Here is a 53780-nt window from a genome sequence, read left to right on the forward strand (position 1 = left end):
GCACTCGCAAATGCGCCTTGTGATGAAAGCCGTTGTGAAAGAGGCTCTCACCTCTTCTTAGGCTGCCTGGTCATTAAGATTGTGACCTGCCAGCCAATGCGGCTACCCATTGAATGCCACGCGGAGTGAACTTGGCCTGGGTGAATGCATGGCCGTTATTCTGGTTCTCTCCGGTTTTCATGGTGAAGCGGCCGGCATCGAGATGCTGAGCATAGGGTGTCAATTTCCCCGCCAGGCGATACATGATTCCCTGCTCTATCAGGAACAGTCGGAAGTCCGTTTCTTTCACCTTCAGCAGTTTCGGCTGCCTCACGGAATCCCATAGCTCCGGTTGCCTCGACATAGTGATCAACGAATTCGACTTTAGGTGCGGCAATAGCGAGCTTGCTTTCCAGTTGGGCATTCTGCTCTGCGAGGTCTGCTGCGAGGCGTAGCGCTTCCGGCAGGCTCTGCGGTATTCTCACGGGCTTGGCTAAGTTGGGCTTCAAGTTCCTGCCAGCGATCAACCGGCGAGCGGTAAATTCAGGAGAAAGCTGAGCAACGACAATAATACTGTCGCGCTTACCCTGCTCACCTTCAAACACATAAAAACTCACTGGGCGGCCTGCCGTGGGCTTTTCCTCAATTTGAGGAGAAGCAATCGTGCCCCGTTCAATAAGGCTTTCTATCGTGCGCTTAACGTTATCGTGCCGTTTTTTCTACCAGCTCAGCGATTTCAATGCTGGTCATTACTAACGGATGGTCATTTGCTGGATATTGCATAGGTTGGTGCTCCCTATAGAGAAACAAGCCTGTCGCACAGATTAAGCCGTCCCCTAAGACGCACCATTTACGGATAATCTCAGGCTTGCTTTTCTGTAGGCTTAGGGATTGGTGTTTGCGCGTGCGAAGCGCATAAAAAAAGCCCCGCATTAGCGAGGCCGATATTGCTTTGTTGCTGATGGTGAATCTTCTTGGGGGTTGTCATGGTCGCAGGCTTCGCGATTCCTCACAGAATGGCTAACCCACTTACGGCTTACCCGTCAGCCAGATTGCGATCACCATCCTTACGGGGTTACACAATTTATTTGAGGCATTGTTGCCGGATGTAGTCCTGCAGATAGCTAACCTGTTTGGTCACTGTTTCGATTCGCTCTCTGAGGGTGAAATAATCCCGTTGAGCGGAGTCTTTTCACTGGTAACAGCGAGCAGGAGCAGATGGGTGAAGTTTTCTTTTTGCGGCCTTGTATGCCTGAGAGGCTTCACTCTGACTCTTAAATGACCCAAGCTCGATTCGCTTACCTGAAACAGTGATTCTTGCGCTATACATGTCACGCCGGGCGTCATATTTAACGCCCATGCAAATTCGATTATGTTGGTTTTCTGAAAGAGTCACAGGCCTCAAGTTTTCAGGAGAGTTATTTGCTTGATTGCCATCTATATGGTCAATACAAAAAGGCCAGTCTCCGTTTAACAGAAACCAAACTACCCGATGCGTGGAGAGCTTCTGTCTTTTTACGCCAACTCGGTAGTAACCATCAGGGTTTTTAACTCCCGCCTCTTTCCCGAGCATATGACCGTTAAATTTTGGTGCTTTCTTCCATTTCAGGCCTGATGATACACGGGCGTCTACTTCCAAGTGTTCCCTAATATACGCTTCAATTTCTTGTGTTACTTTGGCTCTTTTCATCAAAGACCACCGTGCGAATATATTCCTGAAGACCAAGTATTTGCTTTTCAGCCGTGACTAATTGCTCTCGGAGATGGAAATAATTTTGTCGAGCGTCTGGAGTGAGTTCGGCGGTGGAAGCATCATCCACGCCGGGGGGAGCCGGTCGCCTCCGTTCTTTCCGCACGTTGCTGCAAGGCGCAGCCGCTTATTACCAGCGGCAACATCGCGCTCAAGCTGATTGATAGTGCTCTGAGCATTTGCAAGCTCCTGTGTGTATTTTGCGTCGAGCGCGGCCACATCGCGCTGGCGAGTCTGCATGTCGCTGATGGTGTCTTTAGCCAGATTTAATTCACGATTAACTTTGGTTAAAGATGCCTGCGATTCTTTGAGCGCTGACCGGTAATGACTGGCGATGACAATAGCGATTGCCAGCAGCAGGCTCATTATGGCGAAGAGGATGATCTTCCAGTTAAAGGTCATTTTCGCTTTCCGCCAGGCACATGGAGCGCTCTATCTCCCTTCGAGTTTGCAATCCTTTCCACTGCTTGCCGCCCGCCCATGTCCATTTTCGCAGCTCGTCGCAGGCTCCTTTTCTGTCGCCATTGTTGAGCTTTTTAAGCAACGTCGATGAGCGGAAGGCGCTTACCCCTACGTTGTAGGTGAATGAGTAGAGCGCGGCACGCTGGTATGCAGAAATGGGAACCTTAACTGAGGCATCCACGGCTTTGATAACCGGTTGCATGTGCTTGTTAAGGAGGTCATCGCATTCCTGCTTTGTGTAGACCTTGCCCATCTTCACATCAGGGCCGGTAATTCCTGCACACACAGTAGGAATGCCGACAGGGTCGAGGTAAGGCTTGTACTTAACGCCTTCCTGGTACTGTATCAGGACGCCAGCGATAAATGACGCCCCTCCCGCCGCAGCTGCAACCAGTGCAGTACGTAGTTTCGCTGGTATCTGCATGGTCTCACCTATGGCGATAGTTCCTGGTCGATGTCTTTGACGATTTTGGCACCATCGGAAATGTTCGTTACATCACCACGGGCATATGCAGCTTTGAGGATTTCGGTTCGCTTGCGGTCTTCCTCAATCGCCGCTTTGTTCTTTCGGTCGTTTGAACGATATGTCAGCCAGGTGAATGTCGCCGTTATGACAAATCCCAGGGCAAACAGAACATCCTGAAGAGTCAACATGGCGAAGAATCCCGTCAGACCTGACCAGAAATACGACCAGAATCCGTTGTTGGTATTCATGCGTAGCATTTCTCACACCTCCGATAATGGAAGTGCTGTGATGTAGTTAGGAAAGGCCAGCGAGGCATCGGATGTGAGGGTTCATCTGTGATTGATTTCCTGTGGCCTAATACGAAAAAGGCCCGCCGAAGCGAGCCTTGAATATTTGGAGTGATTTGTTTGTGGTGGCCGGTGCTGAACTCCGGCTTATCGGTCCCGGCGGCAAGCGGCTTTACCCGTCTGGTGAACTCGCCTCGTGTACCAATGGGGCATTTCTTTCCGCGCATCAGCCTGCGCATTCACCACAACGGAAAGGAAACTGCCCGGAATCGCACCGACGCCAGCGCTTACCTGGCTTAAAAAGTTCAGTTCCCTTACCTGTTATGTGCTCCGTTTCGTGGAGCTGACGGCTGGCGATCAACCCAGCACCTATATGGGATTTACTAAGGCGATATGCCAGTTGTTACCCACGAATGAAAGCACTATCAGTTACGCTGCCTGTTCCGCCACGCGGTTACGCTGCCTGTTCCATCAATGCCCTTGCCGGTTTCGTCTCATGCTTCTTTGGTTTGACGATCCCACTCTTCACGAAATTTAGTCGGGTTATCGAAACCCTGAGTAGCGTTGCAGCTTTTCATATGAACACCTGTTGCTTTGGTTGAGCCAATAAAAAAGCCCCGAGCTATTAACTCAGGGCTTAATGTTTTTAGCGCTTAACAACGTGCGCAACTTCCACTGTTAGAAATCATATCCGCAGGTTCGGGAAAAGTAAATAGCGCACGACAAATTAATGCGCTATTTTCGGTTTTTACCTGGTGACTTCTCGTAACTGTGCGTCAGCCCACGATTCTTCCACCTCAAACTTGATGATAAGAGCATCGTAGAATGGCTTAACTGACTTCTTCCACGTGTCGAGTGATATGGAATCCGTGATTTGGCATACCGCAGCAAAGGCCTCGGTAGAGGGCAAACGAGGATAGCCGACGCCGCCGCAGCGCTTGCAGTCAGATATCACTGGAACGCCCTGCTTTTCTGTTTCCTCCTGATTTATCGCCTTCCCTCGCCCCTTGCAGTCAGAGCATGCCGTAGAAACCACACCCTTTCCTTTGCACTTCTGGCACAGCACTTTCACCTGCTCCCTTCTGGCCGCGAGATTCGGTCGACCAATGTGCTTCATGGTCACGACTTCCGCATGAATGAAGCCTGCGCCATTGCAGCATTCACACTGCCGGGTGCTCCCGGCGTTGCGTGAATAGTCCTCAAAGGCGTAAGTTGCGAGCGCTTGCATTACCTTTGGCTTAATATCACTTTCGAGCTTGCGCAAGGCGGCAACCTTATCGCAGCGCTCAATTGCATACAGGGTCAGCATTTCAATAGCTTTCTCACGGTCATTGCTGCTGACGCCCATTTTCCCCATAAACGCCGCAAAGCCCATCTGCGCGCGATTCTGCACCATTCCCTGAGCTGCCATGATATCAGTGCCGGTCAATGCGTCTGAAGCCGTAGCTCGCGGGGAATCGCTTATCATGGTCGATTTAGCGAAGTGGTATTTCAGTGCGTTTTCCAGGTTCATGCTGCATCGCCTCCCTCTGGTTTGTTGATGCCGAGCCGGTTTTCCAGCTCCTTACGCATTTCCTTTAAGCGCCGCTCGGTCTCGTGAACGTTGTTAAGCTGCCACTCAACAGCCTCAAGCATCTCCTTATCCTTCTGGCGCTGCTGAGCTAATGCGATGTTTGTTACCGTCGTCATGCTGGCTCTCCCACCATTGAATCGAGTTGTCGGCGCAGCATCTTGAGTGCACCGTCCGGGAATGGCTGGCGCGCCAGTCCGGTGAATATGCCGTGCACTTTCCGGTCGCTCAGCCGCGGCAGTAAGGCGTTCACCGTCGCGCGGATAGCACCGTTAACCTTGCGCCCGTCTTTCTGCGCCAGCTTTGCGGCCAACTCCACAGTCACCAGGGCATCGAGATATTCCTCGCAAACCTCTCTGCTTATTTCGCTCATGCGGCCTCCTCGCGCGAATTGCGCAGGTCTTTAAGCTTCTGCTGATACTCCGCCTTAATCGCTTTGCACTCTTCGATAGTCCAGCGGTGGCGATAGTGGTTAGATTCGACAGCCTCGACTGCTGACAGCCCGATACGCCGGATAAGCTCTGCCCGGTACGGCACGAGATTGCCGCTCTTGTGCTGATTGCACACGACGCATTGCTTATGGATATTGCGTTCATCAAAGCGAAGCTGAGGTGCCGCAGCAGTTGTCCGGTAGTGACCGGCATCCCACTGAGCAGACGTGAAAGTTCCGCACGAGATACATGGCAGGTCGCGGTCTCTTTCTCTGATGAAGGCGTTTACGGCTTGTTGGGCTTGTTTAATCCAGTAACTGCGGGGCTTTAAGGCGAGCTTTCGAATCTTGAGTCTGTCTTTCTGCTGCTGTTCTTCTCTTCGTCGTTTCTTCTCTGCTGCTTTGAGTGCTTTGTCTCGCTCCCTGTTTCGTCGCTCAAGCGCTATCTTTGCGCCACACTCGGGCCCACACCACCACTGGTTAGCGAATGCCGGGTGGAACCACTCTCTGCACTCTTCGTTTTTACAGCGCCTGCGAGGTGATTTAGCCATTAGCTTCCTCCTCTCTGATTTTTTTAATCGCAGCCTTCAGCTCGTCAACTTGCTGTGGCGTCCAGGCTTCGCGGAGGTTTTCGGTAACCCGCTTTAGCTGGTCGGCGCTATCCCTTGTCATCAAGCACACCTGTCGCCCGCTCTTCATCCAAACATCAACTTGTTCAACCTTTTCCTTGTAGAGCCTTTCTGCCGCAAACATGGAAAGTTTTAGTAAAATGTCATAAAGCCACGTCATCATTACCCTCCGACACAAAATGATTCGGGTCTCTATACACAAGCCATTCGTTGATGCACTCGCCGCAGGCATATACCTCATCGGCATCCAGCTGCTTGCTGCATCCTGCGCATAGAGCTCTGGCTATGCTCTGCTGCTCGTAGGTTTGGGTTTGGATGGGGTTAAGCATGTTGGCTTTCCTGCATCATGAGGAAGACAATCATGGCGGCGCGGAGTGGGTTTGGGTGTGTTTCTCCGTCAATCTGCCATTCAACACCGTCAACCCAGTACGCATCTGAGGACGCAAGCCACATCCCGTGCTCATATTTGGCGAGTGAAATGCCATTTCGTTGGATAATCGGCCATGCGGCGCCGGGGTCGTTGCAGTAGTCGGTGCGAAATCTCTGTGAAACTACGCGCCCTACCATGTTATTGATTTCATCATCACTTAACTGTGAATAGTCCATCAATGCAGCCTCGCTGTGTTTGTCTCTGCCGGCTCAATGGTGATAACCAGCTCTTTGTCTTCCAGTTGCCAGATGAGCCCTTTGTCTTCTTCGCCCTCGCTCATCTGCTCGACGAAGCCCATCAGGTAATTCATCAGGATGTTCATGGCATCCACGCCATCGCCCTGCATGTCTTCCATGAGGTCGGCGAAGCGCTCTGCGTACTCGTATTCATTGTTCATGCTTCCTCCTGGCGCGTTGACGAAGCCACCGGACATCAGCAAGGTGGGCCGTATACGCATACGTTGGGATTTGTGAGGGAGGCAATTCAGGTTTCTTCTTTCGGCGGGGCCGTACGATGAATATGCAGTTTTCCATTACAGCGACTAGGCTGCTTTTCCGTTTTCGCATTTCAGCGCCTCCATGCGTTTCCGGCCATACGCCATAAGCTCGTCGCGCTCAACAGTCGTCATCCGGCATTCGCCAGCTCGCGGCCACGGGTGCCAGATGATGAGCATCGAGCCTTTGTTGTTGCCGTTTACCGGCTTGCCCGTGCTTGCGTTCAGAAATGAGAGCCGCCCGCCAGTAATGAACCTGACCTCATGCGCTGTCTTGATAGCCTCTTTGAACCACTGGACAGAGGTATCAGCAGGCAGAAGCATCACGCAGCCAACACTGTGATCTGCATTCTCCTGTGCGGCCTTCTTAACGAAAGGCATCGGTGCACTGTATGGAGGGTTCAGCCACGCGTAAGCCCGCCCAACTCCGATAGGCATTTTCGAGAGCCAATTCGCTTCGAGCGTGTTTTCCATTTCATCAATGAACCTGGTGCAAAGCGCATTACTTTGGCTGGCTGCTGCATCAAGGAAAAACGGGAACTCGCTCCGTAACGCCCGGTAGATTTCCGGCGGGGTTTGCCAGAGGTCTTTTATCTCAACTGGCGTGTTTGATTTGTCTGTCATGCCGTCACCTTCCTTCCTGTTCGTTTAGCCCACTCAATCGCTTCCTGAGCGTCCTCACTCCACCGGACGTCTCTCTCTGCACCGAACGCGTGAATCAGCTCCAGAAGCTCGCTGAATTCGCTTACGCGCATCTTTGAGGTCGACTGGCCGAGCACGACAAAACCGCCTTTAATCCCCGGCGCTGAGCGTTGGCCTTTAAGCGCCGCCGTGAAGATGTGCTTCCAGTCTTCGCTATCCAGCTTCATGCCATGCCAGACGACCTGCTCAGACACATCGCGCAGGGTCGCCCAAAGACGCTTGTTCTGCTCTATTGAGCGCGTCTTTTCCTGAATGGTTACGATGAGAGGTCTTTCCGGGTCGGGGTAAAGCTGCTGGATGGTGCGGATTGCGTTTTGCTGGACTAGCGGTGTGCGAATTTCAAAAGTTTGTTTTCTCATTCCTCTTCTCCAGCTTAATCAGTACGAATGCACTGCGCAGCAGAATCAGCGCGTCAGTGAACATCAGGCCGTCCTGTTTAACGATGGCCGCGAACATGAAGCACAGGCCGATGAAGACCAGCATTATGATGCTCATACCCTCATCTCCTGCCGCACCGCGCGCAGCTGCTGATTGATAAACGCCGTCATGGGGTTTGAGCATCCGAACTTGCATAACTCATGCGCTGCGACATACAGGAATGAACCCTGGTGCTCGCTGCACTTCTCCGAGTTGTAGCGCTCAATACGTCCTGAATCGTGTTCGTCACGGAGAATGCGCTGTACTGCGCCCATATCTATGCCGGTGCCCTCTGAAACCTGGCGGGACGATACCGGACCATGTTCAGTGACGTATTCGCGGATACGCTGGCGACTCGTTTTACCTTCACTAAGTTCATAAAGGCGGCAGCGTGTTCCCATGCCGGTGCTTGCAGAGCGTACCAATGCGCCCTCTCGCACAAGACCACAGACTATGGCGGCCACACGGTCGCCCTTTCCGCCGAGCTCCTCAACGAGCTGCTTGACTGTGCCTTTCCGGTTCATTTCGAACCAGGTCATAATTTGCAACTTGGTTATCATGATGAGTCTCCGCTCAATACCTCGCCTTACTGATTGCCTGAAGCATTATCAGCTGGCTGGTAAAGAGATATCGTTTGGTGAGTGTTTCGATGTCGATGAAGCGAGGAGTGCCGATGTATCTGGCGATGGTGTCTATGTCGTCGAGGGTTATTTGCATGGCGGCTCGGGGAGCGGTTGCCAGTGAGTCGCCTTATATCTGTGAATAGAGCTACTGATATAGAAATGCGCGTCCTCGAAACTTTCTAATTGACCAATGCAAGTGTCGCCATGCTCGTCTGTCAGTAAAACATTTACGTATGTATCAGGCATCCGCTCGCTGCATGGAATCCAGCCATCAGGCTCCCCGGATGAACCATGCGTCATGGCTTCCTGCAGACGGTCAAGCTTCACGTATTCCCGCGCCGAATAACCATCTTTAATCCAGGCGGCAGCGACTTTTGCCGAGGTTGTATAGTCGTAACACTCGCCACACTTGGTAAGAAGCTCGTACAGGTCAGCGACTGGCGTACACTCGAAACCATCGCTGCCACCAACAACCTTACCTGCCAGCGATTCGAACTGCTGCGAGGTGGTGTCGGCTTGTGCCTGCTCGGCTTCCATCATTTGCTCATACTCAGCAATCTGTGGGTCATACGGCAGAGAGTCGTCATCAGCACCAGGCGCGGGCGGTGCTGTGCAATCACATTCAATGAGAATTGGCTCTCCCCATGGCTGCACCCCGCCGCTATCGGCTAATCCAGTGTTGCCGCATTTTGGGCAAACGGCTGATTCTTCCTTCTCCCGCTCTTTGCGCAGCGCCAGAAGCTCATCCATCGCCACAATGCCAAGGCCAAACATGTCGTACTGCTCTTTGTCTTCTACCGGGTCATAGTCCTGCTGCCAGCATTCAAATGCGTTACGCAGGTCTTTGGCCTGTTCTGTGCTAATAGTGCTCATGGTTAATCCTTGTGATGTCAGATTTGAGAAACGTTTTCCTGCTGCCACACCTCGTCATACTCCGACTTGGGCATGTTAGCGACGTAGTTGTATGGGGATGCGCCTTCGACCTGTAGAAACTGGTGAGACTGGTCGTCGAGAAACAGCGGTACGCCACCTTCCCAGCCTTCTCCGTTTCGCTGCTTTTCCAACATCAGAACAGATGCCGGAGCGGCTAACAGTTGCTGGTCTTTATCGTTGAGTTGCTCACCCGCCTGGACGCGGTGTAGCGCTCTCTCCCGGCCTTTGTTACGCCAGATGATAAACAGGTTGTCTGTGAGGTCGGTGATGGCACCAGAGCCTTTCACATCCATTTTGCCAGTGGGCTTTTCCTCGCTGTCTCCTTTGCGGGAGTGAGTGACGAGGATGATGTGAGAGTTGGTCTTGTTCTTGAAGTCGCACAGTGCGTCGACAAACGCCTTCTGCCCGTTGTAATCGTCATCGCCGATGCCGCACTTCATGAGGCTGTCGATGATGAAAAGCCGGATTCCATATCGGCGGCGGGCATAGGTGAATATTTCGATGAGGCGTTCAGCTTTCGCCGTTCCAGTCAGACCGAATAACCATAACCGGTCATCGTAGAAGTTGAATGCCGACTCAATCTCCAGAACTGGAGGCATCTTGCAGCATGTAGCCTGGCGCGTAAGGCGCTTAAGCAGTATGCCGGGCTTAAGCTCCAGCGAAGCAACGCATGTTTTTACGCCCTGCCTCATGGCTTCCAGAGCCATATGACCGACGACTTCCGTTTTTCCATGGCCGTTAACGCCGTTGACAAGCGTCAACTCGGCTTCGCGAAACTGGAAGTTATAGGTCAGAGATTCCCATGGAGGATTGAACAGGTATTGCTGCTTACCGTAGAAGGCGTTGATGGTGTCCTGGTAAAACTCGCGGGCGCTGTAGAGTTCTTCCGGGTCAAAGAATGCGGCACCGCCTAGACACTGCCAGATTTCATCTTCGGAGATGCCGTCCATCAGGCACTCGTTGATGTCCTTGCGTGGTAACTTGACCATCCGGCAGCGATGTTCACCGAGTCGGCTGGCTATCTCTCTGGCGGCTTCCTGCCCCACTTCGTCGTTGTCCATTGATATCCAGATTTCTTCGAAGCGGTCGAGATTGTGAAACTCAAACTCAATCCATTGCTGCTTAGCGCCCTTGCCGCCACCGAAAGGCACTGACAGTGCGTTTATGCCGTACTGTGAGTAGCTCATGCAGTCGATTTCACCTTCGCACAGAACAACCGACCGCACTTTGCTGTCCAGCGCCTGCCAGCCAAAAAGACAGGGCTCGCAGTCTCCTTCGGCCATGATGACCTTCTTGCCATTCGGTCGCTCGGTGCTGATGCGTTTGACCTGAATCAGCTCACCATCGCGCTTGTACGGGAATACCAGAGCGTCCAGCTCTCTCTCGCCGTTCCACACCTTGCCACTGACGACTTCAAAAGCTTTCGCCGTTTCCGGAGAGATGCCGCGTGATTTGAGGTATTCGATGTGATGCTCGGTTTTATTGCAGTATCGGGCGACTTTCTTTCGGTCAGGACGGGAGAATTTCTTTTCGCGCTTTGCGTCGAAGTGGTGGTCGTCATCGCGGATGCCGAGAAACGCTTTGGCCTCCTGCATCGCCTGATGGAGGCTGATACCACGACACGCCATCCACAGGTCAAGCATGTCACCGCCATCTCCTTCAGCAAAGTCAGCCCATTTCTTTTTGCCGTTGAGGTTTACTTTCAGGCTGGAGCCTTTGTCGCCGTGGACATTGCCCGCCACCCACTCATGCCCGTCTTTCTTGCCGTTCGGCAACAGGTGCGGCGCTACCCTGTCAACCTGCGACCACAGCAGGTCACTTAGTTCGCTAGGTGTCATCAAACTGACCTCAGATCCAGACGGTTAAACCAGAATTCAACGAATGCAGGACTTAGCCAGCCATGGTTATAGCCAGCGATGAGTAACGCTTTGATTCTGGATTTCATGTCTCACCTGTCGAAGAATACATAACCGGTTTTCGACACGGTGATTGCGGATGATGGTTTTGAGAAAGATTTTGAAGTACGGGATTTTTGAAAACCCCTGGCATTTCTGAGCCAAGTATTCAGGGCGCGATTCCAGTCAATGAATTTGCTTCCCTTGCTAAGGTGGTGGTCGGTGAACTTTTCAAATTCTTCCTGCAAGGAAATGCCGTATTCATTTGCCATCTTTTGGTGGGCTTCACTCGGTGAGAATCCTTCCGGCATTACCGTAGATTTTTTCTTGCTCTCTAAAGGTTCTTTGACTGGTTCAAAAGAGTGACTGGTTCTGGTGCCAGCAGGCGGCACAGGGGGTGTGCTTTCTGACGACACAGGGGTGCTTTCTGACGACACAGGGGTGCTTTCTGACGACACAGGGGTGCTTTCTGACGACCCACCTGAGGTTTTTGGCGGCACAGGGGGTGTGCTTTCTGACGGCACAGGGGTAGATGTTAAATGCAGGCGGTAAACGTTGGAGGTATTACCTTTCCCGTTGTTAACCCCAAGCCGGTTTTCCTTGGTCATGAGACCGAGTTTTATTAACGCAGATATGTGTTCTTTTACGGCGCTCTTACTACATTCGCAGTGGTCAGCAATATGTTGGTATGAAGGCCAGCATTCACCGTTATCATTGGCGTTATCGGCAAGTTTAATCAGAACCAGTTTTCTCAGTGGGTTGCCAACCTTTATATTCATGGCCTTAGCCATAAGATTCATGCTCATTTTGACTTCTCCGAAGTTTTGTGCCTGTTAAGTATTTCTCTCAGTGTCACAGCTATTTCTGGATTAACCCCCTGATAAAACTGGTCACGTAGCACATCTTTTCGGTGATTAACGCGTTTATTTTCCTGCGTTTTTCGCATATAATTACCTCGCTGGATGTTGTTAAAATTCCATTTGTATTTGATCAGAACGCTCGGTTGCCGCCGGGCGTTTTTTATTGGTGAGTCCATCAAGCGCATACTTAAAAGCCCTGCTAATCGGACTGATGTCTGATGCCATTCCAAAAGCACACAAGACCGAAGCAATAAATCTCCAGTCCGTTCTGCTTATCTTCGATTCATGACACCCCACCATCTTCGCCAGTCCACGCTGTGTGACCGTAGAAAGATTGATGAGTAAATCTGTCTCTGCGCGGTCGATGTCGCGCTGGGACGGCTTGCTATAACTTGCGTTTTCCATTCGGTATTCTTCCTTTGTTGTTTAGATACGTGCGCAGACCGTGGGGTCTGCCACTTAAATGAGTTACCGCGTTGTCGGCGGTTCAAATTGATAAAGAGCGGTGTTACTTATGCTGCGAGAAGTTTTCTGCGGCTTAAATCAAGCAATTCAGTGGCTTGGTATTTACCGTTAGAAATCCTCTCAATCGTTTCTGCGTACTGTGTTTTCCCGAAAAATTCGGTCTTGGGGAGAAATCCGTTTTTAAGCCATTTATAGACGGCTCTTTCACTTACTCCGCAAGCCCTAGCTACTTCGGGGATGCCAATACTTTTAATCGGCTCATCTAAATGATGCATGGGCTATTCCTCTTCGTACTTTCAGTACACATTATGATTGAACTGAAAGTTTTTGCAAGTGGTTTACTATCGTACTCATGGTACAAACTGAAAAAGTGCGCCAAGAATTCTCCCAGCGGCTAGCGCAGGCCTGTAATGAAGCTGGGCTGGATGAACATGGACGGGGAATGGCTTTAGCCAGAGCCTTGAACGTAACTTCAAAAGCCGTCAGTAAATGGCTTAACGCTGAGGCATTGCCACGGCAGGAGAAAATGAATGCGCTGGCTCAATTTCTGAAAGTTGACGTTGTCTGGTTGCAGCACGGGAAAAGCAGTAAACAAAGCGAATCAAACGTAAGCTATGTTGGGAAACATGAGCCAAAAGGAAATTATCCGTTGATTTCTATGGTGAAAGCTGGTGCATGGTGTGAGGCTGTAGAACCGTATTCATTGCAGGACATCACAGAATGGTACGACTCTGACGCCCATGTTGAGGGGGATGGGTTTTGGTTGCGTGTTGAAGGGGATTCCATGACATCTCCAGTTGGCATAAGCATCCCGGAGGGAACATTAGTTCTGGTAGACACGGGCAGAGAGGCTAAAAACGGCAGCTTAGTTATAGCGAAACTGGTTGATGATAATGAAGCGACATTCAAAAAACTGATCATCGACGGCAGTCAAAAGTATCTAAAAGGCCTCAATCCTGCATGGCCAATGATACCTATCAACGGAAACTGTCGAATCATTGGCGTAGCTATCGAAACCAAGATGCGCCTAGTTTAAGGCGCAGTGGCCTGAAGAGACGTTTGGGTGATAGTGCAGTGAGCTGATGAACTGAGTGATTGGGTGATAGACATAAATAATTAGAGGCATGGTTATGGAAGACGGTGTTTTGCAGGACATAAAAATATCATTGAGGTATGACGGTAAGGATGCTTTAAACCATGAGATAGACTTGAATTGTCTTGGTGAGTCGCTTAAGGGTTTCTCTAAAGTTCTCTCTACTGCCGCATCTTTTTCAGCAACACAAAAGTACAGCAAACTAGTTACATATCAAGAAGTTAAGGTTTATGCCAGAGAGGCTAGAGCAAACTGTTTTACTCTTGATGCTGTCCTTAACTTTGTTACCCAGAACCAGTTGTTCTCGGGGATCGCTGCAACTATACTGGGTGCAATACTTCAGTACATTTTTGCGAGAAACTCCAACAAGAAAGACGAAATGAAAGCTCTACAGCAGGTTCTTGAAAAAGCCATTGAGGCGCTAGGAAACAAGGATGCAGGAACCATCGATAAATTGATCTCAGTGATTGATAAGATGGCTGTAGAGTTACGCCAATCAGTTAGGCAGGCTGTTTCTCCTATAGGCAATACATGCGATCAGATAAGCATTGCTACCAACATTGATGGTTGCCTAGTTAAAGTGAATGAGCAAGACAAGGCTCAAATCGACAAGCTTGACGATGATGAGGTTCTTGGTCTCAGGGAGTACCGAGCTTATCTTACTGAGTTTGATGCTCAAAATATGACGGCAAAAATAATTTTAGATGGTGACGAATCCAAGAAGAGAATTACATCTGATATTAGTGACCCCGCCGCAAGCAAGAAGAATAATCCCTATCTCAATGCTCTGAGTGCCTACATTTCCACCAAGGGAGATGTATCTTCAATCTTTACGATTACCGCAAAAGCAACCGTAAAGAAAGGGCAGATTAATAGGCTCTTCATAGTCGACGCAAAATGATATCCATACCCCGGCCACCGCGCCGGGTTTTTTATTGCCATACTCCCCTGCGCCACCTGCACTAAATGCTGACTCCTGCACAATTTCGTTACTCCTGCACCTTGCAGCCAAACCAGCAGCCCGCCACGGTGCGGGCTTTTTTGTGCCTGTGACATGCCTCGCAAAAATAAATACCCTTAAAAATCAAACATAAAAATCTAATTTTGACTTTATTTTCAATCTTCGTACTTTTGGTACTTGCATTAATCGTACTATTGGTACAATATAAACCCATCAGAAGGACGCTGAGGCAGTACGAAACGGAAGTTTGCTCTTTAACAGAACAGGTGCGCTGACAAAGCGCGAACAGATACCAAACGAGATGGGTTTGGGGTGCGGGCAGAAGCCAACCTCTTCGGCGGAGGCGCTCGGCAATGAGTACGCGGTCAGGGTTAGCCGCCTGACTGCCTGCACCACCAAAGCCATTTCACATGAGGACAAAGCCATGACGGTTATCCAATACGGTTCTTCAGTATCAGCAGGTAACGCTAAAACTCGCCGTCATCAGCGGCGCAGAAAGCTAGCTATCGAGCGTGACGCTATCGGCAATATCATCGACTCCATTTTAGGTTGCGAGGCTCCTGACGCTTCTCAGGAAGAATCACGCAAGCATGCAAGCCGCGTTGACCGAGCCACTTCGCTCGTAGCTCTCCGCGACAAGAAGCCGGAAGTAACCGAACGCAAGCGTAACCCGGCATACAAGAAACCAGTTAACCACCCTACCCACTTGATTAACGCGCACCAGAAAATGCGCGGCAAATCGATTCCGGCCTACTACGACTATCAAAAGGATTAACAAAATGAACTCTGCTGAATTATCAAAAATTCTGGATGAGCACAAAGTGTGGGTGACTTCGTTTGGTGAAAACGGATCTAAAGCCGACCTGAGCGGTGCCGACCTGAGCTGTGCCAACCTGTACGGTGCCGACCTGTACGGTGCCAACCTGTACGGCACCAACCTGCGCGGTGCCAACCTGAGCGGTGCCGACCTGTACGGTGCCAACCTGTACGGTGCCAACCTGCGCGGTGCCGACCTGTACGGTGCCAACCTGCGCGGTGCCGACCTGAGCTGTGCCAACCTGTACGGTGCCAACCTGTACGGTGCCAACCTGCGCGGTGCCAACCTGCCTGATCTCACATACGTAATCATAGGTGAGAAATACTTCATCAGCATCACGAACGGTGAATATGTGCGAGTTGGGTGCCAGAACCACACCGCAGAGGAATGGCGTAAATACAGCAAGCATGAAATTGCTGAAATGGATGGTCGTAAGGCCCTGAAGTTTTACCCACGCTTGCTGGATATTATTGATTTCTATCTTGGCAAGGGTGAAAGACCAGGCTGGTTAACCATCAAAGAATACGCAGATGAGGTCGCAGAATAAGCGGCCTTTCTTTTTGGCAGCAAGCCACTTATCTGAGGTGAGATATGGATGAGGAAGTCGAATGCGACATATGCGGCAAAGGGATTGCTGCGGTTGCCGTTTACAGTGGCGATGGTAATGAAGAGTTGTGCCACGAATGCTATCACGACATTTACGACATAGATGATGAGGCCGTTGAATATCAGCCGATATCCGATAGCCGATTCATGGAGTCGGTTATCTGATGCAATCCGCATCATAACCAAGACAGGAGACGAAGACCTGTTCTGGTTAAATGGAGAAATAACCCTTGTTGCCTGTTCGCCCGGCATTGCGTCCGGGCATTTTTTATAAGTCTTTAAACAGGCATTTTGCGGCAAAAACTGCTGAAGCATGAACATACTCTTCATAAGAGTATTTATGTCCGCACTCACAAGTAGCGTTGTTCCAGCCCTCTTCGGTACTTAAGTCCCCGATTATTTCCTCTGACCCGCACTCAGGACAGCAAAAGTTCTCTTCCATATAAAACCTCCGATGTGTTGTGGAATATGGAATCTATCACCTATCAAAAGCATTTGAACATTAATTCAGCATATCAATAGCGCCTATTTTAGGCGTTTTCGCTATGCCAATCACAAATAACAGGAACCCCACGATGACATTTGCTATCGCGGGCGGTGCCGTCTTGGGTGCCGCTCAACTCAATGAATCGCTACTCGACCTCATCACCCGCCGCATACGCGGTATCTGCACAACGCTTAAGGAGCTGACATGTACGGCAATCAAACAGTAAACCATCAGGCCCTTATGGCCGCGCAGAGCAAGGCGGTTATCGCCCGCTTCCTCGGTGACGCCGGGATGTGGCTGCAGGCCAATAAGCAGATGAAGCAGGCAGTGAGCATGCCCTGGTACCGGAGGCCGCAATGAAGACCCTCAACCCTCGCGACATGACTGATGAGCAGTTTGCCCGCCTCATGAAAGATTTGATGAAACAGACACCAAAACAACAGGAGCAGAAGCAATGAGACTGACCCTGAACGACGTCAAAGAAATCGAGCAGATTATCGCCGCGCTGGACGCAACTGATAACGAGCGCATCAGCGATGAAGTTGAGCGTCTGGCGAAGAAAGCAAACCCGTTTATTTCGGCTCTGGCGGGGCTGGATGCTGATGAGCATACCGGTGACGCCATCAACTATCTCGAAGGCCATAGCATCGCGTTTCAGGACGCATCCGAGGGTTGGTGGATTGATGCGCTGACCGAGCGCGTTACTGCCGAGTACGCCATCGGCATCTTCAAGGCACGGCATTCACACAGGGAGGCAGCGTAATGGCAAGCCCGGTTGTTAATCAGGTATACGAGCTTATCAATCCCCTGAAGGTTGAGTTCGAGCAGGTATGCGCTGAGCCATCAATAAATTTCAAGCGTGAATCAGAGTTTGCGATGCAGATATTCGCCAATAACGACTATCTCGCAAAGACTGCAATGAATAACACGACCAGTACCCGCAGCGCGATCATGAACGTTGCTGCGATTGGCATCACGCTGAACCCAGCGCAGAAACTGGCCTATCTGGTTCCACGGAAAGGAGCCATTTGCCTCGATATAAGCTACATGGGGCTGATGCATATTGCCCAGCAATCAGGGGCAATTAAGTGGTGCCAGTCGGCAATCGTCCGTAAAAATGACCAATTCCGTCGCGAGGGTCTCGATAAGCCTCCGGTTCACATCTATAGCGAGTTTGACACCAAAGAACAGCGCGGAGAGGTTGTAGGCGCTTATGTTGTCGTGAAAACGGACGATGGCGACTACCTGACGCACACCATGCGTATTGAAGACATTTATTCAATACGTGACCGGTCTGAAGCATGGAAGAAGTACAAAACTGACAACAGCAAAAAATGCCCGTGGGTTACCGATGAAGAGCAGATGATGCTCAAGACGGTCGTGAAGCAAGCTGCCAAATACTGGCCGCGCCGTGAGCGACTCGACGCGGCAATTGACTATGTTAATACCGAGGGGGAAGAAGGTATTAACTTCGCCGCAGAACGGCAGCCTGAGCGCGATATCACCCCGGCAGACATTGCAACCATCAAAGAAATTAACGACGTACTCATCGCCATGAATAAAACGTGGGATGAAGACCTGTTGCCTCTTTGCTCGAAAATCTTCCGTCGCGAAATTCTCGCGTCATCTGAGCTTACCCAAATCGAAGCCGTTAAGGCACTCGGATTCCTCAGGCAAAAGGCGGCAGCATGACTCCAGAAATCATCCTTGAGCGCACAGGGATAGATGTGCTCACGGTTGAACAAGGAGATGAGGCGTGGCAGAGGCTGCGCCTCGGAGTTATCACCGCATCAGATGTTCATAACGTCATATCAAAACCACGCTCAGGTAAAAAATGGCCGGATATGAAGATGTCATATTTCCACACCCTTCTCGCTGAGGTGTGTACCGGCGTAGCTCCTGAAGTTAACGCCAAGGCTCTGGCATGGGGAAAGCAATACGAGGATGACGCAAGAGCCCTGTTTGAGTTCACTGTCGGCGTTCAGGTAACCGAGTCGCCAATTATCTACAAGGACGAAACTATGCGCACTGCATGCTCACCGGATGGGCTTTGCAGTGATGGCCGAGGGCTTGAGCTTAAATGCCCTTTCACTTCTCGCGACTTCATGAAATTTCGCCTCGGCGGATTTGAAGCCATAAAGTCAGCGTACATGGCTCAGGTGCAGTTCAGCATGTGGGTAACTGGTAAGGATGCCTGGTACTTTTCGAATTATGACCCGCGCATGAGGCGCGAAGGACTTCATCATGTCGTTGTCGAACGTGATGAAAAATACATGGAAGAATTCACGGAAGCGGTGCCAGAGTTCATTGAAAAGATGGACATGGCGCTGGCAGAAATTGGCTTCACCTTCGGAGAACAATGGAGGTGAAATGCCAGCAGAACCATTCAAAAAACGCCGTGGCAATCAGCAGACGCTGGGCCGCAACTGGACCACCACCGAGTTAAGCCTCATCAAATCACTGGCCGGCAGCGTCCATCCCAAGATTATAGCCCGCCAGTTAAACCGCTCATACGAATCTATCCGCCAGATGGCAAAGCGCGAGCACATCAGCCTGCGTCGCGTTTAATCGTGCGCCACGGACGGCGCGAGGAAAAATTCATGATTACACATGACCCGCGTATCACACCAAGCGAGCTACAGGCTCGCGTCAAATCTCAGCCGATGCCGAGCCGCGAAGAGCTTATGAAACGCAACAGCTTCGGTTCTGTGAATAACAACAAATACCTCAACCGCTGGCTGCGTCAAGGCGGTGCCGCATGACCGACACAGCAAAACTGAAAGCGGCGGCTGAGAAAGCACGCTGGGGCGACTGGTCTGCATATAAGCCGCATAGTGGAGCGCGCGGATACGAGGTGCGCGTTGGTAGTGAGGCAGTTGCGCAGCATTGCCTGAAAGACGACGCAGCGTTTATTGCCGAAGCAAGCCCAAAGGCTGTTCTCTGCCTGATAGCAGCGCTGGAAGCCGCGCAGAAGCGCATCGCTGAACTGGAGGCGCGCAAGGTTAAGCTGCCGAGCATTAACCCGCAAATGTTCAACGACGATGTGATGTTTGGTTATCGAAAAGCACAACGCGAGGCGGTTGAATTTTGCGCCGTCGCGGGCATCAATCTTGAGACAGGGGGTGAAGCGTGAGCGAAATAAGCAAAGCGGCGCTGGCTGAAGCGTGCGAAGAGAAAGTGAGACAGCTTGAGTTTTCGGTTAAACAGAGCGCGTTTGATTCAGTCAGGCAGGAGCTTGAGACCGAATTAGCAATCGCGCGCGTAGCACTGCTGGCGCTGCGGGAGCGGGCGGAGCCGGTTGCGTGGCGTCACGATGACGGGCCTTTCTCTTCGGGGGCATTAACCAGATCAAAATCTGTAGCTGGAAGTTGGATTGCGAATGGGTGGAAAGTAACCCCGCTCTACACCGCACCGCCCGCGCAGGTTGTGCCTGATGATGCTCTGACCAGGCTGGCGTTCAACATAGCCTTGTATTTCGCAGATGAAGAGACGAAAAACAACAAGGAGCTGTTTCATAAACTTATTGACCACGCTGTGGATGATTGTCGTTCTTTCATGCGCGCGACAATTCCCGATCCGGTTGTGGCTGATTCACTTGTCTCCGAGCTTCTGGCTATTGCGAAAAGAGCCGCTGAGGAAGCAGACGAATGCGCTAATGCCGAGTTTAGTGACAACTCAATGAAGCACGCTCGCGAAATTGCTGAATGGGAAAGACGCGCCGCAATTCTTCAACCTGTAAGCCAGCATTACAAGTTGCCTGGAAAGGAGGGGTGATGGATTGGATAAATAAATATGCATGGTACGGCAGGAAGGCAGCCTCTTCTGTACTTCCATTCATTCTGGGGATAATCGCCGAACAAAGGGCTCCTGATTATGCCCTGTGGTTCACAATCCCTGTGATTATCTTCTTTGGATGGGCACGTAAGACGCGTGCAGCTAATGATGTATGGTTCAGAGGGAACCGCGGACCTATTGATGATGACTGACACCTAAACTCCCACCCAATTGCACCACGAATTGACAGCTCGCCCACCTCAATTTACTGTATATAAATACAGTTATTTTGGGGTGCTTCATGAGTAAAGACTCGGACTATCTGATTATTTACAGGGGCGAGGTGCATCATCGCATTACGCCCGGTCGCTGGGTGCTCATTCAGCGCGCAAAGGAGTACGGCGGCGGGTGGTGGTTGGGGAAAGCATACGATGATGTTTTTATGCTGGAGTTCGAGAAGCCAAGTTCTATGGCTGTGGCAACTGAGTACATCATGTCGCATGGAAGGATGCAGACACTCCCACCCTGGGACGATGAATTTGAGTTGAAACCATGACCCGCCGAGTGCGGGTTTTTTATTGGAGCAAAGATATGAAGCTGATTGATTTACTGGTGCAGGAATTGCCGAAGCGTGGCGGGTGGCCGGAGGGTGCAGTTGAGTGCGAGCGTTATCTGCATGAAGCACAAATTGATTTCTATGATAAGGATGGTAATTGGGGCGCCGATTGCGGAAAGGTTTACGGTCATGACTTTGCGGCTGCTTGCGTTAAACCGCGTGAGAAAGGCGATGGAGTGCGGATAGAAAGAGTTACTCGCGAACAATACGAAGCCGCACTAGCCGCTGCGCAACAGTCTGTATGGGATGGTGAGGGATTGCCGCCGGTGGGCGTGAAGGCTGAAGTGTCGGTCGATGGTGGTCGCTCATGGTGTTCGTATAAGGCGACCAGCGAAAATCATGGAATGCGTCTTGTTGAGATTGGAAATTTTACGGAAGAGTTTCAGAGCAATAATTGGATGTTTCGCCCCATCCGCTCAGAAGCCGACAAGCGGCGCGATGAAGCTATTGCGGCGCTCGTTGATTTTAAAATAGGTTACCATTCGTACCCTAAAGCAGCAGAGGAGTACCTGCGAGAAGTTACAGCGCTTTACGACGCCATCTTGCGGGGCGAAATCCCACACATCCGAATCGAACATGCCGCCTGATGGCGGCTTTTTTACGCCTGGAGATAATCGAATGGAACAATACAGCCTCACGCTCGATGAGGCCTGCGCCATGCTCGGCATATCCAGACCCACGGCCACAAACTGGATAAAGTCAGGACGACTACAGGCCACCCGCAAAGACCCATCAAAACCCAAATCCCCCTACCTAACCACTCGCCAGGCTTGCATTGCAGCCCTGAAATCTCCGCTGCATACTGTCGCCGTGAGCGCGGGTGATGGCATACGAGAGGAATTGATATGTCACTCTTCCGCAGAGGTGAAACCTGGTACGCCAGTTTCACATTGCCGGACGGCAAAAGATTTAAGCAGTCTCTTGGGACAAAGGACAAAAGGCAGGCCACGGAACTCCATGACAAGCTGAAGGCCGAAGCCTGGCGAGTAAGTAAGTTGGGCGAGACGCCGGATATGACATTCGAGGAAGCGTGTGTCAGGTGGCTTGAGGAAAAGGCGCACAAGAAGTCACTGGACGATGACAAAAGCCGGATCGGATTCTGGCTACAACACTTTGCAGGGATGCAGTTGAAGGACATCACTGAGACGCGAATCTATAACGCGATTCAGCAGATGACCAACCGCCGGCACGAGGAAAACTGGAAGCTCAGAGAGGAGGCATTAAGGAAAAAGGGAAAACCAGTTCCGCCATATGTGCCACGACCGGCAGCGACAGCCACAAAGGCTACTCACCTTTCATTCATCAAAGCGTTGTTACGCGCCGCTGAGCGTGAATGGAAGATGCTGGACAAAGCGCCGATTGTGAAGGTTCCGCAGCCGAAGAACAAACGCATTCGATGGCTGGAGCCTCATGAGGCGAAAAGGCTGATTGATGAATGCCCGGATCCGCTTAAGTCCGTTGTTGAGTTTGCGCTGGCGACGGGGCTACGGCGGTCGAACATCATCAATCTGGAATGGCAGCAGATAGACATGCAGCGCCGGGTGGCGTGGATACACCCGGAGCAGAGCAAATCAAATCAGGCCATTGGCGTGGCGCTGAATGATACTGCATGTCGTGTGCTGAAAAGGCAAATAGGCAATCACCACAAGTGGGTGTTCGTCTACAAGGAAAGCTGCACCCGGCCTGATGGGACTAAAGCGCCGACAGTGAGGAAGATGCGGTACGACGCAAACACAGCCTGGAGGGCTGCGCTTAAACGTGCTGGCATTGAGGATTTCCGCTTCCATGACCTGAGGCATACCTGGGCAAGCTGGTTAGTTCAGGCTGGCGTCCCGATTTCAGTTCTTCAGGAAATGGGCGGATGGGAGTCAATAGAAATGGTTCGACGGTATGCGCACCTGGCACCTAATCACCTGACCGAGCACGCGAAGCAAATCGACTCGATTTTTGGCGATTGCGTCCCAAATCTGTCCCACACGGAAAAACAGGAGGTGATGAACGGTAGATAAGTGATTGATTTAACTGGTGCCGATAATAGGAGTCGAACCTACGACCTTCGCATTACGAATGCGCTGCTCTACCAACTGAGCTATATCGGCCCTGAGGAAGGGTGTGCGTGAGCACGGGGTAAGAGGTTATGAAAAAGTGGGTGATGCGTCAATGCCCTTGCGATTCAAGCGGCGATTTTTGCATCACCCGGCCCTCCGTTAAGCACGAATCGTATCGTCGCCGTAGCCGATCCACTTGTAGGTGGTCAGCGCTTCGAGGCCCATCGGGCCGCGGGCGTGAAGCTTCTGCGTGCTGACAGCCACTTCGGCACCAAGACCAAACTGCCCGCCGTCGGTAAAGCGCGTCGAGGCGTTCACGTACACCGCAGACGAATCCACTTCATTCACGAAACGGTCGGCGTGGCGCAGCGTGCGGGTGAGAATGGCGTCCGAATGCTGGGTGCCGTGCTCGCGAATATGCGCGATGGCCTCGTCGATGCCTGCCACCAGCTTCACGTTAAGATCGAGCGAAAGCCATTCGTCGTCGAACGCTTCCGGCTTCACCGCCACAGCGGTCGCCGGGCCGCCGGAAAGCAGCGCCAGCGCGCGCGCATCGGCGTGCAGCGTCACGCCGCGTTCGTGCATCACGCGGCTCAGTTCCGGCAGGAAACGTTCTGCAATAGCCTCATGCACCAGCAGCGTCTCCACCGTATTACAGGTGCTCGGGCGCTGAGTTTTGGCATTGGTGATGATGTTGAGCGCAGGCGCGAACTCCGCCGTTTCATCAACGAAAATATGGCACACGCCGATGCCGCCGGTAATAACCGGAATGGTCGACTGTTCGCGGCAGAGCTTATGCAGCCCTGCCCCGCCGCGCGGGATCAGCATGTCGATGTATTTGTCCATACGCAGCATTTCACTGACCAGCGCGCGTTCCGGGCTTTCGATGGCCTGAACGGCCGCGGCGGGCAGGCCGCACTCTTCCAGCGCTTTCTGGATAACTTTGACGGTCGCCGCATTGGTGCGCCAGGTCTCTTTGCCGCCTCTGAGAATCGCCGCGTTGCCGGTTTTCAGGCATAGCGAGGCGACATCCACCGTCACGTTCGGGCGCGCTTCATAAATCACGCCGACCACGCCGAGCGGCACGCGGCGACGCTCGATGCGCAGGCCGCTCTCCAGCAGACCGCCGTCAATCACCTGCCCTACCGGATCGGCCAGCTGACACACCTGGCGCACGTCGTTCGCAATGGCGTGTAAACGTTGCGGGTTGAGCGCCAGGCGGTCTAACAGCGCCTCGCTCAGCCCGCTGCGGTGCGCCTCCAGCAGATCCTGCTCGTTGGCGAGTAAAATCTCTTCGGCATTCGCTTCTAAATAGTCGGCGATTTTCTCCAGCACGCGGTTTTTCTCGCGCGAGGAGAGCAGCGCCATCTGATATGAGGCGGCTTTGGCCGCCTGGCCCATCTGCTCCAGCATGGCAGGCTCCTTATTGGGTGATCATGTCGTCGCGGTGAACCGCTACCGGGCCATATTCATAGCCGAGAATGGCGTCAATCTGCTGCGAGTGGTGCCCGGCGATGCGGCGCAGCGCGTCGCTGTTATAGCGGGAGACGCCGTGGGCGATGTCGCGCCCTTCCAGATTACGGATGCGAATCACTTCGCCGCGCGAAAAGTTGCCGGTCACGCTTTTAATGCCTTTCGGCAGCAGCGAACTGCCGCGCTCCAGAATGGCCGACTGCGCGCCCTCGTCGACGGTGATTTCGCCGGCGGGCGGCGCGCCGAAGATCCAGCGCTTGCGGTTCTCGAGTGGCGTCTGCTGCGGGTGGAAGCGGGTGCCGACCGGCAGCCCTTCGATAACATCGTTAATCACGCCCGGCTTGCTGCCCGCCGCGATCACGGTTTCAATGCCCGCGCGGCCCGCGACGTCCGCGGCCTGAAGCTTGGTGCCCATGCCGCCGGTGCCGAGGCCGGAGACGCTGTCGCCCGCAATCGCGCGCAGCGTGTCGTCAATGCCGTAGACATCCTGAATCAGCTCGGCCTGCGGGTTGTTGCGCGGGTCGGCGGTGAAGAGGCCCTGCTGGTCGGTCAGCAGCAGCAGTTTATCGGCGCCCGCCAGAATCGCCGCCAGCGCCGAGAGATTATCGTTATCGCCGACTTTGATTTCCGCCGTGGCGACCGCGTCGTTTTCGTTAATCACCGGCACGATGCGGTTATCGAGCAGCGCGGTGAGCGTGTCGCGCGCGTTCAGGAAGCGCTCGCGATCTTCCATATCCGCGCGGGTCAGCAGCATCTGCCCCACATGGATGCCGTAAATCGAAAAAAGCTGCTCCCAGAGCTGGATCAGGCGGCTCTGCCCGACAGCCGCCAGCAACTGCTTGGAGGCGATGGTCGCCGGCAGTTCCGGGTAGCCCAGGTGCTCGCGCCCGGCGGCAATCGCCCCGGACGTGACGATGACGATACGATGCCCGGCGGCGTGCTGCTGCGCGCACTGGCGCACCAGTTCGACAATATGGGCGCGATTCAGGCGGCGGGAGCCGCCCGTCAGGACGCTGGTCCCCAGTTTCACCACCAGGGTCTGGCTGTTACTCATGATGTTTTGCCGTATCAACGAAATTGGAAAAATTAAACCCAAAATGACGTTGTAACAGGAGAGCGCGCCCTTGCCAACTCCCGGCCAGAAAAACCGCACGCCGCGCAGGCGAACCGGCAAGCATAGCGGCGGATTTTGATAGTTTTATTACCGTTTACGAAAAATATACCTTTTTAAAATTTATCTTACTTTGTCATATTTTTTTCATATCCGACCGTTAAAACCCATCTTGTTTTTTCACAGGTCTTTGACCCGCGAATTTTAGCGCGTAAATAATGATTGGGATTAATGATGAAAAAGAGCACTCTGGCATTAGTGGTGATGGGTATTGTTGCGTCGTCTGCTGCTCAGGCCGCAGAAATTTATAACAAGAACGGCAACAAGCTGGATCTTTATGGCCGTGTTAAAGCCGAACATTATATGAGCGATAATGACGCTGTAGACGGGGATCAGTCTTATATCCGTCTGGGCTTCAAAGGCGCGACCCAAATTAACGATCAACTGACCGGTTTCGGCCAGTGGGAATATCAGGTTGCCGCTAACCGTGTGGAAGGCGACAGCACGAACAGCGCAACCAAAACCCGTCTGGCTTTTGCGGGCCTGAAATTCGCCGATCTCGGCTCCATTGATTACGGTCGTAACTACGGCATCCTGTATGACGTGGGTTCTTACACCGATATGATCCCGGAATTCGGTGACGACGCTTACACCAAAACCGATAACTTTATGACCGGCCGTACCACTGGCGTGGCCACCTACCGCAACACCGATTTCTTCGGTCTTGTGGATGGTCTGAAATTCGGCCTGCAATACCAGGGCAAGAACGAGAACGACAGCCGTGCCGCCAGCAAAGCCAACGGCGACGGCTACGGTGCCTCTGTTAACTACGCGCTGGGCGACAGCGGCGTGAGCATCGGCGGCGCTTACACCAAATCCAACCGTACACTGGCGCAGCGTAATTCCACGCTCGGTAAAGGCGATAACGCGGAAGCCTGGGCGACCGGCCTGAAGTATGACGCCAACAATATCTACCTGGCGGCGACCTATGCGGAAACCCGCAACATGACCCCGATCACCGGCGGTTTTGCCAATAAAAACCAGGGCTTCGAAGTGGTTGCGCAGTATCAGTTCGACTTCGGCCTGCGTCCGTCCATCGGTTACGTGCAGTCTAAAGCCAAAGATGTTGAAAACGGCATTGGCGACGTTGATCTGGTGAAATATTACGACGTGGCGGCCACGTATTACTTCAACAAAAACATGTCCGCTTTCGTGGATTATAAAATTAACCAGCTGGACGACGACAACAAGCTTAAGATCAACAACGATGACGTTGTTGCGCTGGGCCTCGTTTACCAGTTCTGATTAATATTCCCCACGCCCACGCCGTGGGCGTTTATCACATCGTGTGGCTACGATAAAAAAATAACCCCGCGTCGGCGGGGTTATTTTTTATGCGTTATTTGAGTATTAACTGAAATACGGCTCAGGCAGAAAGCTTAAGATCTTCTGTTACCGGCTCCAGTTTTAAATCCATCGAGGCGAGCAGCGCGCGCAGTCTTTCGTGAAAACCGCGCAGCGTTTGCGAAAGCTTTTCTTTGACCTCGTCGTCTTTGATAGGCACCGCCGTCCAGTCGCCCTCTTTATCAAACAGGCCGAACTGCCAGGTATAGGTAAAGCGGTCTTCATGCGCTTCCAGCTCCATCCACCAGCCCCAGAATTCACGCTTCTCCGGCGCGGGTTTGACGTTGACGCAAACAGCCAGGCAATCAAAGAAGAAGCGGTTGCCTTCGCACTGCTCTTCCCGAATATACGGGCCAAGGGCAGTGAATTTCTTAATCATCCTGCTTTTCGGGTGTCCACTCGGTAACGTCATTGCGATCTCCTTTTGTGAAGCCATTGTTTTACCAAACCAATGGAAATTAGCCAATGATTAACGCAATTTATGGTTTACCCACCCGGAAATCTGATGCAGCGCCTTATCAAAGTTGCTGTACACCGGCGAAGTGGGGATCTCCAGCAGCTTACCGTCCACAGATGACGAGGCGATTAAACGCGACTCCTCCTCCGGGCTGAAAATGTCGTTTTTCCAGTAGCCTGCGAGCATCGGTGTCGGGCAGCGGCGGCCGAGCAGCCCCTGGGTTTTCAGCGAATAGCGGTTGAGCTCGACACGCAGCGCGTTGTCCGAGGCGTCATACATGCCAAGACGGCTCGCCAGCACATCCATATACATCTCCGGCACCTGATCCTGGCGCGCCGGATCGCTGAAAAGCTGATGCACCATCGGGCCGAGACAGGCCACGGCTTTAAGTCGCGGCGCTTCAAGATACGCGAGGCGCACCGCCACGTTCGCCCCGAAGCGAAACCCAAACGCCGCCACGCGGGTGTGATCGACCCACGGCAGGTTTGGCAGAGCCTGAAGCACATGCTGATGCAGCAGGCTGGAATCCTGCGACAGCGTCCATTTGGACGACGCGCCGACCGAGGGCATATCAATGGTGAGCATCGCGATGCCAAGCGGCGCGAAGTAGCGCTCGAAAAGCGTAAAGTAGTCACTTTGCAGCGCGTCCAGGCCGCCACAAATCAAAACGGTCGGGAATGGCCCCTTCCCGCCTTTGGGAAGGTGCAGAAAGCCGGTGATGGTCGCGCCACCGGGGATCGGGAACGAGAGTTCGCGCAGTTCACCGGAAAGCCGCGTGGCGGCCTCTTCATATGCGCGGTTCGCCAGCACCTGCGCCTGTTCGGCGAGCGTATCGCCTTTCAGGTGCGGATAGGCGGCAATACTGTAGAGCGTGGAAGCCATCAGCCAGGCCTTGCCGATGGCCGCTTCGTCGGTCTCCTGCCCGGCGCGCTGCTGCCACGCCATCGCCTGCTTCGACCACTCATAAATCCAGTTGCCGCCGCGATAGCCGATGACGGTGTCGTAATGCGCGGGATCGGTGCGTTCGGCGTCGCTCAGCACGATGCGCGACTGCACTTCAAGGATTTCTCGTGGATCGACACCGCGCCAGACCCACATCAGCCGGTTAATCATGCGATACCACTGCGGCACCGTTTTACCGTCCAGCGTGGACTGGATCACCGGAGGCGGCGCGTGCTGAATACGACGCACCAGCGTCGAGGTTTCCGGGTATTTAAACCGCGGCTTAAACAGGGTTTCGCTCAGATTGGCCTGCGACATGCTTTCTGCCTCCGTAAAAACAGCACAAAACATGATTGTACTCGCAGGCGGCGGATAAAAACAAAAACGCCCGGCAGTGCCGGGCGTAAAGATGCGTAAGGACGGGATTAACGGCCGGACAGCGGCGGCACGAAAACGACGCCCATATCCCACGGCTGCTCGATCCAGGTGTCCTGCGGGATATCGATAACGTAGTCATCCACCAGCGGCTGGCCTGCCGGTTTAGCGAAAATGGTCACGAAGCGGGCTTTCGGGTACATCTCACGGATAGCCACTGCGGTGCCGCCGGTATCCACCAGATCGTCCACCACGATAAAGCCTTCACCATCGCCTTCTGCGCGCTTGATAACTTTCAGTTCGCGCTGGTTGTCATGGTCGTAGCTGGAGATACAGACGGTATCGACGTGACGGATACCCAGTTCGCGCGCCAGCAGCGCGCCCGGCACCAGACCGCCGCGGCTGACGGCGATAATGCCTTTCCACTGCTCAGCAGGCAGCAGACGGCTCGCCAGCTTGCGCGCGTGGATCTGTAACATATCCCAGGTGACAACGTATTTTTCGCTCATGTGAAGTGTCCCGGCCAGTTTAAAAAACGGCTTAAAAAGTGTTCAGGGGGAAAATAGGTTGCGCGAGATTATAGAGATCTGAGCCGCTAAAAACCAGTGCCACGCGGCATGGGCCGTGGTTTTTGCTCGCTTTGGTCTGCACAGCATAAAAGAAAGTGGTATTCTCGGGCTATTGCCCAGGCCCGTCTTGCGGCACATCACAACGATAACCCAGAGGCCCGCACGCCGCGCTGCACCGGGCCCAGTCAAGGAGACTTAACGTGTCTGAACTGTCTCAACTCTCCCCTCAACCGCTGTGGGATATTTTCGCGAAAATCTGCTCCATTCCGCATCCGTCCTACCATGAAGAACAACTCGCCGAACACATCATGGGCTGGGCGAAGGAAAAAGGCCTGTTTGCCGAGCGCGACCAGGTGGGCAACATTTTAATTCGCAAACCGGCGACCGCCGGCATGGAAAACCGTAAACCGGTCGTGCTGCAGGCGCACCTCGATATGGTGCCGCAGAAGAATAACGACACCGTTCATGATTTCACAAAAGATCCTATCCAGCCGTATATCGATGGCGAATGGGTGAAAGCGCGCGGCACCACGCTTGGCGCGGATAACGGCATCGGTATGGCGTCCGCGCTCGCGGTACTGGCGGACGACAGCGTCGTACACGGCCCGCTGGAAGTGCTGCTGACCATGACCGAAGAAGCCGGCATGGACGGCGCGTTTGGTTTGCAGGCAGGCTGGCTGCAGGCCGATATCCTCATTAATACCGATTCCGAAGAAGAAGGCGAAATCTATATGGGTTGCGCCGGCGGCATCGATTTTATCTCCACGCTGCCGCTCTCCCGCGAAGCTATCCCGGCCGGTTTTGAGACGTTCAAACTGACGCTCAAAGGGCTGAAAGGCGGTCACTCCGGCGGCGATATTCATCTGGGCCTCGGCAACGCCAACAAACTGCTGGCGCGTTTCCTGTGCGGTCATGCGCAGGCGCTGGATCTGCGTCTGGTGGATTTCAACGGCGGTACGCTGCGTAACGCCATCCCGCGCGAAGCGTTCGCGACCGTCGCGGTGCCTGCCGCTAACGCAGGCGAGCTGAAAACGCTGGCGAACACCTATCTCGATATCCTGAAAAATGAGCTCTCCGTTAAAGAGAAGAACATCACCGTTGTGCTGGAAGCGGCCTCGACCGATAAAGCCGCGCTGACCGCGCAGAGCCGCGATGCGTTTATCGCGCTGCTGAACGCAACGCCGAACGGGGTGATTCGCAACTCTGACGTGGCGAAAGGCGTGGTGGAAACCTCCCTGAACGTGGGCGTGGTGACCATGACCGACGAGCAGGCGGAAATCATCTGCCTGATCCGCTCGCTTATCGACAGCGGTAAAGATTACGTGGTGAGCATGCTGGAATCGCTCGGCGCGCTGGCAGGCGCGAAGACCGTGGCCAAGGGCAGCTACCCTGGCTGGCAGCCGGACGCCAGCTCGCCGGTGATGGCGCTGGTGCGTGAAACCTATCAGCGTCTGTTTAACAAGACGCCGAATATCCAGGTGATCCACGCGGGTCTTGAGTGCGGGCTGTTCAAGAAACCGTACCCGCAGATGGATATGGTCTCCATCGGGCCGACCATTACCGGGCCGCATTCGCCGGATGAGCAGGTACATATTGAAAGCGTGGGCCACTACTGGACGCTGCTGACCGAGCTGCTGAAAGCGATCCCGGCGAAGTAAGCGTTTGATGCAAAAGAAAGGCGGCCCTGGGGCCGCCTTTTTTGTTTTGGCGTTTGTGGCGGGGTGGGTTTAAAAGGCGGGTGCGCTACGCTTACCCGCCCTACGCTTCCCGACGGTTATCATCATGTAGGATGGGTAAGCGGAGCTCACCCACCAGAGCTAATGACAAGAATCGACAACTTCAGCTTGTAAGGTGGGTAAGCGAAGCGCCCCCACCAGAGCTAATGACAAGAATCGACAACCTCAGCTTGTAGGGTGGGTAAGCGAAGCGCACCCACCGGGCCCGAGGAAAAGCCCCTACAACCCCAGCACCAGCTGCCGCTCGATTTGCGGGTCGAGCAACGTCACGTGCAGCCCCACCAGCCGCACGCCGCGCCCGCTGCGGCGCTCTTCCCAGGTTTTACGCGCCGTGGCGAGCAAATCCTCTTTATTGAGCTTCGGCCAGACATGCTCCTGCGTGGTGAGCTGAAAATCGTTAAATTTGAGCTTCACGCCCTGGCGGGCGATGCGTAGATCCGGCTGAACGGCGGCGAGGCGGCGCTCAAGCTCCGGGTAGAGCCGCTCCACTATCGCCTCACACTCCGCCCATTCGTGGATATCCTCTGCCAGCGTGCGCTCGACGCCGACCGATTTACGCTGCCTGTCGCTGCTGATTTCACGGTCGTCTATCCCCTGGCTGCGCTCCCACAACACGCGTCCGAACTTGCCAAAGCGTTTGAGCAGCGCGGCGAGATCGCTTTTTTGCACATCCTCGCAGGTACGCAGGCCGAGGCTCTCAAGCTTCGCCGCCGTCACCTTGCCAACGCCCGGGATCTTGCCAAGCGGCAGCGTGCGCAAAAACGCCGGCACCTCTTCAGGCGTTATCACATACTGCCCGTTGGGCTTGTTGAGATCGGAGGCTATTTTGGCGAGGAATTTGATCGGCGCGATACCCGCCGACGCGGTGAGCTGGAGTTCGTCGAAAATCGTCTGGCGGATCTCTTTGGCCATCAGCGTCGCCGAGCCGTAACAGTGCGGGCTGTGGGTGACATCCAGATAAGCTTCGTCGAGTGAAAGCGGTTCAATCAGCGAGGTATAGCGCGAGAATATTTCCCGGATATGGGCAGACGCTTCTTTATAGGCGTCAAAACGCCCCGGCAACAGCGTGAGATGCGGGCAGAGCTTGAGCGCCATCGCGGTGGGCATAGCGCTGCGCACGCCATATTTACGCGCCGGATAATTGGCGGTGCTGATAACGCCGCGCCGTTCGCGGCTGCCACCAATGGCGAGCGGAATATCGCGCAGGGCTGGATTATCGCGCATCTCTACCGCCGCGAAAAAGCAGTCCATATCGACATGAATGATTTTGCGCATCGCCACGCCCCGCACTGTATGTCCATACAGTCTGGCAAAAAATGGGGGCGGCGGCAACCTTCCTTATTCCGTCATAATTGCGTAAATTCTTTGGGGCGCGATGAAGTTAAGCAAAACTTAATTGTAAACGCTGCAGGCAGCGCTTGCGAAAAATAACAGCGATGCTAATGTGAGCGCTCCTGAACCAGAATAGTCTTATTTTGGGTCCCTTCGCCTTTCGGCATCGGTCTTAGCTTTATCAAGGAAACAAGCAGTATGCGTAAAATCGCATTGTTAATCGCAATGCTTCTGGTGTCGTGCTTTTCATGGGCCAGTACAGTCAGTAGCGACAGCGTTACCCCGATAAAAAAAGAATTAAAACAGCAGTTAATGGGTTCCCCGGTTTATATCCAGATCTTTAAGGAAGAGCGCACGCTTGAGCTGTACGTCAAGATGGGCGAGCAGTATCAGTTACTGGATAGCTACCGCATCTGCAACTATTCCGGCGGTCTTGGGCCGAAACGCCGTCAGGGCGATTTCAAAAGCCCGGAAGGCTTCTATAGCGTGCAGCGCAGCCAGCTCAAACCCGACAGCCGTTTTTATAAAGCGATCAATATCGGTTTTCCGAACGCGTTTGACCGCGCTAACGGGTATGAAGGGAAATATCTGATGATCCACGGCGCGTGCGTGTCCGTGGGTTGCTACGCGATGACAGATAAAAATATCGATGAGATTTTCCAGTTCGTCACCGGCGCGCTGGTGTTTGGTCAGCCGAACGTGCAGGTCAGCATCTATCCGTTCCGCATGACCGACGCCAATATGGAGCGCCACAAGTATTCGTACTACATCGGCTTCTGGAAACAGCTTAAGCCCGGCTACGACTACTTTATGGCGACCCGGCAGCCGCCGGTGGTCTCTGTGGTGAACGGCAGTTACGTGGTCAGCAAACCGCTCAGCAGCAGCGTGGTGCACCCGCAGCTGGCGTCAAACTACACGCTCCCCGAGACAAAATAACGCCCACTCGCCTGGCATGATTTTGTGCCAGGTTTCATTGCCCGTCAGCGGCTGAGTGGCGATCACCGTGACCACATCATTGGGTGTGGTCTCTTCCTGAAAATCAATTTCCACATCCTGATCGAGCAGTTTGGCGACGCCAAACGGCGCGCGGCGCGTTATCCAGAAAAGATTGGTGGAGCAGAACGCCATCACATAGCGCCCGTCTGACAACAGCATATTGAAAACGCCCTTCTCCCGCAGTTCACCCGCCAGTTCCGCGATATAGCGAAAGACCGCCGTCATGTTGCCCGGCGTGCGCGGGTAGCGCGTGGTGAGTTTGTGCAGCAGCCAGCAGAACGCTTTTTCGCTATCGGTTTCGCCAATCGGGCGAAACGGACCGGTATCGAGCGAGCGGTAGCCGGTCAGCTGGCCATTATGGGCATAAGTCCAGTTGCGGCCCCACAGCTCACGGGTAAACGGATGGGTGTTTTCGAGCGCGACTTCGCCGCGGTTCGCCTGGCGGATATGCGCCACCACGGAACATGATTTAATGGGGTAGTCCTGCACCAGTTTCGCGATGGGCGAGTTGTAGCTCGGTTGTGGATCTTTAAACGTGCGACAGCCTTTGCCTTCATAGAAGGTGATGCCCCAGCCATCTTTATGCGGCCCGGTTCCCCCGCCCCGCTGCACGAGGCCGGTAAAGCTAAAGCAGATATCCGTCGGCACGTTGGCGCTCATCCCGAGCAGTTCGCACATAAATCACCTCATCACACGCCGCCCACCTTTCGGAAGGCGTCACTGGGGCATGCCGGACGTGCGTTGCACGCCCGGCGGCAGCGCCTTATCAGGCTTTGACCATCTCTTTTTCGATAAGCTGGATCAGGATGTGGATCACTTTGATGTGAATTTCCTGAATACGATCAGCATAGCCAAAATGCGGCACGCGAATTTCCACATCCGCCGTTCCCGCCATTTTGCCGCCATCTTTACCGGTCAGCGTGATGACTTTCATGCCTTTGGCGCGCGCGGCGTCGATCGCTTTGATCACGTTGCCGGAGTTGCCGGAGGTAGAAATGCCGAGCAGAACATCGCCTTCGCGCCCCACCGCTTCGACATAGCGGGAGAAGATGTGGTCGTAACCGAAGTCGTTGCCGACGCAGGAGATGTGGCTGACGTCGGAGATCGCGATCGCCGGGTAGCCCGGACGGTTTTCACGGTAGCGCCCGGTCAGCTCTTCGGCGAAGTGCATCGCGTCGCAGTGCGAGCCGCCGTTACCGCAGGAGAGCACTTTGCCGCCTGCTTTAAAGCTGTCTGCCAGCAACACCGCCGCACGCTGGATAGCGTGAATATTGGCTTCATCTTTCAGAAAGTTAGCCAGCGTTTCGGCCGCTTCGTTCAGCTCGTTACGAATCAGATCCTGGTACATGAGGGATATCCTTCAGCATTAAAAAGTAACCGGATGCAGTGTACCGGATAGCGCCGGGAGCGAGAAGCGCTACACCGCGCCGGGCATACAGGTTTTGCGTTTACGTGCGGCAACAATGTGAGCCAGGTTGTAATTATTTTGTGAACGCATTGCTAAAAAAAGCAACATCCTCTACAACCATATCATCACAAGTGGTCAGACCTCCTACAAGCAAGGGAGCTTTTCTTTATGATGATCTTGAGTATCGTTGCCACCCTCGTTCTTATCGGTGCGCTGTTTTACCATCGCGTCAGCCTGCCGCTCAGCAGCCTGATTTTGCTCGCCTGGACCGCCGCGCTCGGCGCCGCTGACCTCTGGTCACTGTGGCTGCTGGTGCCGCTGGCGATTATTCTGGTGCCGTTGAACGTTACGCCGGTGCGTAAATCGCTGATCTCCGCCCCGGTGTTCCGCGGCTTTCGTAAAGTGATGCCGCCGATGTCGCGCACGGAGAAAGAAGCGATCGACGCCGGGACGACCTGGTGGGAAGGCGATCTGTTCCGCGGCAACCCGGACTGGCAGAAGCTGCATAACTATCCGCAGCCGAAGCTGACCGCCGAAGAGCAGGCGTTTCTCGACGGCCCGGTGGAAGAAGCGTGCCGCATGGCGAACGACTTCCAGATAACCCACGAAATGGCGGATCTGCCGCCGGAGCTGTGGGCGTTCCTGAAAGAACATCGCTTCTTCGCGATGATCATCAAAAAAGAGTACGGCGGTCTGGAGTTCTCGGCTTACGCGCAGTCCCGCGTGCTGCAAAAACTCGCTGGCGTCTCCGGCATTCTCGCCATCACCGTTGGCGTGCCGAACTCCCTCGGCCCCGGCGAACTGCTGCAACACTACGGCACCGACGCGCAGAAAAACCATTACCTGCCGCGTCTGGCACGTGGCCAGGAAATCCCCTGCTTTGCGCTGACCAGCCCGGAAGCCGGCTCTGACGCCGGTGCCATCCCGGATACCGGCGTGGTCTGCATGGGCGAGTGGCAGGGCGAGCAGGTGCTCGGCATGCGCCTTACCTGGAACAAGCGCTACATTACGCTCGCGCCTATCGCCACCGTACTGGGCCTCGCGTTTAAACTCTCTGACCCGGATCGTCTGCTGGGCGGCGAGCAGGAACTCGGCATTACCTGTGCGCTGATCCCGACGAACACGCCGGGTGTGGAAATCGGCCGTCGCCACTTCCCGCTCAACGTACCGTTCCAGAACGGCCCGACGCGCGGCAAAGATATCTTTGTCCCTATCGATTACATCATCGGTGGGCCGAAAATGGCCGGTCAGGGCTGGCGTATGCTGGTGGAATGCCTGTCGGTGGGCCGCGGCATTACGCTGCCCTCTAACTCGACCGGTAGCCTGAAGTCGATTGCGCTCGCCACCGGTGCCTACGCCCATATTCGCCGTCAGTTCAAAGTTTCTATCGGTAAGATGGAAGGGATTGAAGAGCCGCTGGCGCGCATCGCCGGTAACGCCTACGTGATGGACGCTGCGGCGTCGCTGATTACTTACGGCATCATGCTTGGCGAAAAACCGGCGGTCCTGTCGGCGATTGTGAAATATCACTGCACTCACCGCGGTCAGCAGTCCATTATTGACGCGATGGATATCGCAGGCGGTAAAGGCATTATGCTTGGCGAGGGCAACTTCCTGGCCCGCGCTTATCAGGGCGCGCCTATCGCGATTACCGTGGAAGGCGCGAATATCCTGACCCGCACCATGATGATCTTTGGCCAGGGCGCGATCCGCTGCCATCCGTATGTACTGGAAGAGATGGCGGCGGCGCAGAATAACGACGTGAACGCCTTCGATAAGCTGCTGTTCCGCCATATCGGCCACGTGGGCAGCAACCTGGTGCGCAGCTTCTGGCTTGGCCTGACTAACGGCCTGACCAGCCGCAGCCCGACCCGCGACGCCACGCGCCGCTACTATCAGCATATCAACCGCCTGAGCGCCAGCCTGGCCCTGCTCTCCGACGTGTCAATGGCGGTACTGGGTGGCAGCCTGAAGCGTCGCGAGCGTATCTCGGCGCGCCTGGGCGATGTACTAAGCCAGCTCTATCTGGCCTCGGCAGTCCTCAAGCGCTATGACGACGAAGGCCGCCAGGAAGCAGATCTCCCGCTGGTGCACTGGGGCGTGCAGGATGCGCTGCATCAGGCCGAGCAGGCAATCAGCGATCTGCTGCGTAACTTCCCGAATGGCGCGGTGGCTGGCCTGTTGAGCCTGGCGATTTTCCCGGCGGGCCGCCGTTACGACGCGCCTTCCGATAAGCTCGACCACAAACTTGCGAAGATCCTGCAAACGCCGTCGGCGACCCGTTCACGCATCGGCCGCGGTCAGTACCTGACGCCGAGCGAGCATAACCCGGTCGGGCTGCTGGAACAGGCGTTGCTGGAGGTGATGGCCGCCGATCCTATCCACCAGCGCATTTGCAAAGAGATGGGCAAAAACCTGCCGTTCACCCGTCTTGATGAGCTGGCGAAACGCGCGCTGAAAGAAGGCCGTATCAATGAAGATGAGGCCGCCATTCTTATCCGCGCCGAAGAGAGCCGTCTGCGCAGCATTAACGTAGACGATTTCGAGCCGGACGCGCTGGCGACACAGCCGGTAAAGCTGCCGGAGGCGGTACGTAAAGTCGAAGCAGCCTGATTCTGGCCTGTTAAAAACCCCGCTCCGGCGGGGTTTTTTATTGCCTCGCATCCTGTCGCGTGCATGATAAAGTGACCTGAGTTGCCAATGACGGGGAGTCTGAACGTGTCTGGTTTAAAAATTACGCTGATGCAGCAGCCGCTCAGCTGGATGGACGGGCCCGCTAACCTGCGCCACTTCGACCTGCTGCTGGAGAAGGTCCAGGGACGGGATCTGATTGTGCTGCCGGAGATGTTTACCACGGGCTTTGCGATGGAAGCCGCGCAGTCGTCGCTGCCCGAAGAGATCGTCGTCGCCTGGATGCAGGAAAAAGCCCGTCAGACTGACGCGATGGTGGCCGGCAGCGCGGCGTTGCAGAGCGAGCGCGGACCGGTGAACCGTTTTTTATTAGTGGAGCCGCAGGGCGCGGTGCATCGCTATGATAAACGGCATCTGTTTCGCATGGCCGATGAGCATCAGCATTATGTGGCAGGTGACGCACGGCTGGTGGTGGCGTGGCGCGGCTGGCGCATTCTGCCGCTGGTCTGTTATGACCTGCGCTTCCCGGTGTGGTCGCGCAACCGCGACGATTACGACCTGGCGCTGTATGTGGCGAACTGGCCTGCTCCACGCGCCCTGCACTGGCAGGCGCTGCTGACCGCACGCGCTATTGAGAACCAGGCGTATGTCGCGGGCTGTAACCGCGTCGGCAGCGACGGTAACGGTCACCACTACCGCGGCGACAGCCGCATTATCAACCCGCAGGGCGACATCATCGCCGCCAGCGAGCCACACCAGGCAGTGCGTGTGGAAGCCGAATTGTCGCTGGAGTCGCTCAGAGAGTACCGCGAGAAATTCCCCGCCTGGCAGGATGCCGACCGTTTTACGCTTGAGTAAACGCAGGGATACAGAATATGGCCAGCATGCGCTCAGCGTCGCTGGCTGTTCATATGACGGATGCATCAGGCCTAATCATAAAATTTCCTGCGAGACCAATGAAATTAATATTGATTAGGTCAATATTCTAAAAAAAGAATTTATTGCGTTTTCATTTTTTCCTTAGCCCTGTTTTTCATACAATCCGTAGCGTTCATAAATCCATACAGGCTCTTTTTATACAATAACGCATGAGATTGAATAACATTACACCTTTATGTTTATTATCTGGCGATATAAAAAGCGCGCTTATCATCTCTATCCAATACCATAGCATAATAAGGCATTTCATTTTTACGATGAATATGAAAAACAGTAACAGTAACTTCCGGGTTTGCAATAATACGCTGATGCGTAGCTTTTTATTGCTCCTCTTAACCCCTTTATTATGGCTTTCCCAGCCTGCATTCGCTTTTCACTGTGATGGTCCCTACGGTACAATTCCGATCCATGGAGGAAGCAGCACGGTAACCATAGACGTCGACCCGAATTTCGAAGACGGTAAAAACATGCTGATTGATCTTTCCCAGATCACCTGCGCCAACGATGCTGAAGGAGTCGTCGATGCGCTCTATATCAGCCCAAAAACCCCGCCAAGCACGATAGGCCTGCTGGAACCTATGGCAGGCATTGAAATTTCTGGAATCAATTACTCACTGGCATCGTCGGTAGGAAAAACCGTTATTCCCAGTTTCCACAGCGGCTCCAGAAAAATTAACTCTCGCTTCTTTATTTATCTCGACAAGCAAATCATCAGGCCGTTAAAAATAAACAAAGGGGATCTGTTGCTTAAAATCGAGTTCCGCCAGACAAGCTCCAGAGATGGTACCTGGTACTATACATGGAACTTTATTTCAAATAATGACACTTATATTAATACCACTACCTGTAAAATTAATAACGGCAATGTTATCGATGTGGATTATCAGACAGTTATTGTGACTGACGTTCAGTCATCCCCCACGCAGGCACTTACCAGAAACGTTCCTCTGAACTTTAATTGCGATGATAAAACGTATTCTTCTCCGATAAAAATCACACTCAGTGCTGCCGCCGCAGGTGAATATGATGAAAATGGCGCATTTCTCACGTCCACACCAGGTTTAGGTATTACCATGCTTCATAACGGGAGTGTGGTGCCGGTAGATGGCTATTTCTCAAGCGTAATCACAAATGGCCAGGGCTCAGATAATGTCTCGTTTGCACTCGTCAAACAAAACGCCGCAACGCGACTCGCGACAGGTGCTTTTCAGGCTTCGGCCTCGCTAATAATGGAAAGTGAATAATTTAGCGAGTTAACGTTTAACAATTATAGCTACTGGCCGGGGTGCATCCCGGCCTTTTTGTATGCATTGCGCTCAGCCGAAGACGTAACCCGCTGGCAGGCTAAAAGTTTCATCGTATTTCATGCCAGCTGAAATATATCCCAAAAGGACATCAACTTTTATATCGCCGAAATGACGAAAGCCCGAACCATTGCTGATTCGGGCTTTCTGAATAGTGGCGGAACGGACGGGACTCGAACCCGCGACCCCCTGCGTGACAGGCAGGTATTCTAACCGACTGAACTACCGCTCCGCGTTGTGTTCCCTTGGGAACGGGGCGAATATTACGGGCTGCCCCCTGTGCCGTCAACGCTTTTTCTCACATTTTGAATCGTTTGCTTTAAAAATCGCCCGCATGGCGATTTTGTCAGCGTTTTCAGTACAATCAGGCGCGCCAGAGGCAGCTGCCGCCCTTCTTCTGTACCAGATCGAGACGTGATTCATGCGCCGCCAGCTCTTCATCGCACGCCCGGACCACTTTCAGGCGAGAGGCCTGGCGTACCACGCGCTGAATGCCGGTATCGCCCTGTTGCTGTTGTCCGTCACCTTCCATCGCGAACGCAATAGACGTCTGCCCGCCGGTCATCGCCAGATAGACATCCGCAAGAATCTGGGCATCGAGCAACGCCCCGTGCAGCGTACGTTTGGTGTTGTCTATTTCATAACGCGAGCATAACGCATCAAGACTGTTGCGCTTGCCCGGGAACATCTTACGGGCCAGCGCCAGGCTGTCGGTGATTTTGCAGAACGTTTCGGTTTTCGGAATGCTGCGGTTGAGCATGCCGAATTCGTAATCCATAAAGCCGATATCGAACGAAGCGTTATGAATAACCAGTTCAGCGCCGCGGATGTAATCGAGAAAATCATCCACTACATCGCCGAAAACGGGCTTATTCATCAGGAACTCATCGGAAATTCCGTGAACCATAAAAGCTTCCGGGTCCACCAGCCGGTCGGGCTTGAGGTAGACGTGGAAGTTATTGCCGGTCAGGCGGCGGTTGATCACCTCAACCGCACCGATCTCAATAATGCGGTGCCCTTCATAATGGGCGCCTATCTGGTTCATACCGGTGGTTTCGGTATCCAGAACGATCTGTCGTGTAATAGCTGTGCTCATAGCGCTCGTTTATGTCAGACTTGGCTTTTTACTCACAGGAAGTCTACCAGAGATGCGTAAACAGGTAGAAATTTTCACCGATGGATCTTGTCTCGGCAACCCGGGGCCTGGCGGCTATGGCGCTATCCTGCGCTACAAACAGCATGAGCGGACCTTCAGCGCTGGCTATCGCCTGACCACCAATAACCGTATGGAACTGATGGCGGCGATCGTCTCCCTTGAGGCGCTTCGTGAGCACTGCATTGTGACGCTCAGTACAGACAGTCAGTATGTCCGCCAGGGCATCACGCAGTGGATCCATAACTGGAAAAAACGCGGCTGGAAAACCACCGAGAAGAAACCGGTAAAAAATGTCGATTTATGGCAGCGGCTGGATGCGGCGCTGAGCCAGCACGAAATCAAATGGGAATGGGTAAAAGGCCACGCCGGTCACCCGGAAAACGAGCGCTGCGACGAACTGGCCCGCGCAGCCGCAATGGCCCCGACGCTGGAAGATACCGGCTATCAGCCTGAAGCGACAGCCAGCTAAGGTTTACGATACTGGCGCGTAGCCCCCACCGCCGGGCGCAGATGCGTGCGGGCGCGCGGCTTCATTAACGGGTTAATGGTCAGTGGGATGGTGCGCTTACGCGCTACCATCACCTGCAAACATCCGAGTGCCGGCAGATGTTTGGACAGCATCTTTCCGCCCTGCCGACACCATGGTAATACCTGGCAGCGGCTGTAATGGAGCAGTTCGAAATTGAGCAGCGATAGCCAGTCCATCTGACGCATCATGGTAAACATGCGGCTATTTACGGGCGCACGTTTGCGCACAAACGGCAGAAGTTTGGCGGCCCCGAGCAGGCTGACGGGGTTGAATCCCGTGATAATCAGCCAGCCGTCGTCAATCAGCACGCGGTCCGCCTCATTAAGCAGACGGTGCGGATCGGGGCACCAGGGCAGCGTATGCGCCAGCAGACAGGCATCCACGGATTTCGCAGCAAACGGCAGATGCAGCGGATCGCACTTAACCTGTAATGCGTCGCCCTGTAAGGCGACATTGACCTGATGTGAAATCGCGCAGGCTTCGGTGTTTATCTCCGCGCTGAGATTGCCTATCTTAAGCAAATGAAAGCCATACATTTTCCCAAGCCAGGGCTGGAGTTCCCGCTCAAGCGTCGCGCGATAATGCTCGCCCCAGGAAAACGCATCCCAGTGGGCCGGAGCGCTGAGTGTCGCGGGTGTCCGTGCCGGTTTCATCACTACCTTCCGTAACGCATAAGAGGTGATTTATGAATCTTAACAGTATTCCTGCTTTCGAGGATAACTACATCTGGGTGTTGAATGATGATGAAGGAAAATGCCTGCTTGTCGACCCTGGCGAGGCGGAACCCGTTTTTCGCGCCCTTGAGGAAAACCAGTGGCAGCCGGTGGCAATCCTGCTTACACATCATCATCACGATCATACGGGCGGCGTAAAAGCCTTAGTGGCGCGGTTCCCGGATATTACTGTGTACGGGCCGGAAGAGACCCGCAGCAAAGGCGCGCAGGTTGTAGTCAACGATGGGGAGAAGTTCAACATCCTTGGCTGCGAATTCCTTGCATTCTCTACGCCAGGTCACACTTTAGGACATTTCTCATATTTCAGTTTCCCTTATCTTTTCTGCGGCGACACGATGTTCTCCGCTGGCTGTGGTCGCCTGTTTGAAGGCACGCCCGCGCAGATGTATCACTCCTTTCAGAAAATAAACGCGCTGCCTGAAGATACGCTTATTTGCTGTGCGCATGAGTACACATTAAGCAATCTTAAGTTTTTAGTGGCTATTTTGCCGGACGATCCCGCTTTAACCCAATATTATCGAGAAGTTAATGAGTTACGTGCAAAAAATCAAAAAACACTACCCTCAATTCTTAAAAATGAGCGCCAAATAAATCTTTACCTGCGATTAGAAGACGATGATTTAATTGATAAAATTAATCCAGATCTTCGGTTGTCCACTCCTGAAGAGAGATTTGCATGGTTAAGGTCAAAGAAAGATAACTTCTAGAAATTCTTGCTTGTATTCGGGAAAGTTCGCCGTTATCATTGCTCGTCTTTTAAGCAACTATTGACACACACATGAAGGCAAAAGCGATCTTACTCGCCTCTGTCCTGCTTGTGGGGTGCCAGGCGTCTCAACATGACGGCGGCGTTCAACAGCATGCACAGAGCCTTTCTGCGGCTGGTCAAGGGGAAGCAGGAAAGTTCGCTGGTCGAGCGGCTTCTGCGCGCTGGATGGATGATGGAACTTTCCTCGCGCAAGATCAGGACCTGTGGACTTTCATTGGCGACGAGCTAAAGATGGGGATTCCGGAAAATGACCGGATCCGCGAACAAAAACTGAAGTACTTGAGTAATAAGAGCTATCTCCACGATGTAACTTTACGGGCAGAGCCGTATATGTACTGGATAGCCGGGCAGATTAAAAAACGTAATATGCCAATGGAACTGGTACTACTACCCATAGTGGAGAGCGCTTTTAACCCCCACGCGACATCTGGCGCGAATGCCGCAGGCATCTGGCAGATTGTCCCGAGCACGGGGCGGAATTATGGTTTAAAACAGACCCGAAATTATGACGCGCGTCGTGACGTGGTGGCCTCAACCACTGCCGCACTCAACATGATGCAACGTCTGAACCGGATGTTTGACGGCGACTGGCTACTCACTGTCGCGGCTTACAACAGCGGTGAAGGTCGTGTATTGAAGGCAATGAAAGCGAATAAAGCACGTGGCAAACCCACGGATTTTTGGTCGCTCTCACTGCCACAGGAAACCAAAATTTACGTGCCGAAAATGCTGGCGCTGAGTGACATACTCAAAAACAGCAAGCGGTATGGGGTGCGTTTACCGACAACGGATGAGAGCCGCGCGCTGGCACGCGTGAAGGTGAATAATCCGGTGGAAATGGAACAACTGGCGGAAATGGCCGGGATTTCAGTGAATAAACTGAAAACCTTCAATGCAGGCGTTAAGGGCTCGACCCTTGGCGTAAGCGGGCCGCAGTACGTGATGGTTCCACAGAAACATGCGCAGCAGCTGCGTACGTCTCTGGCCGCCGGTGAAATCGCTGCGGTTCAGCCGACTATGGTTGCGGACAATTCACTGTCTGCGCGGACGTATAAAGTCCGTTCTGGCGATACGCTTTCCGCGATTGCCGCACGGATGAACGTCAGCACCAAAGATTTGCAGCGCTGGAACAATCTGCGCGGTGCGAAGCTGAAACCAGGCCAGACGCTCTCTGTCGGCACGGTTAGCGGCGCGGGTGAACTGGCAAGCAATAACGACAGTATCACCTATAAAGTGCGTAAGGGCGATTCGCTCGCAAGTATTGCTAAGCGTCACGGCGTTAACATTAAGGATGTGTTGCGCTGGAACAGCGATACGGACAATCTGCAACCGGGCGATCAAATCACCCTGTTTGTGAAGAACAGTTCGACGCCAGATTCCTGACGACAAGCCTTATAAACAAGAAAGGCACCGATTCCCCCGGTGCCTTTTTCTTTATCTGGCGTTATGCCGCCTTGCTCGCCTCAATGATAATCGTATCACTGGTAAAAGATCCGTCCTCCTGCAGCGCGAAATAGCGTTGCACTTCTGCTGACGCACTTTGCTGATAAACCCGAATAGCCTGCGACTGCGTGTCGGGTGTACGCATTCGTGCGATCCAGCTGCCAAACTCCAGCGCCAGTTTGTCGGTACGCACATCCCGCGTGATAAGCCCGGCCTGATTGAACATCTGCAACCACTCGCCACTGGCATAGTTACGAACATGTGAGGTATCACGCAGCGCTTCGATCGTTTGCAGCCAGATATCCAGCACCGGATGACCGGGCGAGAGAATATCCATCATGATCATGAAGCCTCCGGGCTTCAGCACGCGTTTCACCTCACGCAACGCCAGACCGACATCGTGCCAGTGGTGCGCCGAATAGCGGCTGATGACGATATCAAAACTCTCCGCCTCAAAAGGCAACGATTCGGCATAGCCCTGACAGGTCGACAGATGCGTAAGCCCGCGCTCACGCGCCGTCTCTTTCACGACCGACAACATGGAAGATGATAAATCGTACGCCACCACTTCCTGTACCCGCTCTGCTGCCGTAAAGCTGGCATGCCCTGCCCCACACCCGAGATCAAGCAGGCGCGCCTGCGGAAATGCCGTAAGACGCTCGCGCAGATAAATGAGATCGCGCCCTGTGGCGTGCACCTGGCTGGTTAAATAGGCCTTCGCCTGGGAGCCAAACTGCTTGTCAACGTTGTCGTGATGAGAGTGTGTTGCCATTGTCGTGTCCTTGCATTGAGTAAAAGAAAGGGCAGGCGCAGGGTCTGCCCAACGGCAGACCTGACACACCTTACTTCTGCTCAGGTTTGCCGGGACTGAATTCAACGAGTAGCGGGTTGTGATCGGAGGCGCGCGTCACCAGGACAGAAGCTTCCTGTACGGCGAGGCCGCGATAGAACACGAAATCGAGCGGGCGACCGAACGCGCGGCGGCGCTGGTCATCAGTAAAACGGACTTCACGCAGCGACATTTCACGCGCGAAGCGGTAAAGCGCATTCATCCTCGGGCGGCTCCAGGCGTTGAAATCGCCAGCCATGATCACCGGACCGCTGTGATGGCCTATCTGATCGCCAATAGGCCCGAGTTGTTTACTGTAGACATCCACACCCAGGCTGAAATTGACGGCGTGAATGTTCACCACCATGAGTAAGCGGCCATCGGGCAGCGGATAGACCGTGACCAGCGCCGATTTAGAGAGACGCAGGATAGGCTCACGCTCACGCAGCGGGCAGCAATAGACCGGATGTGCGGCAGAGAGCGTCATCACGCCTGACGGGTGTTGCGGCAACACAAAGGCAGGAACCTGATCCGCAGCCAGATAGTTGGTTGTCGCAAAGCGCACCAGCTCAGGCGTGGTCTGCGCCTCCTGTAATAAGACCAGATGCGCCTCTTTGCCGAAATTTTGCAGGACAGAAAGCCATTCAGCACGCTGTTGCTTGAAGATATTCCAGACCAGCACCCGGAGAGAGCCATCTCCGGGCAAGGGAGCGCCGGCGGGTAATGCCTTTCCTATACTCGCAAACGATCCTGGCGCCAGAATGCGTTCTGCTGGCTGACCGGCGACATAGCGCATGGCATAAGTATTTTTTCGCACGTTTCGCTGCTAACCCCTGTAGATGTGTTCGCAAGATAAGCGACCTTTACCTGTTATAGGGATTTTAGCTCACAGATGCAATGGGCGGGATGAAAGCCGCGCGTGAGTGCCGTCGGGTATATCAGCGCATCAGTTCGTACATGGCGTGCTATAAAACGCTGTGGTTAAATAACCGAATTCTCTAAAATGCCATGCAAATTTTGCCTGTGGAGCAACAATGAAAGCCTCTTCTGATGAACTGATTATTTTTGTCGCTGTGGTAGAGAGCGGAAGTTTTAGCCGGGCGGCAGAACAGCTCAACCTCGCGAATTCAGCGGTCAGTCGCGCAGTGAAGAAGCTTGAGATGAAACTTGGTGTCAGCTTGCTTAATCGCACAACGCGCCAGCTGAGTCTGACAGAGGAAGGCGAGCGATATTTTCGCCGCGTTCAGCAGGTTTTACAGGAGATGGCGGCAGCTGAAACCGAGCTGATGGAGAGCCGTCAGACGCCACGCGGGCTGTTACGGATCGATGCCGCTACGCCTGTGATCCTGCATTTGCTGATGCCCATGATTAAGCCTTTTCGCGAGCGTTATCCTGAAGTTGCGCTGTCGCTGGTTTCTTCCGAGACGTTTATCAACCTGATTGAGCGCAAAGTAGACGTGGCCATACGTGCGGGTACGCTGACGGATTCCAGCCTGCGCGCCAGACCGCTCTTTACCAGTTACCGGAAAATTGTTGCTGCTCCCGATTACCTTGAGCGTTATGGCGTGCCGAAAAATATATGCGAGCTCAACGATCATGTCTGTCTGGGTTTTACCGAACCCGTATCTTTGAACACCTGGCCGGTTGCCTGTGAAGATGGCCAGCTACTGGAAATTACGCCAGGAATGACCTCAAACAGTGGTGAAACGCTCAAACAGCTGTGCCTTACCGGTAATGGGATCGCGTGCTTATCTGACTTTATGATTGATAAAGAAATCGAACAAGGAGAGCTTGTAGAGCTATTGGCGGAGTACAGATTGCAGGTAGAAATGCCCTTCAGCGCGGTTTATTACAGCGATCGGGCTGTGAGTACGCGAATCCGGACCTTCATTGATTTTCTGAGTGAATGGATAAAAAAATAGCCCCAACAGGGGCTAGTTTCAATCCCAGTCTGGTGCCAGGCCATCAGGACTCACCAGACGATCATTACGATCGAGAGCGGCGATAGCCGACATGTCGTCAGCATCCAGCGTAAGCGACAAAGCGCCAAGATTACTTTGTAAATTCTCACGCTTCGTTGAGGACGGGATCACTGAATAGCCCAGTGCCATCGCCCAACTGAGGATGACCTGCGCAGGCGTAGCATTATGCTTCTGCGCGATTCGGATAATCGTTTCATCCTTGAGCGCCTTGCCATAGGCCAGCGTCATATAAGAAGTGATATGAATCCCCTGTGCCTGCGCCCATTCTACCACCTTACGGTTTTGCAGATAAGGCGACAGCTCAATCTGATTGGTTGCTATATTATTAATGCCCACGGCATCTATTGCTTGCTGCATCAGCGCAATAGTAAAGTTAGAGATACCAATCTCACGCGTCAGGCTCTGTGCTTTGGCTTCAAGCAGCGCCTCGAGGGATTCTTTAACGCTGACGGCACCTCCTGGTGAAGGCCAGTGAATCAACGTGAGATCCACATAATCTGTCCGCAATTTCTGAAGGCTCTCTTTCAAACTTACGATCAGGCGATCTTTGCTCAGATTTTCAGTCCAAATTTTGGTGGTGATATATAGCTCATCGCGTGCCACGCCACTTTCTTTAATCGCCTGGCCTACTGCCGCTTCGTTATCGTAAATCTGTGCGGTATCGATGGCGCGATAGCCCAAATAAAGAGCATCTTTTATCGATGCGATGACGATGTCGTCTTTCAGACGGAACGTACCTAAACCGAATGCAGGAACTGTCATGTTTTACCTCTCTTCTGAATATAAAGAGATTATGAGAGGAATGATTGAGATGAAAAAGAGTAATAAAAGCAGGAGTTTTTTGTTTGATTAGCAATAATAATTATTAAGACGAAAAAAAAGCCCTGAGTAAATACTTAGGGCTTCTTAATAAGTGGCGGAACGGACGGGACTCGAACCCGCGACCCCCTGCGTGACAGGCAGGTATTCTAACCGACTGAACTACCGCTCCACCGAATTTCTTCACACCACCGGATTATCGTTCCGGCTTACTGCTTAATTTGATGCCTGGCAGTTCCCTACTCTCGCATGGGGAGGCCCCACACTACCATCGGCGCTACGGCGTTTCACTTCTGAGTTCGGCATGGGGTCAGGTGGGACCACCGCGCTACAGCCGCCAGGCAAATTCTGTTCCGTTCACCGCTTCCGCCATGAACGTTTATCCGTCACAAGCTGAATTGTCTCTCAACACGCCAGACTTCTTTGGCGTTGTAAGGTTAAGCCTCACGGTTCATTAGTACCGGTTAGCTCAACGCATCGCTGCGCTTACACACCCGGCCTATCAACGTCGTCGTCTTCAACGTTCCTTCAGGAGACTTATAGTCTCAGGGAGAACTCATCTCGGGGCAAGTTTCGTGCTTAGATGCTTTCAGCACTTATCTCTTCCGCATTTAGCTACCGGGCAGTGCCATTGGCATGACAACCCGAACACCAGTGATGCGTCCACTCCGGTCCTCTCGTACTGGGAGCAGCCCCCCTCAATTCTCCAGCGCCCACGGCAGATAGGGACCGAACTGTCTCACGACGTTCTAAACCCAGCTCGCGTACCACTTTAAATGGCGAACAGCCATACCCTTGGGACCTACTTCAGCCCCAGGATGTGATGAGCCGACATCGAGGTGCCAAACACCGCCGTCGATATGAACTCTTGGGCGGTATCAGCCTGTTATCCCCGGAGTACCTTTTATCCGTTGAGCGATGGCCCTTCCATACAGAACCACCGGATCACTATGACCTGCTTTCGCACCTGCTCGAGCCGTCACTCTCGCAGTCAAGCCAGCTTATGCCATTGCACTAACCTCCTGATGTCCGACCAGGATTAGCTGACCTTCGTGCTCCTCCGTTACACTTTGGGAGGAGACCGCCCCAGTCAAACTACCCACCAGACACTGTCCCCACGCCAGATTATGGCGCCAGGTTAGAACATCAAACATTAAAGGGTGGTATTTCAAGGTCGGCTCCACGCAGACTGGCGTCCACGCTTCAAAGCCTCCCACCTATCCTACACATCAAGGCTCAATGTTCAGTGTCAAGCTGTAGTAAAGGTTCACGGGGTCTTTCCGTCTTGCCGCGGGTACACTGCATCTTCACAGCGAGTTCAATTTCACTGAGTCTCGGGTGGAGACAGCCTGGCCATCATTACGCCATTCGTGCAGGTCGGAACTTACCCGACAAGGAATTTCGCTACCTTAGGACCGTTATAGTTACGGCCGCCGTTTACCGGGGCTTCGATCAGGAGCTTCTCTTGCGATAACCCCATCAATTAACCTTCCGGCACCGGGCAGGCGTCACACCGTATACGTCCACTTTCGTGTTTGCACAGTGCTGTGTTTTTAATAAACAGTTGCAGCCAGCTGGTATCTTCGACTGACTTCAGCTCCACCCGCAGGGGCTTCACCTACATGTCAGCGTGCCTTCTCCCGAAGTTACGGCACCATTTTGCCTAGTTCCTTCACCCGAGTTCTCTCAAGCGCCTTGGTATTCTCTACCTGACCACCTGTGTCGGTTTGGGGTACGATTTGATGTTACCTGATGCTTAGAGGCTTTTCCTGGAAGCAGGGCATTTGTCACTTCAGCACCGTGGTGCCTCGTCATCACGCCTCAGCCTTAACTTTCCGGATTTGCCTGGAAAGTCAGCCTACACGCTTAAACCGGGACAACCGTCGCCCGGCCGACATAGCCTTCTCCGTCCCCCCTTCGCAGTAACACCAAGTACAGGAATATTAACCTGTTTCCCATCGACTACGCCTTTCGGCCTCGCCTTAGGGGTCGACTCACCCTGCCCCGATTAACGTTGGACAGGAACCCTTGGTCTTCCGGCGAGCGGGCTTTTCACCCGCTTTATCGTTACTTATGTCAGCATTCGCACTTCTGATACCTCCAGCATGCCTCACAGCACACCTTCGCAGGCTTACAGAACGCTCCCCTACCCAACAACGCATAAGCGTCGCTGCCGCAGCTTCGGTGCATGGTTTAGCCCCGTTACATCTTCCGCGCAGGCCGACTCGACCAGTGAGCTATTACGCTTTCTTTAAATGATGGCTGCTTCTAAGCCAACATCCTGGCTGTCTGGGCCTTCCCACATCGTTTCCCACTTAACCATGACTTTGGGACCTTAGCTGGCGGTCTGGGTTGTTTCCCTCTTCACGACGGACGTTAGCACCCGCCGTGTGTCTCCCGTGATAACATTCTCCGGTATTCGCAGTTTGCATCGGGTTGGTAAGCCGGGATGGCCCCCTAGCCGAAACAGTGCTCTACCCCCGGAGATGAGTTCACGAGGCGCTACCTAAATAGCTTTCGGGGAGAACCAGCTATCTCCCGGTTTGATTGGCCTTTCACCCCCAGCCACAGGTCATCCGCTAATTTTTCAACATTAGTCGGTTCGGTCCTCCAGTTAGTGTTACCCAACCTTCAACCTGCCCATGGCTAGATCACCGGGTTTCGGGTCTATACCCTGCAACTTAACGCCCGGTTAAGACTCGGTTTCCCTTCGGCTCCCCTATACGGTTAACCTTGCTACAGAATATAAGTCGCTGACCCATTATACAAAAGGTACGCAGTCACCCTCTTACGAAGGCTCCCACTGCTTGTACGTACACGGTTTCAGGTTCTGTTTCACTCCCCTCGCCGGGGTTCTTTTCGCCTTTCCCTCACGGTACTGGTTCACTATCGGTCAGTCAGGAGTATTTAGCCTTGGAGGATGGTCCCCCCATCTTCAGACAGGATATCACGTGTCCCGCCCTACTCATCGAGCTCACAGCCTGTGTGCCTTCGTGTACGGGGCTGTCACCCTGTATCGCCGGCCTTTCCAGACCGTTCCACTGACACACAAGCTGATTCAGGCTCTGGGCTGTTCCCCGTTCGCTCGCCGCTACTGGGGGAATCTCGGTTGATTTCTTTTCCTCGGGGTACTTAGATGTTTCAGTTCCCCCGGTTCGCCTCGTTAGCCTATGTATTCAGCTAACGATGATGCACCGAAGTGCACCGGGTTTCCCCATTCGGACATCGCCGGTTATAACGGTTCATATCACCTTACCGGCGCTTTTCGCAGATTAGCACGTCCTTCATCGCCTCTGACTGCCAGGGCATCCACCGTGTACGCTTGTTCGCTTAACCTCACAACCCGAAGAAGTCTTCGTGCTGCGAGTTTGAGAGACTCTGACACACCGCGCATTTCTTATTACGGAGAAATGCAGCAGCATGTCTGTTTCAATTTTCAGCTTGTTCCGGATTGTTAAAGAGCAAATATCTCAAACGTGACTTTACAGTCAGTTTTGAGATATCAATCGGTAACGCCTTTCACTCATTACCAGCAGGTGGCGTCCCTTAGGGGATTCGAACCCCTGTTACCGCCGTGAAAGGGCGGTGTCCTGGGCCTCTAGACGAAAGGGACTTCGCTTTCGCAGACAACCCTGCTTCTTTACTTTCTATCAGACAATCTGTGTGAGCACGCGAGGTTGTATCTTTCAGGTAAGGAGGTGATCCAACCGCAGGTTCCCCTACGGTTACCTTGTTACGACTTCACCCCAGTCATGAATCACAAAGTGGTAAGCGCCCTCCCGAAGGTTAAGCTACCTACTTCTTTTGCAACCCACTCCCATGGTGTGACGGGCGGTGTGTACAAGGCCCGGGAACGTATTCACCGTGGCATTCTGATCCACGATTACTAGCGATTCCGACTTCATGGAGTCGAGTTGCAGACTCCAATCCGGACTACGACGCACTTTATGAGGTCCGCTTGCTCTCGCGAGGTCGCTTCTCTTTGTATGCGCCATTGTAGCACGTGTGTAGCCCTGGTCGTAAGGGCCATGATGACTTGACGTCATCCCCACCTTCCTCCGGTTTATCACCGGCAGTCTCCTTTGAGTTCCCGGCCGAACCGCTGGCAACAAAGGATAAGGGTTGCGCTCGTTGCGGGACTTAACCCAACATTTCACAACACGAGCTGACGACAGCCATGCAGCACCTGTCTCAGAGTTCCCGAAGGCACTCCCGCATCTCTGCAGGATTCTCTGGATGTCAAGACCAGGTAAGGTTCTTCGCGTTGCATCGAATTAAACCACATGCTCCACCGCTTGTGCGGGCCCCCGTCAATTCATTTGAGTTTTAACCTTGCGGCCGTACTCCCCAGGCGGTCGACTTAACGCGTTAGCTCCGGAAGCCACGCCTCAAGGGCACAACCTCCAAGTCGACATCGTTTACGGCGTGGACTACCAGGGTATCTAATCCTGTTTGCTCCCCACGCTTTCGCACCTGAGCGTCAGTCTTCGTCCAGGGGGCCGCCTTCGCCACCGGTATTCCTCCAGATCTCTACGCATTTCACCGCTACACCTGGAATTCTACCCCCCTCTACGAGACTCAAGCTGACCAGTTTCAAATGCAGTTCCCAGGTTGAGCCCGGGGATTTCACATCTGACTTAATCAACCGCCTGCGTGCGCTTTACGCCCAGTAATTCCGATTAACGCTTGCACCCTCCGTATTACCGCGGCTGCTGGCACGGAGTTAGCCGGTGCTTCTTCTGCGGGTAACGTCAATTGCTGTGGTTATTAACCACAACACCTTCCTCCCCGCTGAAAGTACTTTACAACCCGAAGGCCTTCTTCATACACGCGGCATGGCTGCATCAGGCTTGCGCCCATTGTGCAATATTCCCCACTGCTGCCTCCCGTAGGAGTCTGGACCGTGTCTCAGTTCCAGTGTGGCTGGTCATCCTCTCAGACCAGCTAGGGATCGTCGCCTAGGTGAGCCGTTACCCCACCTACTAGCTAATCCCATCTGGGCACATCTGATGGCATGAGGCCCGAAGGTCCCCCACTTTGGTCCGTAGACGTTATGCGGTATTAGCTACCGTTTCCAGTAGTTATCCCCCTCCATCAGGCAGTTTCCCAGACATTACTCACCCGTCCGCCACTCGTCAGCAGAGCAGCAAGCTGCTCCCTGTTACCGTTCGACTTGCATGTGTTAGGCCTGCCGCCAGCGTTCAATCTGAGCCATGATCAAACTCTTCAATTAAAAGTCTGATGCTCAAAGAATTAAACTGTTAGTTCGTAATGAATTAACTGTTGTTCACTTGAGACTTGATATTCGTTTATCGTCCGTAGACGTTAAGATATCAGTGCCCCGAGTGCCCACACAGATTGTCTGATAAATTGTTAAAGAGCGGTGCGACGCGGCCTTCAGCCTGCTGTCGCGAGGTGGCGTATATTACGCTTTCCTCTTTAAGAGTCAACCCTTAATTTCAGGATTTTTCTCTTCCCGACTTACCGTCGCTGTGGGATGTTTCTCATCAGCGCCGTGTCGATGGAGGCGCATTATAGGGAGCTCAGAAGTAATGGCAAGCGGAAAACTTAAAAAAAATCACGACCGCTCACCTTTTCATCATAACGCGTATTTTTAGCGCTTTTTGATAGCATCCGGCAGCGCAGCGAGGCTATTTAACACCCAATCGGCCGCCGCTTCGGCTTCTGGCGTCACAGGTTTGCCGGTTCGCACCAGCACTTTGGTGCCGACGCCTGCCGCTGCACCCGCCTGCATATCTTCTAATTTATCGCCCACCATATAAGAAGCCGCCATATCGATGTGCAGAAAATCGCGCGCTGAAATCAGCATGCCCGGCTGCGGCTTGCGGCAGTCACAGTTCTGGCGAAACTCCTCCACTGCCCCTTCCGGGTGATGCGGACAATAATAGATGCCGTCGAGGTCGACGCCGCGGTCCGCCAGCGACCAGTCCATCCATTCGGTCAGTTGCTCAAACTGCGCTTCGGTAAACTTACCCCGCGCGATGCCGGACTGATTGGTCACCAGCACCAGCGCAAAGCCCATGGCTTT

66 protein-coding genes, 4 tRNA genes, 3 rRNA genes and 2 pseudogenes (1 of these 75 running past the window's edge) are annotated in these 53780 nt (G+C 53.5%); 29 read left to right on the forward strand and 46 right to left on the reverse strand.

Annotated features, from left to right (window positions below; all coding sequences use genetic code 11):
- Positions 1–57: 57 nt before the first annotated feature.
- From CSK29544_RS25125 to CSK29544_RS00105, 25 genes and pseudogenes are all read right to left on the reverse strand, one after another.
- Positions 58–458 (reverse strand): annotated as a pseudogene (locus tag CSK29544_RS25125) (phage antirepressor KilAC domain-containing protein); the annotation flags it as partial.
- A gap of 605 nt (positions 459–1063) precedes the next feature.
- Positions 1064–1168: pseudogene (locus tag CSK29544_RS22125) on the reverse strand (lysis system i-spanin subunit Rz); the annotation flags it as partial.
- Between the two features lie 3 nt (positions 1169–1171).
- Entirely contained in the window at positions 1172–1669 is a 498-nt protein-coding gene (locus CSK29544_RS22130; protein ID WP_076723568.1) for an HNH endonuclease signature motif containing protein, read from the reverse strand.
- Positions 1638–1799: a lysis system i-spanin subunit Rz gene (locus tag CSK29544_RS24785; RefSeq protein WP_256999307.1), complete on the reverse strand. Its 162-nt coding sequence runs from the start codon at positions 1797–1799 to the stop codon at positions 1638–1640. Before CSK29544_RS24785 ends, CSK29544_RS22130 begins: the two co-directional genes overlap by 32 nt.
- Positions 1727–2131: a lysis system i-spanin subunit Rz gene (locus tag CSK29544_RS00015; protein ID WP_256999308.1), complete on the reverse strand. Its 405-nt coding sequence runs from the start codon at positions 2129–2131 to the stop codon at positions 1727–1729. Before CSK29544_RS00015 ends, CSK29544_RS24785 begins: the two co-directional genes overlap by 73 nt.
- Positions 2121–2615 (reverse strand): lysozyme, encoded by a 495-nt coding sequence (locus tag CSK29544_RS00020; protein ID WP_029039645.1) that lies wholly within the window; start codon positions 2613–2615, stop codon positions 2121–2123. Before CSK29544_RS00020 ends, CSK29544_RS00015 begins: the two co-directional genes overlap by 11 nt.
- Positions 2616–2623: 8 nt before the next feature.
- A complete protein-coding gene (locus CSK29544_RS00025; RefSeq protein ID WP_241720356.1) occupies positions 2624–2905 on the reverse strand; it encodes an SHOCT domain-containing protein in 282 nt (93 codons plus the stop codon).
- Positions 2906–3692: 787 nt separating this feature from the next.
- Entirely contained in the window at positions 3693–4457 is a 765-nt protein-coding gene (locus tag CSK29544_RS00030; RefSeq protein ID WP_029039643.1) for an antitermination protein, read from the reverse strand.
- Complete coding sequence (locus CSK29544_RS00035; protein WP_029039642.1) at positions 4454–4633, reverse strand: hypothetical protein; 180 nt, start codon at positions 4631–4633, stop codon at positions 4454–4456. The genes CSK29544_RS00030 and CSK29544_RS00035 overlap by 4 nt, the downstream gene beginning before the upstream one ends.
- Positions 4630–4887 carry a DUF7740 domain-containing protein gene (locus CSK29544_RS00040; RefSeq protein WP_029039641.1) on the reverse strand — a complete coding sequence of 86 codons (258 nt, stop codon included), beginning with the start codon at positions 4885–4887 and terminating at the stop codon, positions 4630–4632. Before CSK29544_RS00040 ends, CSK29544_RS00035 begins: the two co-directional genes overlap by 4 nt.
- Entirely contained in the window at positions 4884–5495 is a 612-nt protein-coding gene (locus tag CSK29544_RS00045) for a recombination protein NinG (RefSeq protein ID WP_012125646.1), read from the reverse strand. The genes CSK29544_RS00040 and CSK29544_RS00045 overlap by 4 nt, the downstream gene beginning before the upstream one ends.
- A complete protein-coding gene (locus CSK29544_RS00050; protein WP_151451316.1) occupies positions 5488–5736 on the reverse strand; it encodes a hypothetical protein in 249 nt (82 codons plus the stop codon). The genes CSK29544_RS00045 and CSK29544_RS00050 overlap by 8 nt, the downstream gene beginning before the upstream one ends.
- A complete protein-coding gene (locus tag CSK29544_RS00055) occupies positions 5717–5902 on the reverse strand; it encodes a protein NinF (RefSeq protein WP_029039639.1) in 186 nt (61 codons plus the stop codon). Before CSK29544_RS00055 ends, CSK29544_RS00050 begins: the two co-directional genes overlap by 20 nt.
- On the reverse strand, positions 5895–6179 hold the full coding sequence (locus tag CSK29544_RS00060) for a phage protein NinX family protein (RefSeq protein WP_029039638.1): 285 nt from the start codon (positions 6177–6179) through the stop codon (positions 5895–5897). Before CSK29544_RS00060 ends, CSK29544_RS00055 begins: the two co-directional genes overlap by 8 nt.
- Positions 6179–6400, reverse strand: a complete 222-nt coding sequence (locus tag CSK29544_RS00065; RefSeq protein ID WP_029039637.1) for a hypothetical protein — start codon at positions 6398–6400, stop codon at positions 6179–6181. Before CSK29544_RS00065 ends, CSK29544_RS00060 begins: the two co-directional genes overlap by 1 nt.
- A complete protein-coding gene (locus CSK29544_RS22135; RefSeq protein ID WP_071844232.1) occupies positions 6390–6569 on the reverse strand; it encodes a NinE family protein in 180 nt (59 codons plus the stop codon). Before CSK29544_RS22135 ends, CSK29544_RS00065 begins: the two co-directional genes overlap by 11 nt.
- The gene (locus CSK29544_RS00070; RefSeq protein WP_029039636.1) at positions 6545–7120 is read right to left on the reverse strand and encodes a phage N-6-adenine-methyltransferase; all 576 of its coding nucleotides are present in this window, start codon (positions 7118–7120) and stop codon (positions 6545–6547) included. Before CSK29544_RS00070 ends, CSK29544_RS22135 begins: the two co-directional genes overlap by 25 nt.
- The gene (locus tag CSK29544_RS00075; protein ID WP_029039635.1) at positions 7117–7557 is read right to left on the reverse strand and encodes a recombination protein NinB; all 441 of its coding nucleotides are present in this window, start codon (positions 7555–7557) and stop codon (positions 7117–7119) included. The genes CSK29544_RS00070 and CSK29544_RS00075 overlap by 4 nt, the downstream gene beginning before the upstream one ends.
- Complete coding sequence (locus tag CSK29544_RS24525; protein ID WP_169737564.1) at positions 7538–7693, reverse strand: hypothetical protein; 156 nt, start codon at positions 7691–7693, stop codon at positions 7538–7540. Before CSK29544_RS24525 ends, CSK29544_RS00075 begins: the two co-directional genes overlap by 20 nt.
- Entirely contained in the window at positions 7690–8175 is a 486-nt protein-coding gene (locus tag CSK29544_RS00080) for a hypothetical protein (RefSeq protein WP_029039634.1), read from the reverse strand. The genes CSK29544_RS24525 and CSK29544_RS00080 overlap by 4 nt, the downstream gene beginning before the upstream one ends.
- A gap of 147 nt (positions 8176–8322) precedes the next feature.
- Positions 8323–9111 carry a DUF551 domain-containing protein gene (locus CSK29544_RS00085; protein WP_052735624.1) on the reverse strand — a complete coding sequence of 263 codons (789 nt, stop codon included), beginning with the start codon at positions 9109–9111 and terminating at the stop codon, positions 8323–8325.
- 17 nt (positions 9112–9128) lie between these two features.
- Entirely contained in the window at positions 9129–11009 is a 1881-nt protein-coding gene (locus tag CSK29544_RS00090) for a toprim domain-containing protein (protein ID WP_029039724.1), read from the reverse strand.
- Positions 11010–11119: 110 nt separating this feature from the next.
- On the reverse strand, positions 11120–11872 hold the full coding sequence (locus CSK29544_RS00095; RefSeq protein ID WP_029039725.1) for a helix-turn-helix domain-containing protein: 753 nt from the start codon (positions 11870–11872) through the stop codon (positions 11120–11122).
- Between the two features lie 162 nt (positions 11873–12034).
- Complete coding sequence (locus CSK29544_RS00100) at positions 12035–12331, reverse strand: CII family transcriptional regulator (protein ID WP_029039726.1); 297 nt, start codon at positions 12329–12331, stop codon at positions 12035–12037.
- A 107-nt stretch (positions 12332–12438) separates the two neighbouring features.
- On the reverse strand, positions 12439–12666 hold the full coding sequence (locus CSK29544_RS00105) for a helix-turn-helix domain-containing protein (protein WP_029039727.1): 228 nt from the start codon (positions 12664–12666) through the stop codon (positions 12439–12441).
- Between the two features lie 77 nt (positions 12667–12743).
- Here CSK29544_RS00105 and CSK29544_RS00110 point away from each other — a divergent pair, with 77 nt between their 5' ends.
- The 19 genes from CSK29544_RS00110 to CSK29544_RS00185 all read left to right on the forward strand — a co-directional run bounded on the left by CSK29544_RS00110 (position 12744) and on the right by CSK29544_RS00185 (position 22754).
- Entirely contained in the window at positions 12744–13427 is a 684-nt protein-coding gene (locus CSK29544_RS00110; RefSeq protein ID WP_029039728.1) for a LexA family protein, read from the forward strand.
- Positions 13428–13521: 94 nt separating this feature from the next.
- Positions 13522–14385, forward strand: coding sequence for a DUF7946 domain-containing protein (locus CSK29544_RS00115; RefSeq protein WP_029039729.1), 864 nt, complete (start codon positions 13522–13524; stop codon positions 14383–14385).
- 484 nt (positions 14386–14869) lie between these two features.
- Positions 14870–15220 carry a transcriptional antitermination N peptide gene (locus CSK29544_RS00120; RefSeq protein WP_029039730.1) on the forward strand — a complete coding sequence of 117 codons (351 nt, stop codon included), beginning with the start codon at positions 14870–14872 and terminating at the stop codon, positions 15218–15220.
- 4 nt (positions 15221–15224) lie between these two features.
- Positions 15225–15809 carry a pentapeptide repeat-containing protein gene (locus CSK29544_RS00125; RefSeq protein WP_046622970.1) on the forward strand — a complete coding sequence of 195 codons (585 nt, stop codon included), beginning with the start codon at positions 15225–15227 and terminating at the stop codon, positions 15807–15809.
- Between the two features lie 44 nt (positions 15810–15853).
- Positions 15854–16033, forward strand: coding sequence for a hypothetical protein (locus tag CSK29544_RS00130; RefSeq protein WP_032975650.1), 180 nt, complete (start codon positions 15854–15856; stop codon positions 16031–16033).
- A 410-nt stretch (positions 16034–16443) separates the two neighbouring features.
- Complete coding sequence (locus CSK29544_RS22145) at positions 16444–16581, forward strand: protease FtsH-inhibitory lysogeny factor CIII (protein ID WP_071844233.1); 138 nt, start codon at positions 16444–16446, stop codon at positions 16579–16581.
- Entirely contained in the window at positions 16560–16715 is a 156-nt protein-coding gene (gene kil / locus CSK29544_RS00135) for a host cell division inhibitory peptide Kil (RefSeq protein WP_007706457.1), read from the forward strand. The genes CSK29544_RS22145 and kil overlap by 22 nt, the downstream gene beginning before the upstream one ends.
- A 94-nt stretch (positions 16716–16809) precedes the next feature.
- Positions 16810–17118, forward strand: a complete 309-nt coding sequence (locus tag CSK29544_RS00140; RefSeq protein WP_029039759.1) for a hypothetical protein — start codon at positions 16810–16812, stop codon at positions 17116–17118.
- Positions 17118–18047 carry a recombinase RecT gene (locus tag CSK29544_RS00145; protein WP_042391939.1) on the forward strand — a complete coding sequence of 310 codons (930 nt, stop codon included), beginning with the start codon at positions 17118–17120 and terminating at the stop codon, positions 18045–18047. Before CSK29544_RS00140 ends, CSK29544_RS00145 begins: the two co-directional genes overlap by 1 nt.
- Positions 18044–18724 carry a lambda exonuclease family protein gene (locus CSK29544_RS00150; RefSeq protein WP_029039757.1) on the forward strand — a complete coding sequence of 227 codons (681 nt, stop codon included), beginning with the start codon at positions 18044–18046 and terminating at the stop codon, positions 18722–18724. Before CSK29544_RS00145 ends, CSK29544_RS00150 begins: the two co-directional genes overlap by 4 nt.
- Position 18725: 1 nt before the next feature.
- Positions 18726–18923 carry a hypothetical protein gene (locus tag CSK29544_RS00155; protein ID WP_029039756.1) on the forward strand — a complete coding sequence of 66 codons (198 nt, stop codon included), beginning with the start codon at positions 18726–18728 and terminating at the stop codon, positions 18921–18923.
- Positions 18924–18955: 32 nt separating this feature from the next.
- Positions 18956–19117: a DUF2737 family protein gene (locus CSK29544_RS22150; protein WP_071844234.1), complete on the forward strand. Its 162-nt coding sequence runs from the start codon at positions 18956–18958 to the stop codon at positions 19115–19117.
- On the forward strand, positions 19114–19488 hold the full coding sequence (locus CSK29544_RS00160; protein WP_029039755.1) for an ead/Ea22-like family protein: 375 nt from the start codon (positions 19114–19116) through the stop codon (positions 19486–19488). The genes CSK29544_RS22150 and CSK29544_RS00160 overlap by 4 nt, the downstream gene beginning before the upstream one ends.
- Positions 19485–20129 carry a hypothetical protein gene (locus CSK29544_RS24685; RefSeq protein ID WP_052367212.1) on the forward strand — a complete coding sequence of 215 codons (645 nt, stop codon included), beginning with the start codon at positions 19485–19487 and terminating at the stop codon, positions 20127–20129. The genes CSK29544_RS00160 and CSK29544_RS24685 overlap by 4 nt, the downstream gene beginning before the upstream one ends.
- On the forward strand, positions 20129–20341 hold the full coding sequence (locus CSK29544_RS00170; protein ID WP_029039754.1) for a hypothetical protein: 213 nt from the start codon (positions 20129–20131) through the stop codon (positions 20339–20341). The genes CSK29544_RS24685 and CSK29544_RS00170 overlap by 1 nt, the downstream gene beginning before the upstream one ends.
- Positions 20342–20430: 89 nt before the next feature.
- Positions 20431–20685 carry a hypothetical protein gene (locus CSK29544_RS00175; RefSeq protein WP_029039753.1) on the forward strand — a complete coding sequence of 85 codons (255 nt, stop codon included), beginning with the start codon at positions 20431–20433 and terminating at the stop codon, positions 20683–20685.
- A gap of 35 nt (positions 20686–20720) precedes the next feature.
- The gene (locus CSK29544_RS00180; protein WP_151451650.1) at positions 20721–21332 is read left to right on the forward strand and encodes a hypothetical protein; all 612 of its coding nucleotides are present in this window, start codon (positions 20721–20723) and stop codon (positions 21330–21332) included.
- Positions 21333–21363: 31 nt separating this feature from the next.
- Positions 21364–21714, forward strand: coding sequence for a helix-turn-helix domain-containing protein (locus CSK29544_RS22155; RefSeq protein ID WP_071844235.1), 351 nt, complete (start codon positions 21364–21366; stop codon positions 21712–21714).
- Positions 21636–22754 (forward strand): site-specific integrase, encoded by a 1119-nt coding sequence (locus CSK29544_RS00185; protein WP_241720301.1) that lies wholly within the window; start codon positions 21636–21638, stop codon positions 22752–22754. Before CSK29544_RS22155 ends, CSK29544_RS00185 begins: the two co-directional genes overlap by 79 nt.
- 14 nt (positions 22755–22768) lie before the next feature.
- Here the strand turns inward: CSK29544_RS00185 and CSK29544_RS00190 are convergent.
- The 3 genes from CSK29544_RS00190 to proB form a co-directional block, all read right to left on the reverse strand.
- A tRNA-Thr gene (locus CSK29544_RS00190) sits at positions 22769–22844 on the reverse strand.
- A gap of 108 nt (positions 22845–22952) precedes the next feature.
- Complete coding sequence (gene proA / locus CSK29544_RS00195; RefSeq protein WP_007887908.1) at positions 22953–24206, reverse strand: glutamate-5-semialdehyde dehydrogenase; 1254 nt, start codon at positions 24204–24206, stop codon at positions 22953–22955.
- 10 nt (positions 24207–24216) lie between these two features.
- Positions 24217–25320, reverse strand: a complete 1104-nt coding sequence (gene proB / locus CSK29544_RS00200; RefSeq protein ID WP_004385346.1) for a glutamate 5-kinase — start codon at positions 25318–25320, stop codon at positions 24217–24219.
- A 291-nt stretch (positions 25321–25611) separates the two neighbouring features.
- Between proB and ompC the strand changes: the two genes are divergently transcribed.
- A complete protein-coding gene (gene ompC / locus CSK29544_RS00205) occupies positions 25612–26682 on the forward strand; it encodes a porin OmpC (protein ID WP_004385347.1) in 1071 nt (356 codons plus the stop codon).
- A 121-nt stretch (positions 26683–26803) separates the two neighbouring features.
- On the opposite strand, the gene crl is transcribed toward ompC, so the two are convergent.
- The 3 genes from crl to gpt all read right to left on the reverse strand — a co-directional run bounded on the left by crl (position 26804) and on the right by gpt (position 29064).
- A complete protein-coding gene (gene crl / locus CSK29544_RS00210; RefSeq protein WP_004385348.1) occupies positions 26804–27193 on the reverse strand; it encodes a sigma factor-binding protein Crl in 390 nt (129 codons plus the stop codon).
- A 57-nt stretch (positions 27194–27250) separates the two neighbouring features.
- Entirely contained in the window at positions 27251–28498 is a 1248-nt protein-coding gene (frsA, locus tag CSK29544_RS00215) for an esterase FrsA (RefSeq protein ID WP_007887897.1), read from the reverse strand.
- Between the two features lie 107 nt (positions 28499–28605).
- Entirely contained in the window at positions 28606–29064 is a 459-nt protein-coding gene (gpt, locus tag CSK29544_RS00220) for a xanthine phosphoribosyltransferase (RefSeq protein WP_004385350.1), read from the reverse strand.
- A 260-nt stretch (positions 29065–29324) separates the two neighbouring features.
- Between gpt and pepD the strand changes: the two genes are divergently transcribed.
- The gene (gene pepD, locus CSK29544_RS00225) at positions 29325–30782 is read left to right on the forward strand and encodes a cytosol nonspecific dipeptidase (protein ID WP_014729533.1); all 1458 of its coding nucleotides are present in this window, start codon (positions 29325–29327) and stop codon (positions 30780–30782) included.
- A gap of 297 nt (positions 30783–31079) precedes the next feature.
- Here the strand turns inward: pepD and dinB are convergent, their stop codons facing one another.
- The gene (dinB, locus tag CSK29544_RS00230; RefSeq protein ID WP_029039612.1) at positions 31080–32135 is read right to left on the reverse strand and encodes a DNA polymerase IV; all 1056 of its coding nucleotides are present in this window, start codon (positions 32133–32135) and stop codon (positions 31080–31082) included.
- A gap of 255 nt (positions 32136–32390) precedes the next feature.
- On the opposite strand from dinB, the gene dpaA reads away from it, so the two are divergent.
- Positions 32391–33128: a peptidoglycan meso-diaminopimelic acid protein amidase gene (gene dpaA / locus CSK29544_RS00235; protein ID WP_004385352.1), complete on the forward strand. Its 738-nt coding sequence runs from the start codon at positions 32391–32393 to the stop codon at positions 33126–33128.
- Here the strand turns inward: dpaA and CSK29544_RS00240 are convergent.
- Positions 33099–33866, reverse strand: coding sequence for a class II glutamine amidotransferase (locus CSK29544_RS00240; RefSeq protein ID WP_004385353.1), 768 nt, complete (start codon positions 33864–33866; stop codon positions 33099–33101). The two genes, dpaA and CSK29544_RS00240, sit on opposite strands and share 30 nt — an antisense overlap.
- Positions 33867–33954: 88 nt before the next feature.
- The gene (lpcA, locus tag CSK29544_RS00245; protein ID WP_007698112.1) at positions 33955–34536 is read right to left on the reverse strand and encodes a D-sedoheptulose 7-phosphate isomerase; all 582 of its coding nucleotides are present in this window, start codon (positions 34534–34536) and stop codon (positions 33955–33957) included.
- Positions 34537–34764: 228 nt separating this feature from the next.
- Between lpcA and fadE the strand changes: the two genes are divergently transcribed.
- From fadE to CSK29544_RS00260, 3 genes are all read left to right on the forward strand, one after another.
- Positions 34765–37209: an acyl-CoA dehydrogenase FadE gene (fadE, locus tag CSK29544_RS00250; protein WP_007887887.1), complete on the forward strand. Its 2445-nt coding sequence runs from the start codon at positions 34765–34767 to the stop codon at positions 37207–37209.
- A gap of 105 nt (positions 37210–37314) precedes the next feature.
- Entirely contained in the window at positions 37315–38085 is a 771-nt protein-coding gene (locus CSK29544_RS00255) for an amidohydrolase (RefSeq protein WP_007887875.1), read from the forward strand.
- A gap of 338 nt (positions 38086–38423) precedes the next feature.
- A complete protein-coding gene (locus CSK29544_RS00260) occupies positions 38424–39410 on the forward strand; it encodes a fimbrial protein (protein WP_029039613.1) in 987 nt (328 codons plus the stop codon).
- 215 nt (positions 39411–39625) lie between these two features.
- On the opposite strand, the gene CSK29544_RS00265 is transcribed toward CSK29544_RS00260, so the two are convergent.
- Together CSK29544_RS00265 and dnaQ are read right to left on the reverse strand one after the other, a co-directional pair.
- A tRNA-Asp gene (locus CSK29544_RS00265) sits at positions 39626–39702 on the reverse strand.
- Between the two features lie 132 nt (positions 39703–39834).
- A complete protein-coding gene (gene dnaQ / locus CSK29544_RS00270) occupies positions 39835–40566 on the reverse strand; it encodes a DNA polymerase III subunit epsilon (protein ID WP_007892225.1) in 732 nt (243 codons plus the stop codon).
- A 52-nt stretch (positions 40567–40618) separates the two neighbouring features.
- Here dnaQ and rnhA point away from each other — a divergent pair, with 52 nt between their 5' ends.
- On the forward strand, positions 40619–41095 hold the full coding sequence (gene rnhA / locus CSK29544_RS00275) for a ribonuclease HI (protein ID WP_007892228.1): 477 nt from the start codon (positions 40619–40621) through the stop codon (positions 41093–41095).
- Here rnhA and CSK29544_RS00280 read toward each other — a convergent pair.
- Positions 41092–41808: a class I SAM-dependent methyltransferase gene (locus CSK29544_RS00280; protein WP_007892231.1), complete on the reverse strand. Its 717-nt coding sequence runs from the start codon at positions 41806–41808 to the stop codon at positions 41092–41094. The genes rnhA and CSK29544_RS00280 overlap by 4 nt on opposite strands.
- A 32-nt stretch (positions 41809–41840) precedes the next feature.
- Between CSK29544_RS00280 and gloB the strand changes: the two genes are divergently transcribed.
- Both gloB and mltD read left to right on the forward strand, forming a co-directional pair.
- Positions 41841–42596, forward strand: a complete 756-nt coding sequence (gloB, locus tag CSK29544_RS00285; RefSeq protein ID WP_007892232.1) for a hydroxyacylglutathione hydrolase — start codon at positions 41841–41843, stop codon at positions 42594–42596.
- A 71-nt stretch (positions 42597–42667) separates the two neighbouring features.
- Positions 42668–44041, forward strand: a complete 1374-nt coding sequence (gene mltD, locus CSK29544_RS00290) for a murein transglycosylase D (RefSeq protein ID WP_004387418.1) — start codon at positions 42668–42670, stop codon at positions 44039–44041.
- Positions 44042–44102: 61 nt separating this feature from the next.
- Here the strand turns inward: mltD and CSK29544_RS00295 are convergent, their stop codons facing one another.
- Together CSK29544_RS00295 and CSK29544_RS00300 are read right to left on the reverse strand one after the other, a co-directional pair.
- Positions 44103–44873, reverse strand: coding sequence for a class I SAM-dependent methyltransferase (locus CSK29544_RS00295; RefSeq protein WP_029039614.1), 771 nt, complete (start codon positions 44871–44873; stop codon positions 44103–44105).
- Between the two features lie 70 nt (positions 44874–44943).
- Positions 44944–45747, reverse strand: coding sequence for an endonuclease/exonuclease/phosphatase family protein (locus CSK29544_RS00300; protein ID WP_004387420.1), 804 nt, complete (start codon positions 45745–45747; stop codon positions 44944–44946).
- Between the two features lie 217 nt (positions 45748–45964).
- Here CSK29544_RS00300 and yafC point away from each other — a divergent pair, with 217 nt between their 5' ends.
- Positions 45965–46852 (forward strand): DNA-binding transcriptional regulator YafC, encoded by an 888-nt coding sequence (yafC, locus tag CSK29544_RS00305; RefSeq protein ID WP_007892237.1) that lies wholly within the window; start codon positions 45965–45967, stop codon positions 46850–46852.
- A gap of 18 nt (positions 46853–46870) precedes the next feature.
- Here yafC and dkgB read toward each other — a convergent pair whose 3' ends face one another.
- From dkgB to gmhB, 7 genes are all read right to left on the reverse strand, one after another.
- A complete protein-coding gene (dkgB, locus tag CSK29544_RS00310) occupies positions 46871–47674 on the reverse strand; it encodes a 2,5-didehydrogluconate reductase DkgB (protein WP_007892239.1) in 804 nt (267 codons plus the stop codon).
- 152 nt (positions 47675–47826) lie between these two features.
- A tRNA-Asp gene (locus tag CSK29544_RS00315) sits at positions 47827–47903 on the reverse strand.
- A gap of 54 nt (positions 47904–47957) precedes the next feature.
- A 5S ribosomal RNA gene (gene rrf / locus CSK29544_RS00320) occupies positions 47958–48073 on the reverse strand.
- Between the two features lie 91 nt (positions 48074–48164).
- Positions 48165–51067 (reverse strand): 23S ribosomal RNA (locus CSK29544_RS00325).
- A 201-nt stretch (positions 51068–51268) separates the two neighbouring features.
- A tRNA-Glu gene (locus CSK29544_RS00330) sits at positions 51269–51344 on the reverse strand.
- A gap of 78 nt (positions 51345–51422) precedes the next feature.
- Positions 51423–52964: ribosomal RNA gene (locus CSK29544_RS00335) — 16S ribosomal RNA — on the reverse strand.
- The 16S, 23S and 5S rRNA genes sit together here with 2 tRNA genes alongside, the layout of an rRNA operon.
- Positions 52965–53345: 381 nt before the next feature.
- On the reverse strand, positions 53346–53780 hold the 3' portion of the coding sequence (gmhB, locus tag CSK29544_RS00340) for a D-glycero-beta-D-manno-heptose 1,7-bisphosphate 7-phosphatase (RefSeq protein ID WP_007864591.1). The gene runs 126 nt beyond the window's last position; 435 of the gene's 561 nt are visible here — the last part of the coding sequence; its start codon lies off the right edge, out of view — the gene reads right to left on this strand; it ends in the stop codon at positions 53346–53348.

Source organism: Cronobacter sakazakii, from assembly GCF_000982825.1.
In the GTDB taxonomy this organism is placed as follows: domain Bacteria; phylum Pseudomonadota; class Gammaproteobacteria; order Enterobacterales; family Enterobacteriaceae; genus Cronobacter; species Cronobacter sakazakii.

Coding starts and splice junctions, on each gene's coding strand:
- CSK29544_RS22130 (WP_076723568.1), bottom strand. CDS start 1,669: ATGAAAAGAGCCAAAGTAACACAAGAAATTGAAGCGTATATTAGGGAA.
- CSK29544_RS00015 (WP_256999308.1), bottom strand. CDS start 2,131: ATGACCTTTAACTGGAAGATCATCCTCTTCGCCATAATGAGCCTGCTG.
- CSK29544_RS00020 (WP_029039645.1), bottom strand. CDS start 2,615: ATGCAGATACCAGCGAAACTACGTACTGCACTGGTTGCAGCTGCGGCG.
- CSK29544_RS00025 (WP_241720356.1), bottom strand. CDS start 2,905: ATGAATACCAACAACGGATTCTGGTCGTATTTCTGGTCAGGTCTGACG.
- CSK29544_RS00030 (WP_029039643.1), bottom strand. CDS start 4,457: ATGAACCTGGAAAACGCACTGAAATACCACTTCGCTAAATCGACCATG.
- CSK29544_RS00035 (WP_029039642.1), bottom strand. CDS start 4,633: ATGACGACGGTAACAAACATCGCATTAGCTCAGCAGCGCCAGAAGGAT.
- CSK29544_RS00040 (WP_029039641.1), bottom strand. CDS start 4,887: ATGAGCGAAATAAGCAGAGAGGTTTGCGAGGAATATCTCGATGCCCTG.
- CSK29544_RS00045 (WP_012125646.1), bottom strand. CDS start 5,495: ATGGCTAAATCACCTCGCAGGCGCTGTAAAAACGAAGAGTGCAGAGAG.
- CSK29544_RS00050 (WP_151451316.1), bottom strand. CDS start 5,736: ATGATGACGTGGCTTTATGACATTTTACTAAAACTTTCCATGTTTGCG.
- CSK29544_RS00055 (WP_029039639.1), bottom strand. CDS start 5,902: ATGCTTAACCCCATCCAAACCCAAACCTACGAGCAGCAGAGCATAGCC.
- CSK29544_RS00060 (WP_029039638.1), bottom strand. CDS start 6,179: ATGGACTATTCACAGTTAAGTGATGATGAAATCAATAACATGGTAGGG.
- CSK29544_RS00065 (WP_029039637.1), bottom strand. CDS start 6,400: ATGAACAATGAATACGAGTACGCAGAGCGCTTCGCCGACCTCATGGAA.
- CSK29544_RS22135 (WP_071844232.1), bottom strand. CDS start 6,569: ATGCGAAAACGGAAAAGCAGCCTAGTCGCTGTAATGGAAAACTGCATA.
- CSK29544_RS00070 (WP_029039636.1), bottom strand. CDS start 7,120: ATGACAGACAAATCAAACACGCCAGTTGAGATAAAAGACCTCTGGCAA.
- CSK29544_RS00075 (WP_029039635.1), bottom strand. CDS start 7,557: ATGAGAAAACAAACTTTTGAAATTCGCACACCGCTAGTCCAGCAAAAC.
- CSK29544_RS24525 (WP_169737564.1), bottom strand. CDS start 7,693: ATGAGCATCATAATGCTGGTCTTCATCGGCCTGTGCTTCATGTTCGCG.
- CSK29544_RS00080 (WP_029039634.1), bottom strand. CDS start 8,175: ATGATAACCAAGTTGCAAATTATGACCTGGTTCGAAATGAACCGGAAA.
- CSK29544_RS00085 (WP_052735624.1), bottom strand. CDS start 9,111: ATGAGCACTATTAGCACAGAACAGGCCAAAGACCTGCGTAACGCATTT.
- CSK29544_RS00090 (WP_029039724.1), bottom strand. CDS start 11,009: ATGACACCTAGCGAACTAAGTGACCTGCTGTGGTCGCAGGTTGACAGG.
- CSK29544_RS00095 (WP_029039725.1), bottom strand. CDS start 11,872: ATGAGCATGAATCTTATGGCTAAGGCCATGAATATAAAGGTTGGCAAC.
- CSK29544_RS00100 (WP_029039726.1), bottom strand. CDS start 12,331: ATGGAAAACGCAAGTTATAGCAAGCCGTCCCAGCGCGACATCGACCGC.
- CSK29544_RS00105 (WP_029039727.1), bottom strand. CDS start 12,666: ATGCATCATTTAGATGAGCCGATTAAAAGTATTGGCATCCCCGAAGTA.
- CSK29544_RS00110 (WP_029039728.1), top strand. CDS start 12,744: ATGGTACAAACTGAAAAAGTGCGCCAAGAATTCTCCCAGCGGCTAGCG.
- CSK29544_RS00115 (WP_029039729.1), top strand. CDS start 13,522: ATGGAAGACGGTGTTTTGCAGGACATAAAAATATCATTGAGGTATGAC.
- CSK29544_RS00120 (WP_029039730.1), top strand. CDS start 14,870: ATGACGGTTATCCAATACGGTTCTTCAGTATCAGCAGGTAACGCTAAA.
- CSK29544_RS00125 (WP_046622970.1), top strand. CDS start 15,225: ATGAACTCTGCTGAATTATCAAAAATTCTGGATGAGCACAAAGTGTGG.
- CSK29544_RS00130 (WP_032975650.1), top strand. CDS start 15,854: ATGGATGAGGAAGTCGAATGCGACATATGCGGCAAAGGGATTGCTGCG.
- CSK29544_RS22145 (WP_071844233.1), top strand. CDS start 16,444: ATGACATTTGCTATCGCGGGCGGTGCCGTCTTGGGTGCCGCTCAACTC.
- kil (WP_007706457.1), top strand. CDS start 16,560: ATGTACGGCAATCAAACAGTAAACCATCAGGCCCTTATGGCCGCGCAG.
- CSK29544_RS00140 (WP_029039759.1), top strand. CDS start 16,810: ATGAGACTGACCCTGAACGACGTCAAAGAAATCGAGCAGATTATCGCC.
- CSK29544_RS00145 (WP_042391939.1), top strand. CDS start 17,118: ATGGCAAGCCCGGTTGTTAATCAGGTATACGAGCTTATCAATCCCCTG.
- CSK29544_RS00150 (WP_029039757.1), top strand. CDS start 18,044: ATGACTCCAGAAATCATCCTTGAGCGCACAGGGATAGATGTGCTCACG.
- CSK29544_RS00155 (WP_029039756.1), top strand. CDS start 18,726: ATGCCAGCAGAACCATTCAAAAAACGCCGTGGCAATCAGCAGACGCTG.
- CSK29544_RS22150 (WP_071844234.1), top strand. CDS start 18,956: ATGATTACACATGACCCGCGTATCACACCAAGCGAGCTACAGGCTCGC.
- CSK29544_RS00160 (WP_029039755.1), top strand. CDS start 19,114: ATGACCGACACAGCAAAACTGAAAGCGGCGGCTGAGAAAGCACGCTGG.
- CSK29544_RS00170 (WP_029039754.1), top strand. CDS start 20,129: ATGGATTGGATAAATAAATATGCATGGTACGGCAGGAAGGCAGCCTCT.
- CSK29544_RS00175 (WP_029039753.1), top strand. CDS start 20,431: ATGAGTAAAGACTCGGACTATCTGATTATTTACAGGGGCGAGGTGCAT.
- CSK29544_RS00180 (WP_151451650.1), top strand. CDS start 20,721: ATGAAGCTGATTGATTTACTGGTGCAGGAATTGCCGAAGCGTGGCGGG.
- CSK29544_RS22155 (WP_071844235.1), top strand. CDS start 21,364: ATGGAACAATACAGCCTCACGCTCGATGAGGCCTGCGCCATGCTCGGC.
- proA (WP_007887908.1), bottom strand. CDS start 24,206: ATGCTGGAGCAGATGGGCCAGGCGGCCAAAGCCGCCTCATATCAGATG.
- proB (WP_004385346.1), bottom strand. CDS start 25,320: ATGAGTAACAGCCAGACCCTGGTGGTGAAACTGGGGACCAGCGTCCTG.
- ompC (WP_004385347.1), top strand. CDS start 25,612: ATGAAAAAGAGCACTCTGGCATTAGTGGTGATGGGTATTGTTGCGTCG.
- crl (WP_004385348.1), bottom strand. CDS start 27,193: ATGACGTTACCGAGTGGACACCCGAAAAGCAGGATGATTAAGAAATTC.
- frsA (WP_007887897.1), bottom strand. CDS start 28,498: ATGTCGCAGGCCAATCTGAGCGAAACCCTGTTTAAGCCGCGGTTTAAA.
- gpt (WP_004385350.1), bottom strand. CDS start 29,064: ATGAGCGAAAAATACGTTGTCACCTGGGATATGTTACAGATCCACGCG.
- dinB (WP_029039612.1), bottom strand. CDS start 32,135: ATGCGCAAAATCATTCATGTCGATATGGACTGCTTTTTCGCGGCGGTA.
- dpaA (WP_004385352.1), top strand. CDS start 32,391: ATGCGTAAAATCGCATTGTTAATCGCAATGCTTCTGGTGTCGTGCTTT.
- CSK29544_RS00240 (WP_004385353.1), bottom strand. CDS start 33,866: ATGTGCGAACTGCTCGGGATGAGCGCCAACGTGCCGACGGATATCTGC.
- lpcA (WP_007698112.1), bottom strand. CDS start 34,536: ATGTACCAGGATCTGATTCGTAACGAGCTGAACGAAGCGGCCGAAACG.
- fadE (WP_007887887.1), top strand. CDS start 34,765: ATGATGATCTTGAGTATCGTTGCCACCCTCGTTCTTATCGGTGCGCTG.
- CSK29544_RS00260 (WP_029039613.1), top strand. CDS start 38,424: ATGAATATGAAAAACAGTAACAGTAACTTCCGGGTTTGCAATAATACG.
- dnaQ (WP_007892225.1), bottom strand. CDS start 40,566: ATGAGCACAGCTATTACACGACAGATCGTTCTGGATACCGAAACCACC.
- rnhA (WP_007892228.1), top strand. CDS start 40,619: ATGCGTAAACAGGTAGAAATTTTCACCGATGGATCTTGTCTCGGCAAC.
- CSK29544_RS00280 (WP_007892231.1), bottom strand. CDS start 41,808: ATGAAACCGGCACGGACACCCGCGACACTCAGCGCTCCGGCCCACTGG.
- gloB (WP_007892232.1), top strand. CDS start 41,841: ATGAATCTTAACAGTATTCCTGCTTTCGAGGATAACTACATCTGGGTG.
- mltD (WP_004387418.1), top strand. CDS start 42,668: ATGAAGGCAAAAGCGATCTTACTCGCCTCTGTCCTGCTTGTGGGGTGC.
- CSK29544_RS00295 (WP_029039614.1), bottom strand. CDS start 44,873: ATGGCAACACACTCTCATCACGACAACGTTGACAAGCAGTTTGGCTCC.
- yafC (WP_007892237.1), top strand. CDS start 45,965: ATGAAAGCCTCTTCTGATGAACTGATTATTTTTGTCGCTGTGGTAGAG.
- dkgB (WP_007892239.1), bottom strand. CDS start 47,674: ATGACAGTTCCTGCATTCGGTTTAGGTACGTTCCGTCTGAAAGACGAC.